54 protein-coding genes and 2 tRNA genes (2 of these 56 running past the window's edge) are annotated in these 56,101 nt (G+C 68.4%); 24 read left to right on the top strand and 32 right to left on the bottom strand.

What is annotated here, in order from left to right:
- Positions 1-196 carry the 3' portion of a TetR/AcrR family transcriptional regulator gene (locus ACGFJ2_RS20595; RefSeq protein WP_393470456.1) on the top strand. 395 nt of this gene lie to the left of the window's left edge, so the window shows 196 of its 591 coding nt (coding positions 396-591); the start codon falls outside the window, past its left edge; its stop codon occupies positions 194-196.
- 81 nt (positions 197-277) lie between these two features.
- Positions 278-742: a hypothetical protein gene (locus ACGFJ2_RS20590; protein ID WP_393470453.1), complete on the top strand. Its 465-nt coding sequence runs from the start codon at positions 278-280 to the stop codon at positions 740-742.
- 421 nt (positions 743-1,163) lie between these two features.
- Here the strand turns inward: ACGFJ2_RS20590 and ACGFJ2_RS20585 are convergent, their stop codons facing one another.
- The 11 genes from ACGFJ2_RS20585 to topA form a co-directional block, all read right to left on the bottom strand.
- Positions 1,164-1,817 carry a 4a-hydroxytetrahydrobiopterin dehydratase gene (locus ACGFJ2_RS20585; RefSeq protein ID WP_393470450.1) on the bottom strand — a complete coding sequence of 218 codons (654 nt, stop codon included), beginning with the start codon at positions 1,815-1,817 and terminating at the stop codon, positions 1,164-1,166.
- A 495-nt stretch (positions 1,818-2,312) separates the two neighbouring features.
- Positions 2,313-2,386: transfer RNA gene (locus tag ACGFJ2_RS20580), tRNA-Thr, on the bottom strand.
- A gap of 55 nt (positions 2,387-2,441) precedes the next feature.
- Positions 2,442-3,893, bottom strand: a complete 1,452-nt coding sequence (locus ACGFJ2_RS20575) for an alpha/beta hydrolase (RefSeq protein ID WP_393470447.1) — start codon at positions 3,891-3,893, stop codon at positions 2,442-2,444.
- Between the two features lie 326 nt (positions 3,894-4,219).
- Positions 4,220-5,071, bottom strand: a complete 852-nt coding sequence (locus ACGFJ2_RS20570) for a stage 0 sporulation family protein (RefSeq protein ID WP_393470444.1) — start codon at positions 5,069-5,071, stop codon at positions 4,220-4,222.
- Positions 5,072-5,170: 99 nt separating this feature from the next.
- Positions 5,171-6,226 (bottom strand): permease-like cell division protein FtsX, encoded by a 1,056-nt coding sequence (locus ACGFJ2_RS20565; protein WP_393470441.1) that lies wholly within the window; start codon positions 6,224-6,226, stop codon positions 5,171-5,173.
- Complete coding sequence (locus ACGFJ2_RS20560) at positions 6,223-6,750, bottom strand: SigE family RNA polymerase sigma factor (RefSeq protein ID WP_393470438.1); 528 nt, start codon at positions 6,748-6,750, stop codon at positions 6,223-6,225. The genes ACGFJ2_RS20565 and ACGFJ2_RS20560 overlap by 4 nt, the downstream gene beginning before the upstream one ends.
- Before the next feature lie 290 nt (positions 6,751-7,040).
- Complete coding sequence (locus tag ACGFJ2_RS20555) at positions 7,041-8,219, bottom strand: DNA polymerase III subunit delta' (RefSeq protein WP_357938683.1); 1,179 nt, start codon at positions 8,217-8,219, stop codon at positions 7,041-7,043.
- Positions 8,220-8,228: 9 nt separating this feature from the next.
- The gene (tmk, locus tag ACGFJ2_RS20550) at positions 8,229-10,271 is read right to left on the bottom strand and encodes a dTMP kinase (protein WP_357938681.1); all 2,043 of its coding nucleotides are present in this window, start codon (positions 10,269-10,271) and stop codon (positions 8,229-8,231) included.
- Between the two features lie 161 nt (positions 10,272-10,432).
- Entirely contained in the window at positions 10,433-11,026 is a 594-nt protein-coding gene (locus ACGFJ2_RS20545; protein WP_393470435.1) for a helix-turn-helix transcriptional regulator, read from the bottom strand.
- Between the two features lie 175 nt (positions 11,027-11,201).
- Positions 11,202-12,443: a metallophosphoesterase gene (locus tag ACGFJ2_RS20540; RefSeq protein WP_393470432.1), complete on the bottom strand. Its 1,242-nt coding sequence runs from the start codon at positions 12,441-12,443 to the stop codon at positions 11,202-11,204.
- Positions 12,444-12,456: 13 nt separating this feature from the next.
- On the bottom strand, positions 12,457-15,144 hold the full coding sequence (gene topA, locus ACGFJ2_RS20535; protein WP_393470429.1) for a type I DNA topoisomerase: 2,688 nt from the start codon (positions 15,142-15,144) through the stop codon (positions 12,457-12,459).
- Between the two features lie 209 nt (positions 15,145-15,353).
- Between topA and ACGFJ2_RS20530 the strand changes: the two genes are divergently transcribed.
- Positions 15,354-15,521, top strand: coding sequence for a DUF5703 family protein (locus tag ACGFJ2_RS20530; protein WP_393471410.1), 168 nt, complete (start codon positions 15,354-15,356; stop codon positions 15,519-15,521).
- Between the two features lie 98 nt (positions 15,522-15,619).
- On the opposite strand, the gene ACGFJ2_RS20525 is transcribed toward ACGFJ2_RS20530, so the two are convergent.
- The 3 genes from ACGFJ2_RS20525 to ACGFJ2_RS20515 form a co-directional block, all read right to left on the bottom strand.
- A complete protein-coding gene (locus ACGFJ2_RS20525; protein WP_393470426.1) occupies positions 15,620-17,542 on the bottom strand; it encodes a chaplin family protein in 1,923 nt (640 codons plus the stop codon).
- 248 nt (positions 17,543-17,790) lie between these two features.
- The gene (locus ACGFJ2_RS20520; protein ID WP_358176903.1) at positions 17,791-18,468 is read right to left on the bottom strand and encodes a hypothetical protein; all 678 of its coding nucleotides are present in this window, start codon (positions 18,466-18,468) and stop codon (positions 17,791-17,793) included.
- Between the two features lie 123 nt (positions 18,469-18,591).
- Positions 18,592-19,863: a M20/M25/M40 family metallo-hydrolase gene (locus ACGFJ2_RS20515; RefSeq protein ID WP_393470423.1), complete on the bottom strand. Its 1,272-nt coding sequence runs from the start codon at positions 19,861-19,863 to the stop codon at positions 18,592-18,594.
- 130 nt (positions 19,864-19,993) lie between these two features.
- Here ACGFJ2_RS20515 and ACGFJ2_RS20510 point away from each other — a divergent pair.
- The 7 genes from ACGFJ2_RS20510 (at position 19,994) to ACGFJ2_RS20480 (ending at position 27,558) form a co-directional block, all read left to right on the top strand.
- Positions 19,994-20,079, top strand: a tRNA-Leu gene (locus tag ACGFJ2_RS20510).
- 409 nt (positions 20,080-20,488) lie between these two features.
- Positions 20,489-20,935 (top strand): hypothetical protein, encoded by a 447-nt coding sequence (locus ACGFJ2_RS20505; RefSeq protein WP_393470420.1) that lies wholly within the window; start codon positions 20,489-20,491, stop codon positions 20,933-20,935.
- Between the two features lie 211 nt (positions 20,936-21,146).
- Positions 21,147-22,451 (top strand): molybdopterin-dependent oxidoreductase, encoded by a 1,305-nt coding sequence (locus ACGFJ2_RS20500; RefSeq protein ID WP_393470417.1) that lies wholly within the window; start codon positions 21,147-21,149, stop codon positions 22,449-22,451.
- Positions 22,452-22,459: 8 nt separating this feature from the next.
- Positions 22,460-23,008, top strand: coding sequence for a hypothetical protein (locus tag ACGFJ2_RS20495; protein ID WP_393470414.1), 549 nt, complete (start codon positions 22,460-22,462; stop codon positions 23,006-23,008).
- Between the two features lie 7 nt (positions 23,009-23,015).
- Complete coding sequence (locus ACGFJ2_RS20490) at positions 23,016-24,836, top strand: glycoside hydrolase family 15 protein (protein WP_358176396.1); 1,821 nt, start codon at positions 23,016-23,018, stop codon at positions 24,834-24,836.
- 242 nt (positions 24,837-25,078) lie between these two features.
- Positions 25,079-25,972 (top strand): ATP-binding cassette domain-containing protein, encoded by an 894-nt coding sequence (locus ACGFJ2_RS20485; protein WP_393470411.1) that lies wholly within the window; start codon positions 25,079-25,081, stop codon positions 25,970-25,972.
- The gene (locus ACGFJ2_RS20480) at positions 25,969-27,558 is read left to right on the top strand and encodes an ABC transporter permease (RefSeq protein ID WP_393470408.1); all 1,590 of its coding nucleotides are present in this window, start codon (positions 25,969-25,971) and stop codon (positions 27,556-27,558) included. Before ACGFJ2_RS20485 ends, ACGFJ2_RS20480 begins: the two co-directional genes overlap by 4 nt.
- Positions 27,559-27,638: 80 nt before the next feature.
- Here ACGFJ2_RS20480 and ACGFJ2_RS20475 read toward each other — a convergent pair whose 3' ends face one another.
- Positions 27,639-29,129: an aromatic amino acid ammonia-lyase gene (locus tag ACGFJ2_RS20475; protein ID WP_393470405.1), complete on the bottom strand. Its 1,491-nt coding sequence runs from the start codon at positions 29,127-29,129 to the stop codon at positions 27,639-27,641.
- Positions 29,130-29,191: 62 nt separating this feature from the next.
- On the opposite strand from ACGFJ2_RS20475, the gene ACGFJ2_RS20470 reads away from it, so the two are divergent.
- The 4 genes from ACGFJ2_RS20470 to ACGFJ2_RS20455 all read left to right on the top strand — a co-directional run bounded on the left by ACGFJ2_RS20470 (position 29,192) and on the right by ACGFJ2_RS20455 (position 34,966).
- A complete protein-coding gene (locus tag ACGFJ2_RS20470) occupies positions 29,192-30,745 on the top strand; it encodes an NAD(P)-binding domain-containing protein (RefSeq protein WP_393470402.1) in 1,554 nt (517 codons plus the stop codon).
- A complete protein-coding gene (locus tag ACGFJ2_RS20465) occupies positions 30,729-32,228 on the top strand; it encodes a class I adenylate-forming enzyme family protein (protein ID WP_393470400.1) in 1,500 nt (499 codons plus the stop codon). Before ACGFJ2_RS20470 ends, ACGFJ2_RS20465 begins: the two co-directional genes overlap by 17 nt.
- A gap of 1 nt (position 32,229) precedes the next feature.
- Complete coding sequence (locus ACGFJ2_RS20460) at positions 32,230-33,852, top strand: MFS transporter (RefSeq protein ID WP_393470397.1); 1,623 nt, start codon at positions 32,230-32,232, stop codon at positions 33,850-33,852.
- A gap of 358 nt (positions 33,853-34,210) precedes the next feature.
- On the top strand, positions 34,211-34,966 hold the full coding sequence (locus ACGFJ2_RS20455; protein ID WP_357938623.1) for a DinB family protein: 756 nt from the start codon (positions 34,211-34,213) through the stop codon (positions 34,964-34,966).
- Positions 34,967-35,174: 208 nt separating this feature from the next.
- Here ACGFJ2_RS20455 and ACGFJ2_RS20450 read toward each other — a convergent pair whose 3' ends face one another.
- Positions 35,175-35,771: a TetR/AcrR family transcriptional regulator gene (locus ACGFJ2_RS20450; protein WP_357938621.1), complete on the bottom strand. Its 597-nt coding sequence runs from the start codon at positions 35,769-35,771 to the stop codon at positions 35,175-35,177.
- 91 nt (positions 35,772-35,862) lie between these two features.
- Between ACGFJ2_RS20450 and ACGFJ2_RS20445 the strand changes: the two genes are divergently transcribed.
- Positions 35,863-36,297 carry a nuclear transport factor 2 family protein gene (locus ACGFJ2_RS20445; protein WP_357938619.1) on the top strand — a complete coding sequence of 145 codons (435 nt, stop codon included), beginning with the start codon at positions 35,863-35,865 and terminating at the stop codon, positions 36,295-36,297.
- Between the two features lie 53 nt (positions 36,298-36,350).
- Here ACGFJ2_RS20445 and ACGFJ2_RS20440 read toward each other — a convergent pair whose 3' ends face one another.
- On the bottom strand, positions 36,351-36,539 hold the full coding sequence (locus ACGFJ2_RS20440; protein ID WP_393470392.1) for a hypothetical protein: 189 nt from the start codon (positions 36,537-36,539) through the stop codon (positions 36,351-36,353).
- A gap of 180 nt (positions 36,540-36,719) precedes the next feature.
- On the bottom strand, positions 36,720-37,217 hold the full coding sequence (locus ACGFJ2_RS20435) for a ricin-type beta-trefoil lectin domain protein (protein WP_393470389.1): 498 nt from the start codon (positions 37,215-37,217) through the stop codon (positions 36,720-36,722).
- A gap of 225 nt (positions 37,218-37,442) precedes the next feature.
- Between ACGFJ2_RS20435 and ACGFJ2_RS20430 the strand changes: the two genes are divergently transcribed.
- Positions 37,443-38,633: an ankyrin repeat domain-containing protein gene (locus ACGFJ2_RS20430; RefSeq protein ID WP_393470386.1), complete on the top strand. Its 1,191-nt coding sequence runs from the start codon at positions 37,443-37,445 to the stop codon at positions 38,631-38,633.
- 343 nt (positions 38,634-38,976) lie between these two features.
- On the opposite strand, the gene ACGFJ2_RS20425 is transcribed toward ACGFJ2_RS20430, so the two are convergent.
- Entirely contained in the window at positions 38,977-39,696 is a 720-nt protein-coding gene (locus ACGFJ2_RS20425) for a DUF6461 domain-containing protein (RefSeq protein ID WP_393470383.1), read from the bottom strand.
- Between the two features lie 611 nt (positions 39,697-40,307).
- Here ACGFJ2_RS20425 and ACGFJ2_RS20420 point away from each other — a divergent pair.
- The gene (locus tag ACGFJ2_RS20420) at positions 40,308-41,057 is read left to right on the top strand and encodes an SDR family oxidoreductase (RefSeq protein WP_393471407.1); all 750 of its coding nucleotides are present in this window, start codon (positions 40,308-40,310) and stop codon (positions 41,055-41,057) included.
- A gap of 192 nt (positions 41,058-41,249) precedes the next feature.
- Positions 41,250-41,684, top strand: a complete 435-nt coding sequence (locus ACGFJ2_RS20415) for an Rrf2 family transcriptional regulator (RefSeq protein ID WP_393470381.1) — start codon at positions 41,250-41,252, stop codon at positions 41,682-41,684.
- Between the two features lie 529 nt (positions 41,685-42,213).
- On the opposite strand, the gene ACGFJ2_RS20410 is transcribed toward ACGFJ2_RS20415, so the two are convergent.
- The 7 genes from ACGFJ2_RS20410 to ACGFJ2_RS20380 form a co-directional block, all read right to left on the bottom strand.
- On the bottom strand, positions 42,214-43,182 hold the full coding sequence (locus ACGFJ2_RS20410; RefSeq protein ID WP_393470378.1) for a C-terminal binding protein: 969 nt from the start codon (positions 43,180-43,182) through the stop codon (positions 42,214-42,216).
- 45 nt (positions 43,183-43,227) lie between these two features.
- Complete coding sequence (locus ACGFJ2_RS20405; protein ID WP_357938603.1) at positions 43,228-43,887, bottom strand: hypothetical protein; 660 nt, start codon at positions 43,885-43,887, stop codon at positions 43,228-43,230.
- Positions 43,888-43,937: 50 nt separating this feature from the next.
- Positions 43,938-44,630 carry an HAD family hydrolase gene (locus ACGFJ2_RS20400; RefSeq protein WP_393470375.1) on the bottom strand — a complete coding sequence of 231 codons (693 nt, stop codon included), beginning with the start codon at positions 44,628-44,630 and terminating at the stop codon, positions 43,938-43,940.
- A gap of 79 nt (positions 44,631-44,709) precedes the next feature.
- Positions 44,710-45,513 (bottom strand): amino acid ABC transporter ATP-binding protein, encoded by an 804-nt coding sequence (locus tag ACGFJ2_RS20395; protein WP_357938599.1) that lies wholly within the window; start codon positions 45,511-45,513, stop codon positions 44,710-44,712.
- Positions 45,514-45,540: 27 nt separating this feature from the next.
- On the bottom strand, positions 45,541-46,290 hold the full coding sequence (locus tag ACGFJ2_RS20390) for an amino acid ABC transporter permease (protein WP_357938597.1): 750 nt from the start codon (positions 46,288-46,290) through the stop codon (positions 45,541-45,543).
- Positions 46,291-46,319: 29 nt separating this feature from the next.
- Entirely contained in the window at positions 46,320-47,237 is a 918-nt protein-coding gene (locus ACGFJ2_RS20385) for a transporter substrate-binding domain-containing protein (protein WP_357938595.1), read from the bottom strand.
- A 100-nt stretch (positions 47,238-47,337) separates the two neighbouring features.
- Positions 47,338-48,384, bottom strand: coding sequence for a LacI family DNA-binding transcriptional regulator (locus ACGFJ2_RS20380; protein WP_357938593.1), 1,047 nt, complete (start codon positions 48,382-48,384; stop codon positions 47,338-47,340).
- Positions 48,385-48,666: 282 nt separating this feature from the next.
- Between ACGFJ2_RS20380 and ACGFJ2_RS20375 the strand changes: the two genes are divergently transcribed.
- The 4 genes from ACGFJ2_RS20375 to ACGFJ2_RS20360 all read left to right on the top strand — a co-directional run bounded on the left by ACGFJ2_RS20375 (position 48,667) and on the right by ACGFJ2_RS20360 (position 51,594).
- Positions 48,667-49,053 carry an ArsR/SmtB family transcription factor gene (locus ACGFJ2_RS20375; protein WP_393470369.1) on the top strand — a complete coding sequence of 129 codons (387 nt, stop codon included), beginning with the start codon at positions 48,667-48,669 and terminating at the stop codon, positions 49,051-49,053.
- Positions 49,050-49,802 (top strand): cation transporter, encoded by a 753-nt coding sequence (locus ACGFJ2_RS20370; protein WP_357938589.1) that lies wholly within the window; start codon positions 49,050-49,052, stop codon positions 49,800-49,802. The genes ACGFJ2_RS20375 and ACGFJ2_RS20370 overlap by 4 nt, the downstream gene beginning before the upstream one ends.
- Positions 49,799-50,149 carry a DUF3703 domain-containing protein gene (locus tag ACGFJ2_RS20365; RefSeq protein ID WP_393470365.1) on the top strand — a complete coding sequence of 117 codons (351 nt, stop codon included), beginning with the start codon at positions 49,799-49,801 and terminating at the stop codon, positions 50,147-50,149. The genes ACGFJ2_RS20370 and ACGFJ2_RS20365 overlap by 4 nt, the downstream gene beginning before the upstream one ends.
- 416 nt (positions 50,150-50,565) lie before the next feature.
- Positions 50,566-51,594 carry a cation diffusion facilitator family transporter gene (locus tag ACGFJ2_RS20360; protein WP_357938585.1) on the top strand — a complete coding sequence of 343 codons (1,029 nt, stop codon included), beginning with the start codon at positions 50,566-50,568 and terminating at the stop codon, positions 51,592-51,594.
- Positions 51,595-51,664: 70 nt separating this feature from the next.
- Here the strand turns inward: ACGFJ2_RS20360 and ACGFJ2_RS20355 are convergent, their stop codons facing one another.
- The 6 genes from ACGFJ2_RS20355 to ACGFJ2_RS20330 all read right to left on the bottom strand — a co-directional run bounded on the left by ACGFJ2_RS20355 (position 51,665) and on the right by ACGFJ2_RS20330 (position 55,031).
- A complete protein-coding gene (locus ACGFJ2_RS20355) occupies positions 51,665-52,084 on the bottom strand; it encodes a hypothetical protein (RefSeq protein ID WP_358176453.1) in 420 nt (139 codons plus the stop codon).
- A 110-nt stretch (positions 52,085-52,194) separates the two neighbouring features.
- Positions 52,195-52,809 carry a vitamin K epoxide reductase family protein gene (locus ACGFJ2_RS20350; protein WP_357938581.1) on the bottom strand — a complete coding sequence of 205 codons (615 nt, stop codon included), beginning with the start codon at positions 52,807-52,809 and terminating at the stop codon, positions 52,195-52,197.
- Entirely contained in the window at positions 52,806-53,483 is a 678-nt protein-coding gene (locus tag ACGFJ2_RS20345; RefSeq protein WP_393470361.1) for a DsbA family protein, read from the bottom strand. The genes ACGFJ2_RS20350 and ACGFJ2_RS20345 overlap by 4 nt, the downstream gene beginning before the upstream one ends.
- Positions 53,480-53,656 (bottom strand): hypothetical protein, encoded by a 177-nt coding sequence (locus tag ACGFJ2_RS20340; RefSeq protein ID WP_358176459.1) that lies wholly within the window; start codon positions 53,654-53,656, stop codon positions 53,480-53,482. Before ACGFJ2_RS20340 ends, ACGFJ2_RS20345 begins: the two co-directional genes overlap by 4 nt.
- Positions 53,657-53,739: 83 nt before the next feature.
- A complete protein-coding gene (locus tag ACGFJ2_RS20335) occupies positions 53,740-54,672 on the bottom strand; it encodes a M56 family metallopeptidase (protein WP_393470358.1) in 933 nt (310 codons plus the stop codon).
- The gene (locus ACGFJ2_RS20330) at positions 54,669-55,031 is read right to left on the bottom strand and encodes a BlaI/MecI/CopY family transcriptional regulator (protein WP_393470355.1); all 363 of its coding nucleotides are present in this window, start codon (positions 55,029-55,031) and stop codon (positions 54,669-54,671) included. Before ACGFJ2_RS20330 ends, ACGFJ2_RS20335 begins: the two co-directional genes overlap by 4 nt.
- Before the next feature lie 162 nt (positions 55,032-55,193).
- On the opposite strand from ACGFJ2_RS20330, the gene ACGFJ2_RS20325 reads away from it, so the two are divergent.
- Positions 55,194-55,574 carry a metalloregulator ArsR/SmtB family transcription factor gene (locus ACGFJ2_RS20325; protein ID WP_357938571.1) on the top strand — a complete coding sequence of 127 codons (381 nt, stop codon included), beginning with the start codon at positions 55,194-55,196 and terminating at the stop codon, positions 55,572-55,574.
- Positions 55,574-56,101: the 5' portion of a cation diffusion facilitator family transporter gene (locus ACGFJ2_RS20320; protein WP_357938569.1), read on the top strand. The gene runs 372 nt beyond the window's last position; the window shows 528 of its 900 coding nt (coding positions 1-528); it begins with the start codon at positions 55,574-55,576; the stop codon falls past the right edge of the window. The genes ACGFJ2_RS20325 and ACGFJ2_RS20320 overlap by 1 nt, the downstream gene beginning before the upstream one ends.

Genomic DNA, 56,101 nt, shown 5'->3' with positions numbered 1-56,101 from the left:
CGAGATCGCCGTCGTCGACGCACTCTGCGCCGGCACCACCGACCCCGACCTGGAATTCCGTATCCGCAGCACGACTGCCGCATGTCTGGCGGTCATCCATGTCGCGCTTATCCGCTGGGCGGAAGGAGACGGCCGGCAAGACCTCCCCACCCTGATGCGCCAGGCCCTGACCTCGGCCTTCGACACGGCATTCTGAAGGCGCAGATCCGTCCGTCACCAGATGAATGCGAGGATTATCCTCGGGGCCTTTTGCAGGAGCCTGTAGTGAGATGTCGGGATGGACGAAGTGGATCGCGACGCGGTAGTCGCACTGCGGACCTGTTTCGAAGCTCTCGGGGCCGACAACCCTGAACGCCGGGCGGTCTCGGAGATCACCGAAAACATCCCTCAACTCGCTCGCTTCCTGGCGTTGAGAAGCGTCTGGCCAGAACTGATCGGCGTCTGGGTCGCTCCTGGTTCGTTGGAGACGATTCCGGCGGCGAACCGCCTACTCTCCAATGGCGCATACCGCGACGACCTTGCACAGCTCGTACGCAGCACGACCTATGACGCGATCTTTGGCCTGCTGTACCGCCTCACCACCCACGGCCGGGACGACGAAGCACCGGACGACTCCCCCGGCTGGCGGCTGATGGAGACCACAGCAACGGGCGAACTAACCGGCCGCGCTGTTCAATCGCTCCACGAAAGCCTGCTCAGCATGGACCCGTCGGGTCGCGATGGTCAGGACCTCTTCGATTGACGCGCTCCCCGGCCTGTGCCACCGCACCCGATGGCCCCGGCTCCTACACGAGCGCTTCGTTGAATGCCGCCTGGAGAGGACGAACGAGAGCCGGGCCGACCCTGTTCTGCTCAGGGTTCTGTGCAGGGGCGTACGAATATGGACAGTCGCCCTCCGCCGGACGCCGACTTCGACGCGGGCCCGCCCTTGCATTATTCGCAAGTAATTCAGCATTGGTGCGCCCGAAAATGATGGCGGCACGCGGTCCGGATGAGGATGAGAAATCCGCGCAAGCCGTACCTTGAGCTTCTTATGAGCGTTGCGCATCTGTTGCCGCCGGACGCGAGCGTGACGAGCCGCGACCGGCGGAGAGCTTCAGTGCGGAGCCGGATACGACCGACCACATGACGCCCTTGTTCTGCTGCGGGGCCGCAGACAGCTATCAGCCACGGGACTGCCAGGTACACAGGCACGCCCGGTTGCCTTCCGGGTCGGCGAGCACCCAGAAGCTCGGCGCCTCCGCGTCGCTGACCAGTGTGCCGCCAGCGGCGAGCGCCGCGTCTATGCGTGGCTGGACCTGCGCGGGATCCACCCATATGTCGAGATGCCAGCGCTGGCGGGGTTCCTCGCTGCCGGACGTCTGGAACCACACGGCCGGCAGAACGTCGGCCGGGTCGCGGAGTTCGTCGCCGATGTCGGGGCCGGACAGATGCTCCATCGCCAGCACCGCGGCCCAGAACGGCGGAATCGACTCTCCGGCCGGGGTGTCGAGGGCGAGTTCGAGCCGGGAGACGTTCGAGGCCTCCAGCCGCGCCCCGGCGTCGGCGGCGATGGAGGAGATGACGCGAGCCAGCCGGACATCGCGGTTGGTGACCGCGCCCTCGTCGTGGCTGGTCAATCGGACGTCTACGTGGGTGTAGCGCAGGTCGAGGTCGGGATGATGGCTCATCTGCTCGGCTGCCGCGCCGATGGCGTTGACGACTGAGAGCCCGGCCGCGAAGTTCTTGGTGAGGATGCGGGTCTGCAGGCCGCCGAGCAGGTATGCCCACCCGTCCAGCCCTTCGTCTGCGATCTGCTGTCCGGTCAGCTTGCTCATAAGACATCCTTGCATGTCAGGTTTTGACGACGAATCGGCCATTCGGCCCGTTCTTCAAGGCGTTCGCCGGCATCTTGACAACTCCATTGAGAATCGTCACAGCCTCGACCGGAGACATCGTGCCCCGCGCAAGTGCCACGTGAGCGCCTACTCGCGGACGGGAGCCGGTCACGACGCCGCACAGGTGTTGCCACGGCACTCGCTGACGGTGCTGGGCTGAGCCTGGTGAACCTGACGCTGGCGTCGTGGGAGGCGACCCCTGACCTACGCGAACTCGCCGCATCTCCTGACCTGCCGCACTCCGACGACACAGTCCGTAACCGGCGGATGGCAGCCAACACGAATGCTCTTCGCGTTTCAGGGAGGTCCACTCACGGAAGGCAGAGAGAGCAGCTCAACGACAGCCTAGATTGTCGGGCTCGATAGCTGTATTTCGCTGCCGTACGCCCATGTAAAAGGCCCCTCGCGATCACCGCGAGGGGCCCTCTAGCTGGGAGCCGCCTTCGGGATTCGAACCCGAGACCCCTTCATTACGAGTGAAGTGCTCTGGCCGACTGAGCTAAGGCGGCGTGCCGTACAGCGTGAACGATTCTACAGGAGCCCAAGGGGTTCTTGCTCCCCCGATCAGCCGATGCCCGGACAGACTGTTCCGTCCTCTGGTGGTGTGCCCGTCAGCAGGTAGTGGTCCACCGCGTCGTCCACGCATGTCGAGCCGTTGAAGTACGCCGTGTGACCGTCACCGTCATAGCCGAGGAACACTCCCGAGTTCAGTTCGCTCGCCAGGGCCTGCGCCCACGCGTACGGGGTGGCCGGGTCGCGTTCGGTGCCGATGACCAGGATCGGGGCGGCGCCTTTGGCGGTGAGCGGGCGGTTTGTGAGTGTCGGCTTGGCGGGCCAGAAGGCGCAGGGGAGCGAGCTCCACATGAGGTAGGAGCCGAACCTGGGTGCCTGGCGTTCCGCTTCCGTCGCCGCGGCCGCATAGGCGGAGACGTCCTTGGGGTAGGAGCCGTCTACGCAGTTGATGGCCATGTTGGCCTCGGTCTGGTTGGAGTAGGCGCCGTTGGCGTGTCTGTCGATCAGTTGGTCGGCGTTGCGGAGGAGCAATCTGCCGTCGCCGTTCAGGGCCTGGCGGAACGTTTCGGTTAGTTCAGGCCAGGAGCCACGGTCGTAGAGCGGCGTCAGGGCGCCGAGGGTGGCGAGTGACTCGCCGGCCTGCCGCCCGTCGGCCGGCAATGGACGGGCGTCTGTACGGTGCAGTAGCTCGGTCAACTCGGCCAGAGCGCCGTCGACGGTACGGCTGCGGAACGGACAGTCGCCCTCGGCCAAGCAGGACTCCAGGTAGGCGCGGAGGGCGCGTTCGAACCCCATGGCCTGGTCGGCGTTGAGCTTCAGCCGGGAGATGGCCGGGTCGAGAGCGCCGTCGAGCACGAGGGCTCGGACCTTGCCGGGGAACATATCCGCATAAACAGCGCCCAGGAAGGTGCCGTAGGACTTGCCGAGATAGGTCAGTTTCTGGTCGCCAAGTGCCTGGCGCAGCCCGTCCATGTCCCGCGCGGCGTCAACGGTGCCCACATGCGGTAGCAAACGGCCTGACCCGGCCTGGCAGCCCTTCGCGAACTCGCGTGAGCCCTGCTCGAGCGCGGCCCGTTCCTGCGGCGTGTCGGGGGTGGTGTCCAGGTCGATGAACGCGTCGAGCCGCGAGTCACTCAGACACTCGACGGGCGACGACTCACCCACACCGCGTGGATCGAACCCTACGATGTCGAACCGTTCGCGCACCTCCTCGCTCACGATCGATCGGGCGGCTCGCGCATACGTGACCCCGGAACTTCCTGGACCGCCTGGGTTGACCACGAGAGACCCGATTCGGTCGCCGGTGGCCGGCAGCCGGACCACACTGATCTTGATGTGCTCGCCGTTCGGCTGACCGTAGTCGAGCGGCACCGACAGCTTCGCGCAGTCGAACCCGTCACCACAATCGGACCAGCTCAGCCCATCCGCCGGTGCCTCTGTCCCGGCACAGGCGGAGGCGAACAACACAGTCGCGGCGACGACGGTCAGTGCCCGAACCCACACGCTCCGAATCTTACGCGTGCCCCGTCTCCCTCCCGCCTGCGGATGGCATCAACCCGCGCCGCATACGGGCCAGGCGCCGCACTGCATACGGGCCAGGCGCCGCACTGCATACGGGCCAGGCGCCGCACTGCATACGGGCCAGGCGCCGCACTGCATACGGGCCAGGCGTGCCTCGCCGACCCTGTGCCCGAAAACGTGCCCGCCCAAGGAGCACAGCCGAGGAGCACAAAGGCGCGGCGGGCAGGCGCGAAGTTCACGAACACCGCCCGTGAACTTCCCCGCCTCATGCCCGCTGGCTATCCGCCGCTACCTCTCGCTCCCCGCCACTATCCGCCAGGAGACGGCGTGCCGCCCTCCTCGCCGTACATCTTGTCGTGCTGCTGCCGTGGCGAGCACACCGAGGCGGAAGGGCACGCACAGCGCCGTCCACCATCGTCCAGACGCACCGTCACCGTGTCCGCCGGAACGTTATGCCCCAGGACACTCCCCTCTCCCTGCGGCGTGCTCACCCGGCTGCCCGTACGCGGCATCCGGTTGCGGGTCTCGACATAGAGCGGATGCTCGTACTTGAGACAGCACATCAGCCGCCCGCATGCCCCGGCGATGCGCAAGGGATTGACCGGGAGGTCCTGATCCTTGGCCATGCGTACGGAGACCGGCTCGAAGTCCTTGAGGAACGTGGCGCAGCACAGGTCGCGACCGCATGGGCCGATGCCGCCTTGTAACCGCGCCTCGTCACGCGGGCCGATCTGCCGCAGCTCCACCCGGGCCCGCAGGTTGCGGGCCAGGTCTCGGACCAGCGCGCGGAAGTCGACCCGATGCGGGGCGGAGAAGTAGACCGTGTAGACGTTGTCCTGGTCGAGGTAGTCGACGCCCACCACCTTCATCGGCAACTCGTGCCGTTTGATCAACCGCTTGGACACGCTGCGGGCCTCGGCCCTGCGGCGCTTGTTTGTCTCGTCGCGGGAGAGGTGTTCCTCTCCCGCTATGCCCGCGCACACCGGCATTCCGTCGATGTCTTCACTCGAATATTGCGGCGCCCACACGCACTCCGCCACCTCAGGACCCGAGTCGGTCGGGACCAGTACCTTGTCGCCCACCTTGGGAGTGTGGCCACCGGGATCGAGGTAGTAGAGCCGCCCGTAGCGGGTGAAGCTCACGGCCATGATCATTCCCATGGGCTCGTGCTCGCCTCCTGACGGCCTCGGGGGTTCTTACGGCCTTCGGTTGCCACATTACGTGTGTCGGCGCGCGCAGCGTGAGAGTCTCTACCCCGGCTAGGAGCCGCAGACCTTGCTCGCCGGCAACAAGAGGCCATAGCGCTGATAGAGGGTGAGCCGCTCAGTCACGCACTTGCTGTTGATGACCGAGGCGACGCCGGGTAGGTGTTGCAGCTGAGCGATCACCTCGCCCGAGTCGGCATCCGGGCGCAGCTGAAGGCGGAACGACTTCGGCATGTCCGATGGCTTGGTGGCCTTAAGGAGGGCCTTGTTACTCACATAGGCGCGCTTGAAATTCTCGTAGGCCTCCTGCTGGCTCTCCAAGTGTGACGACTGGACGCCGGGTGTCTTCGCGATCTCCCGGGCGAGGTCACCCTGCTGTGCAGGCGTGATGGCCTTGCCGTATTTGGTGAACTTGGGGGCATCTTTCGTCCAGCCGGGCGCGGCAACGGCTCCACACGACGCTTGGCCCGACCCCTCCGTGCAGAGAAAGACTGAGATATCTGCCTTGTTGTTCTCCCGCTCTGACGCGAGCAGGTTGTCCGTCTCCGGCTCAGAGGTGCCGGACACGCCTCCTATGGACTTCAACTTGGCCTGCAGCGCCTTCACATCGGCTCCCGGCCTCAGCTGGACGTGGAACGAGGGCGGCATGTCGGCCGCGTCGACCGCGTCGAGCAGCGTCTTGTTGCCGGCGAAGTCTCGGCGGAAGCTCTCATAGGCTCTCGCCGAATCCTCGTAGATCAGCTCCAACACCCCCGGTGCCGCTTGCAGAGCCTGCTGGATCCTCCCGGTGTGCTGCGCGGTGACGCTGCCCCCAGGGCAGTCCGGGCTTTTCACCGATTTGGAGCACAGGAAGACGAACAGCTCCGTCTCGCCTTTCTGATCGGCAGGCGGGTTGGCCACCGCCGCCCGCTGTTCGTCACCGGGAGAGACGAGCACGGCGGCGGTCACGGCCCCCGCGAGCACCACCGCCCCCACCGCCGCCAGCAACCGGAAGTCGACCCGCACCCGAGGCCGCCCCGACGGCTGCAGGGGGCTCAACGTGCTGGGGTCAACGGTCGCCCCCGCCTCGGCCAGCGCCTCGCGCAGGCGGTCTTCCATCGGACTGTTCATGAATCCTCCCCAAGTGCGCGGCCGAGGGCGGCGAGCCCACGCGCGATCGTGGACCTGGCGGTGCTCCCGCTGATCCTCATGGTCTCGGCGATCTCCTGATCGGACAGGTCGAGGTAGTAGCGCAGCGTCAGCGCCTCGCGCTGCCGGCCCGGCAGCCCTCGCAGGGCGCGCAGCACCTCGCGACGCTCCTCGCTCACCATGGCCGCGCTCTCGGCTGACCAGACAGGCGGTTCGTACGGCACGGCGCGGCGGAAGACCGTCGCCCTTCTCCGCATCACCGACCGGCAGCCGTTGAACACCGCCGATCGCACATAGGCCAGCGCCTTGTCCGGATCTCGCAACCTCCCCCGACCCGCGTGGGTCCGGGCGAACGCCTCCTGGACGACGTCTTCGGCGGTCGCCTGATCACCGACCATGACCAGCGCCAGCCGGACGAGACCCACATGATGCTCGGCGAAGACCGCCGCGACATCGACGCGTTTCTGTATCAGAGCCCCTCCAGGGGACAGCTGCTCGACTTTCACATAACAGAGACGCCCAGCAACCCCATCTGCTGCTCTGGCCACACGACGAACTTCCGCCGCTCTACAGCGCGCTTTTCCGGCCGACAGGGCCGGGCGCGATCGCCGCCGTGGGACCTCCTTCGTCGGCCCCGCCGACCCGGTGAACCCCATCCCCTACGGGACTAGCCACCGTCCAGGGACACACTCCTGCGGTTCTAGGGGGCTGAATGCCGTGACGTGCGTCTGCCTGCTTCGTCGTCCGCTTGCCCGAGCTGACCGGTCGCCATACGCCGGACCAAGCCGACAGCCCGCTACGCGGCGGACCGGAGGGAGAGCATCATCGCCTCGACCGCGATCTGCGGGTTGACGTTGGCGTCGAGGCGTTCGCGACACCGCATGATCGCATCGATCCGCCGCAACGTCTCCTCCGGAGTCGACAGCTTGGCCAGCTGGTCGAGCTCGAAGCGGATGTCGTCGTTGGCCAGCTCCACCCCGGCGGCGAACTGCATGGCCAGGACGTCCCGATAGAACGACACCAGCTCCAGCAGCGCCGCGTCGAGCGAGTCGCGTTTGATGCGCGTGGCCCGCGACTTCTGCCGGTCCTCCAGCTCCTTCAACGCTCCCGCGCCGCCCCGCACCAACCCACGATTGAGGCCCTTGCCCGTGGAGCCCTCGCCGTAGATCTTGCGCAGTTCGGTGGTCTCGGTCTCGTTGAGCGCGGCCGTCGCCGCCGCGGCCTCTTCTTCGGCCGTTTTGACCAGGCGTTCGGCGGCCGAGACGCAATCGCCGACCCCGGACAGCGAGCGAGGGATGGCCAGGACGGCCTCCCGGCGCCGACGTACGTTCTCGTCCAGGGCCAGCGCCCTGGCCCGGCTGATGTGCCCCTGAGAGGCGCGGGCGGCGAAGCGGGCGGTCTCCCAGGGCACGCTGTCGCGGGTGGCCAGCACGTGGGCGACCGCCTCCGTGGCGGGGGTGGCCAGGGTGATCACCCGGCAGCGCGATCGGATGGTGATCATCATGTCGTCGGCGGCGGGCGCGCACAGCAGCCAGACCGTACGTGGAGGCGGCTCCTCGATGGCCTTGAGCAGGGCGTTCGCAGCCGACTCCGTGGCCCGGTCGGCGTCCTCGAACAGGATGACCCGCCAGCGGCCCTGCGTGGGCGCGCCCGCCGCCCTCAGGATGAGCTCGCGCGTCTGCTTGACGCTGTAGGACAGGCCCTGGGGGCGTACCGTCTCGAGGTCGGGGTGTGAGCCGATCAGCACCTGGTGGCACTGGTCGCAGTGACCGCAGCCGCCGTCCAGGCAGAGCAGCGCCGCCGCGAACGCCCGCGCGGTCTCCTCCCGGCCCGACCCGGGCGGGCCGGTGAACAGCCAGGCATGCGTCATGCCCGCGCCGCGACCACCCCGCACGGCGTCGCCTGCCGCCACGGCCGCGCGGGACAGCACGGCCACCGCCTGGTCCTGACCGACGAGGTCATCGAAGACGCTCACCCGACAAGGCTAGTCGCGGATGGCGGGCATCGTGCCCGTGATGTCCTCGGACTCCTGGGGCACCGGATCGGGCAGGAGCTCGTGCACCCGGTCCTGGATCAGCCGGGTGATCTGCTCGGGCGGCAGCATCCCGTCGACCACCAGGTAGCGGTCGGGATCGGCGGCGGCCAGCGCCCGGAACTCCTTGCGCACCCGCTCGTGGAACTCCAGCGGCTCGGCCTCGATCCGGTCCGCCGCGCCGCCCAGTCTGGTCAGCCCCACCTGGGGCGGCGTGTCGATCAACACCGTGAGATGCGGGACCAGTCCACCCGTGGCCCAGGCGTTGACCTTGGAGACGTCCTCGGGGTCGAGCGCCCGTCCCGCTCCCTGGTAGGCCAGCGACGAGTCCACGTAGCGGTCGGAGATCACCAGCGAGCCCCGGTAGAGGGCCGGTCTGATGACCTTCTCGACGTGTTCGGCCCGGTCGGCGGCGTACAGCAGCGCCTCGGCGCGCGCCGAGAGCCCGCGTTCGGCCGCGTCGAGGAGGATCGCGCGCAGCCGCATGCCGACCTTGGTCGAGCCGGGCTCACGGGTCTGTACGACGTCGAAGCCCTGATCGCGCAGCCAGATGGCGAGCAGTCGCGACTGGGTCGTCTTACCCGACCCCTCACCACCCTCGAACGCCACGAACAGCCCCGGCACCTGCTCCGCCGTCTCCGACTTCGGCCGCTCGCCGCGCACCGCCGCGATCAGGTCCTCGGAGAGCGAGACGCCCTTCCTGTCGTCCATGTGGCGCAGCGCCAGCAGGCCGACGACCGTCGCGAGCACGCCACCGACCACCAGCACCAGATTGGTACCGTCGAACCGGTAGACCACGTCGCCCAGACTCAGCGGGTGCGCGCCGACGAGCGCGGCCAGCGGGTTGGCCACCGCCACCACGAACAGCAGCGTGACCCGCGCGGTCGACTGCAGGAACGAGAACGTCCGCCCCCGCATCGAGTCCTCGACCTCGAGGCCGATGAGCGTGTAGCCGATGATCCACGCGATGCCCGCGCACGCCCCGAGCAGCACGGTCAGCATGACCACGATCACCAGGTTGTGGATGATCGCGATCGCGACCAGCACCACGCCCGCCACGGTGATCGCCAGACCGAACAACCGGCGCCGCGACAGCTCGCGCAGCAGCCGCAGGCCGAAGAACATGCCCAGCGCCATGCCGACGAAGACCGCGGCGAACACCACGCCGTAGGCCGCGTCGCCACCGCCGAGCGCGCCCACGTAGATCTTCGCGACGCCCACGACCGCGCCGCCCGCCGCGAACGCCCCCAGCATGCCGATGATCAGACCGCGCACCAGCCGGTTGGCGCCCACGAACCGCCAGCCCTCGACGATCTGCTTGAGCACCGACGGGGTGGAGATGGCGCCGTCACGCTTGGGGATGCCGCGCAGCGTGAAGATCAGGAACGCGGACACCAGGTACGCGCAGGCGTTGACGATCAGTGCCGGCCCGGTGGGGTCCATGCCGGACAGGAACGGCACGGCGCTCTTCAGTACGTCGCCCACCAAGGACAGCGCCGTGAACAGGATCGCGGCGACCGGCGCGCTGCCGTAGGTGACCAGCAGGTTGAGCTGGTTGGCCGATTCGAGCTGCTCCTTCGGCACCAGGTTGGGGACCGTGGCGTCCTTGGCCGGAACCCAGAACAGGTTGACGCACTCGACCAGGATCGTCGCGACGATGATCCATTGATAGCTGCCGACCAGCGGAATCGACAGCACCACGGCGAACCGGGCCAGGTCGGAGGTGAACATCGTCACCCGCCGGTCGAAGCGGTCGGCGAACGCTCCCGCGAGGGGTCCGAGCAGGACGGCGGGCAGCATCTTCGCGATGAAGACACCACCGACGGCCAGCGACTGCGTGCGATAGTCGCCCTGGGTCAGATTTCCTGCCAGGGCGGTCAGTGCCAGGATGTTCAGCCAGTCGCCGAGGCTGCACACCGACATCGCCGTCCAAAGCCGGCGGAAAGATGCGTTAGCCAGCACATGTGTCGGTTGGCGTCGGCCACGGGCGGTCATAATGTCAGCGTATCCAGGTGCTCGCCGGAAATGGGAAGACAGGAGACGAGCCGGATATACCCGGCTGCTCGTCGCTGAGAGTATTACGTATACGGGCCGTCGCGCATGATACACAGCTCGAATAGGCCCCCGAAAACACCAGACAGATCCCTCTTGTCTCGCTAGTCCCTTTTGTACGGCCGGGCGAGCTCCACCAACGGCTGCCAGCCGGCCCGTACGGGCTCAGGCAGCACCAGCTCGTCCCAGAGCTCCAGCAGCAGCAGCCCGTCGAGATGCTCGAGCAGCTCCCGCTGACTCCCTTCCCGCAACAGCATGACGTAGGCGTCCCGGCGATCCCCGCGATCGGCCAGGTCATAGACCCTGTCGCCAAGGCGGACGGTAGCCAGGGCCCGCAACGCCGGCAGGCGCGGCAACCGATTGGGCACGTGGAACGGCCGGCCATCGGCCCCCTGGCAGGTGGTGAACTCGACCTTGGCCTCCAGCACCAGCCGGAACCCGGCGGCGTCGAGGATGCGCCCGGCCGTTTCGAGCGTGGGCGACTTCCGGCCGTGCTCGTAGGCCGACAGCGTCGTCCGCGACGTGCCGCTCATGCCGGCCAGCGCCTTCTGGTTCATGTTGGCCGCGTGTCTGGCCTGTTTGAGCAGCAGGCCGCCGCGCTCCGCCCAGAACGTGACGTCGGGCGTCGGCCCCTCGGGCATCGCGCCCTGCTCAGGCAGCAGGTCGCCGAACGCCCCCTCCACCGGGGAAGAGATCATCCCACCTCCAATGTATCCGCTTGGATACTATCCCCTTGGCGGCTTGAGTGACCAGCGGATCGCGGAAAGTCAGCAGCCCACTTCAAACACCGCGGAACTCGGGAGCACGGTGGAAGCAGCGCGGGTCTCGGGCGCCGCGCCCGCAAAGTCGCCCGCAAACTCGGGCCCCACAAAGTCAGGCGCGCAGCTCAAGCAGCGTGATCTCGGGCGGCGCGCCCACCCGGACCGGCGGCCCCCAGAACCCGGCGCCGCGCGTGACGTACACCTGCACCCCGTCAACCGTCGCCAGCCCCGACACGACCGGCTGCTGCAGCGGCACCACGAGGTTGAACGGCGCCAGCTGCCCGCCATGCGTGTGCCCCGACAGCTGCAGGTCCACGCCATAACGCGCGGCCTGCGAGACCTGAACCGGCTGGTGGGCCAGCAGGACCGTGGAGCGGCTCGTATCGCGACCGCCGAGCGCCTTGTCGAAGTCGGGCCCATCGTTCGCGGTGGCGCCGTTGAGGTCGTTCACCCCCGCCAGGTCGAGCACGCCGCCCTGGTGCCGGATCTCCACCCGTTCGTTCCGCAGCGAGCGAACGCCGAGCCGGTCCAGCTCCTCGATCCACTCACCAGGGCCGTTTCTGGTGTAGTACTCGTGATTACCTGTCACGAAATAGGCGCCATAGCGGGATTCGAGGCTCTGCAGCGGCCTGGCCAGCGGGCCCAGCTCGGCGACCGAGCCGTCGACCAGGTCGCCGACGATCGCCACCACGTCGGCCCGCAGACCGTTGATCATCCGCACGATGCGCTCGGTGTGCGCCTTGCCCGTGAGCGGTCCCAGGTGGATGTCGCTGACCACGGCGAACCGCAGGCCGCTCAGCCTGGAGTCGAGCCCCGCCAGCGTGACCTTGACCGGTTCGATCACCGGATCACCCAGCGCGGCGCTGATGCCGTACCCGACCGTGCCGAGCGCGCCCACACCCGCGACGGCGGCGGTGGTCCGTCCGAGGAAGAGCCGCCTGCTCATCGCGTCGCCGCCCGGCGACGACTCCACCCCCGAAACCTGCCCAAAACCCGAAATATCCGAAATGTCCGAGGCGGGCACCGTAACCGGCCGCACCACCTCAACCGGCGACACGGCCACCCGCCCCCGGACCAGCGCTAACCACGCCACCAACCGAGGAATCTCCAGCAGGACCAGAGCGATCACCAGATAGAACATGATCGCGATCCAGAGATAGCCCGGCCACGCCAGCCACTGGAACATCTCCAGCCGCATCCCCGCGAACGTCACGACGACCAGCGCAAGGAGCCCCACCAACCCCCAGGTCAGGCCGGTGCGCACCCGCCCACGCCGAGTGGTCGAGCGCACCATCCGATGCCACAGATAGAGATGCGCCACGAACACCAGGCCCACGAAGACCAAGACCACCACGCGGCAATGCTACTTACGACTTGGCCGCCGGCTTCTTCGCGGGTGCCTTCTTGGCCGGCGCCTTCCGGGTCGTCGTCTTCTTCGGCGCCGGGGCCCGCTCACGCCGCTCGGCCAGCAGCTCCGCCGCCCGCTCGATCGTGATCTCCTCGACCGTGTCGCCCTTGCGCAGCGACGCGTTCGTCTCGCCATCGGTCACGTAGGGACCGAATCGCCCCTCCTTGACCACGACGGGCTTCTTGGAGTTGGGGTCCTCACCCAGCTCCCGTAGCGGTGGCGCGGCCGCCGCCCGGCCCCTGCCCCGCGGCTTGGGCTGGGAGAACAGCTCCTTGGCCTGCTCGATCGTGACCGTGAACAGGTCTTCCTCCGCGGCCAGCGACCGCGTTTCGGTGGCCTTCTTCAGGTAGGGGCCGAACTTTCCGTTGTACGCGACGACCTCCTCGCCCTCCAGCTCGCCGACGACCCGGGGGATCGACAGCAGCTTGAGCGCGTCCTCGAGCGTCACGGTGTCGAGCGACATCGACTTGAACAGCGAGCTCGTCCGCGGCTTCGCCGCGTCGGCCTTCTTGGTGCGCCGCTTCGGGGTCTCCTCCTCCTGCGTGGGCAGGATCTCGGTGACGTACGGGCCGAATCGCCCGTCCTTGGCGACGATCATGTGCCCGGTCACCGGGTCGGTCCCCATCTCACGGTCGCCGGTGGGCCGCGAGAAGAGCTCCTCCGCCTTCTCGGCGGTCAGTTCGTCGGGCGTCATGTCCTCGGGCACGTTCACCCGAGCGCCGCCCCTGTCAAGGTATGGGCCATATCGCCCGACCCTGATGACTATGTCGGTGCCCTTGATCGGGAAGGAGCTGATCTCCTTGGCGTCGATGTCGCCGAGGTCGGTGACCATCTCCTTCAGGCCCTCGTCGCCGTCCTCGCCGTAGTAGAAGCGCTGCAGCTCCGGCACCCGCTCCGCCCGGTCGTTGGCGATGTCGTCGAGCACCTTCTCCATCTCGGCGGTGAAGTCGTAGTCGACCAGGTTGCCGAAATGCTGCTCCAGCAGGTTGACCACGGCGAACGCCAGGAAGGACGGCACCAGCGCGGTGCCCTTCTTGAACACGTAGCCACGGTCGAGGATCGTGCCGATGATCGAGGCGTAGGTCGAAGGACGCCCGATCTCCCGATCCTCCATCTCCTTGACCAGCGAAGCCTCGGTGTAGCGGGCGGGCGGCTTGGTCGAGTGACCGGCCACGTCGAGCCGCGAGACGCTCAGCGCGTCGCCCTCGGTCAGGTTCGGCAGCCGCTTCTCGGAGTCGTCGCGGTCGGTCGTGGGATCGTCGGCACCCTCGACGTACGCCTTGAGGAAGCCGTAGAACGTGATCGTCCGGCCCGAGGCGCTGAACTCGACGTCCTCGCCGGTGGCCGACGCGCCGCGCACCTTGACCGTGACGGACTCGCCGACCGCGTCCTTCATCTGGGACGAGACGGTCCGCTGCCAGATCAGCTCGTACAGGCGGAACTGGTCACCGTTCAGCCCGGTCTCACCGGGAGTGCGGAACTCCTCCCCGGAAGGCCGGATCGCCTCGTGCGCCTCCTGCGCGCTCTTGACCTTGCTGGTGTAAACACGCGGCTTGTCGGGAACGTACGCAGAGCCGTACAGCTTGATCGCCTGGGAGCGCGCGGCCGCCACCGCCGTCTCCGACAGCGTGATGCTGTCGGTACGCATGTAGGTGATGAAGCCGTTTTCGTAGAGCCGCTGCGCCACCTGCATCGTGTACTTGGCGGAGAAGCCCAGTTTGCGGCTCGCCTCCTGCTGCAAAGTGGTCGTCCGGAAGGGAGCGTACGGCTTACGGGTGTACGGCTTGCGCTCGACGGACTTGACCGCGAACGACGAACCCTGGAGCCGGCCGGCCAGCTCACCGGCGGCGGCCTCCGACAGGTGGAGCACGTCGTTCGTCTTCAGCAGGCCGGTGGGGGCGAAGTCGCGCCCCTGGGCGACCCGCTTGCCGTCGACCGAGGTCAGCGTCGCGGTGAAGTCACGCGGACGCTCCTCGGCCTTGCCCGTGTCGAACAGCGCCTGCAGGTCCCAGTAATGGGCGGACGTGAACGCCATGCGCTCCCGCTCGCGCTCCACCACCAGCCTGGTCGCCACCGACTGCACCCGGCCCGCCGACAGCCGCGGCTTGACCTTCTTCCACAGGACCGGGCTGACCTCGTAGCCATAGAGCCGGTCGAGGATGCGCCTGGTCTCCTGGGCGTCGACGAGGCGCAGGTTCAGGTCGCGCGGATTGGCCACCGCGTCCCGGATGGCCTGTGGGGTGATCTCGTGGAAGACCATGCGGTGCACCGGCACCTTGGGCTTGAGCACCTCGCGCAGGTGCCATGCGATGGCCTCGCCCTCGCGGTCCTCGTCAGTGGCCAGGTAGAGTTCGTCGGCATCCTTCAGCAGCTGCTTCAGCTTGCTGACCTGCGACCTCTTGTCGGGGTTGACGACGTACAGCGGCTCGAACTCATGCTCGACATTGACCCCGAGGCGCGCCCATGGCTCCCCCTTGTACTTCTCGGGGATGTCATCGGCTCGCTCCGGCAGATCGCGGATGTGGCCAATGCTGGACTCGACCATGTAGCCGGCACCGAGGTAGTCCCTGATCGTCTTCGCCTTGGCGGGCGACTCGACGATCACCAGACGGCGGGTTCCACCGGTGCTGCCGTTGTTGGCTGGCACGCTGCTTCCTACCTCACTGTTCGCTTGCAATTCCCCCTGCCGGGAGCCGGCACTGATCTGAAAGGTAACCCGACTCGCGGAATTTTCCTTCCCCCGGGACTACCCACTAGCTTCCGGACGCACCCACAAGCACGCAGAATAAGCCCCATCGAGCGGCATCGCGCCCTGACTCACCCTGGAGACTAATCGTTGTGCTCGACTACTCCTACATGGATATCTTCATTCCGCGCGATCTGTCCCGCGAAGCAGCACGTCAGCTGCTCACCGAACACGCGGAGTACGGTAAGTGGGAGCTCTCGCGCGTGCGCCTGCATCCTGACGGAAGCCGTCATGTACGGTTGCGCCGCAAGGTCATGCGCGTCCGTAGCACCCTGTGATCAGACATGGCTTTGCCCGCCCCGGGCCGCGCCCCCGGAACGGGCAAAGCGTCTTTCGCTACGCGCTCACCGGCTGTGAGCGGTAGACGTTCTTGTCCTTACTTCCGGCCGAGCCGGAAGCGGCGGGTGGCCGCGAACAGCGTGGCCGAGGCGGCGAACATCGCGCCCAGGACCAGCGCGAACAGCGAGCCGGTGGTCATCCCGGTGACGCCTGCGGGCTGAGCCGCGCTCATCAGCCCCAGGTCGCCGGTGGGCAGGCTGCTGGTCGCGAGCTTCACCGCACCACCGACAGGGGTGCCGGCGATCAGCGCGGTGGCCGGGGCCAGCGGCGACTGCGTGTCCTCGGCGCGGGCGGCGTGGGTGACCGGAGCCTTGCCGTTCTTGATGTGCTTGGCCGGGGTGACGTGCCTGACGGAGGTGGCGGGCCGGCCGGGCAGACCGGGCAGCTCGGGCAGGCCGAACAGCTCGTGCAGGTCACCGACCAGGGGCATGTCGCCGACGACCGGCAGCTCGGGCGAGCCGCCGCCACGCATCGGAGTGATGTTCCCCACGCCCCGCAGGCTGCCCAGGACCGGGACCGGGGGAAGCGCGGGAAGCACGCCAGCGGGCTTGGAGTCGGCGGCCTGGTGGGAGCTGTAGTGTCCGTAGGGGTGGTAGCCCTCGTGTCCCGGCTTGCCGACACTCGAGCCACCGAGGCACCCGGCCGCGGCGTCGCCGAGCACCGCCACGGCGTTGCCGCAGACGTTGACCGGCGCGGTGATCGGCGCGATCACCTGGTTGCCGCCGAGCACGGAGCCCTTGCCGGACGTGGTGTTGCCACCCGCGCCCGAACCACCGTTCTTGACCACCGATGCGCCGCCCTTGCAGCGGGCCCCGGACAGCCCGAGCACGGCCACGGCGTTGCCGCAGACGTTGACCGGCGCGGTGATCGGCGCGACCACCTGGTTGCCGCCGAGCACAGAGCCCTTACCCGAGGTGTGGTTGCCCCCGGCGCCGCCCCTGCCACCGTTCTTGACCGAGGCGCCGCCCTTGCAGCCGGCGAACGCCTTGCCGATCACGGCCACCGCGTTGCCGCAGATGTTGACCGGCGCGGTGATCGGCGCGATCACCTGGTTGCCGCCGAGCACGGAGCCCTTGCCGGACGTGGTGTTGCCGCCGGGGCCGCCCTTGCCGGTGTTCTTGACCGAGGCGCCGCCCTTGCAGCCGGCGTGCGCGTTGCCGACGGCGTTGCCGCAGGCCACGATGGGCAGGTTGATCGGTGCGATGACCTGGTTGCCGCTGCCGACCCCGAAGCGCCCGTCGGTGTCGTTGCCCGTCGAGCCGTGACCGCCCCGGTAGTGGGTGTGCCCGCCGTTCTTGACCGTGGCGCCGCCCTTGCAGCCCGCGAACGCCTTGCCGATCACGGCCACAGCGTTGCCGCAGATGTTGATCGGGGCGCTGACCGGCGCGATGATCTGGTTGCCGCCGAGCACGGAGCCCTGGCCAGAGGTGTGGTTGCCCCCGGCCCCGCCCTTGCCGGCGTTCTTGACCGAGGCGCCGCCCTTGCAGCCCGCCTCAGACTTGCCGATCAGGGACAGGGCGTTGCCGCAGGCGTTGATCGGCGCGTTGATCGGCGCGTTGACCTGGTTGCCGCCGAGGATGCTTCCCTTGCCGGAGGTCTTGTTGGAGCTGCCGGCCTTGCCGGTGTTCTTGACCGAGGCGCCGCCCTTGCAGCCCGCCTCAGACTTGCCGAGCACGGCCAGGGCGTTGCCACAGGCGTTGATCGGCGCGTTGATCGGCGCGTTGACCTGGTTGCCGCCGAGGACGCTCCCGTCGCCGGAGGTCCTGTCGGAGGTGCCGCCCTTGCCGGTGTTGACGACGGTGGCGCCGCCCTGGGAACTCGCCTCGGACTTGCCCAGCACGGCGGCGGAGTTACCGCTGATGTCGATCGGCAGCGAGACAGGCAGGTTGACCTGGTTGCCACCGCCGACGGAAGAGTCGCCGGAGGTGTCGGCCAGCGCGGTGCCGCTGCCGAAGGACATGACGGCTACAGCTAGAAGAGCCGCGGGGGCCGAAGCCTTCGCCCACGTACGCATGATGAATGCTCCTACTTGGTTCATAGGGGGATACCTGACGGTTCGCGGGCAGCCGAGGGCATGCGAGGTCGCAGTGCGCCGCGCACAGCGGAGACCTCGGGGAATCGCGAACCAAGATGACTGACATGTCACCCGCTGGCGGAGGGGATCTAGCCGCGCTCCGCCGCCGTACTCATCGGAACCTGTGGCGGGGGTCAGTCAGGTGAGAAAGAAGGGTCATCCGCCGCTGTGCGGACGACCGGAGGAAGCACGGACGCCAAGGGGGCGCGCCGAGCCTCGATACGCGGGTCGAAGAAGGACCGCGCGATATCTCCCATGCTTGGCCCGAACGGGCCGCTGCCACCGCCGTTGGGCACCAGACCATTGGTGTCCAGGATGTCGGTCGCAGGAGAAGCAGGCGGCAGACCGGGATCGGACTGGCTGTTGAGCCCGTCGACCGTCCGCCCCGCCATCGCCTCGGCATTGTCCGACGCCGAGACCTTTCCAATCGCCTCGGCGTTGTCCCACGCCGAGACCTTTCCGATCATCTCGACGTTGTCCGACGCCGAGACCCTTCCGTCAGCCGTGGGGAAACCGTCCGTGATGGACCCGGCGACGGTGTGAGAGGTGCCAGCTGCTGTGGCCGTCCCTGTCGCCGCGGTGGAATCCGCGGCCGCCGGAGCGGCGAAGAGCAGTCCGAAGAGAACGGCGAGCAGCCATCCCGCGGCCAGCAGAACGCCGGCCGCGACTACTCGTGCGATGACCTGGCGGGCGCCGGCCGCGAACCGCGCCATCCGGGCGGCCCGATCGGCGATCGCATCCTCCGCGAAGATGATCACGGGCACGCGCCGGGAAGCGAGGGCGGGCATTGCCCGCCACCACCGCACCGGCATGCGTGCCACGTGAACCCTCCTTCAGAAGCACCAGGACCGACCTCACAATGTGAGGCCAGTCCGTGGACTCACCCCTCAACGATCCGTAACCGTAGCATCACTCAAGGTTGCCGCAAGGGTTTTTCAGCAGTGATCCAGGAAGCGGTCAAGCACCCGCACCCCAAACCTGAGCGAATCCACCGGCACCCGCTCGTCGACCCCATGGAACATCCCAGAGAAGTCCAGGTCCGCAGGCAATTTGAGCGGCGCGAACCCGTAGCCCCGGATTCCGAGCCTGCTGAACGACTTGAGGTCCGTCCCTCCGGACATCGTGTACGGCACGGCGCGCCCGGCCGGGTCCTCGGCCAGCAGCGCCTCCACCATGGCCGTCACCAGCGGCCCCTCGAAGCCGAACTCCAGCGCCACCTGGTGCTGCACGAACTCCCTCGTGACGTTGGGCCCGAGCAACTCGTCGACCGTGGCGAAGAACTCCTCCTCGAACCCCGGCAGGAACCGCCCGTCGATGGTCGCCGAGGCCGTCTGCGGCACCACGTTCGCCTTGTAACCGGCCTCCAGCATGGTCGGATTGACCGTGTTACGCAGCCCCGCGCCCAGCATCCTGGCCACCGGCCCCAGCTTGGCGATCGCGGCCTCGGCGTCGCCGCCGCCTATTTCCTCCAGGAACCTGGTCATGGTCGGCGTCAGCCGTACCGGCCACTCATACCGCCCCACGCGCGCCACGGCGTCGGCGAGCTCGGTCACGGCATTGTCCAGGTTGAGCATCGACCCGTGCCCGGCCCGGCCGTTCGCGGTCAGCCGCATCCACGCCATGCCCTTCTCCGCGGCCTCGATCAGGTAGAGCCGGTGATCCGCCCCGATCGACACGCTGAAGCCGCCGACCTCCCCGATCGCCTCCGTGACCCCCTCGAACACCTCCGGGTGCTCCTCGACCAGGAACTTCGCCCCGTACTCCCCACCCGCCTCCTCATCGGCGGTGAACATGAGCACCACGTCACGCTCGGGCCGGCGCCCCTCCCTGAGCCGCTGCCGCACGACCGCCAGGATCATCGCGTCCATGTCCTTCATGTCCACGGCCCCGCGCCCCCAGACGCACCCGTCGGCCACTTCCGCCGAGAGCGGATGATGCCGCCAGTCGCCCGCGTCGAACGGCACGACATCGAGATGCCCGTGCAACAGCAGCGCGTCACGGCCCGGATCGGTGCCCTCGATACGCGCGACGACGTTCGCCCGCCGATCGTCGCTCTCCAGGATCGTCACCTCGAGCCCTACCTCGGCGAGCTTCTCCGCGACGTACTCGGCCGCCGCCCTCTCCCCGGGCCCCGCGTTGTCGCCGGCGTTGGTCGAATCGATACGGATCAGATCACGGCACAGCTCGACGACCTCGTCCTCGGCCATGAAGGCTCCTTACGATCGGGTACGTATTGCCGTCTCATCCTCCCTCCGGAATCCTGGTATGACGCACCCCTCAGAGTTTGCTAACCTTACGGAGCCGACGCGGGATGACGGTCCCACGTGCAGGCACCAAGTCCGGGTGGCGGAATAGGCAGACGCGCTAGCTTGAGGTGCTAGTGCCCTTTGCGGGGCATGGGGGTTCAAGTCCCCCCTCGGACACGTAAGTTCTACATAGCTGGGTATTTCCGGGCATGACGGTACGTCACCCTGGCCCAGCCTTCGGCTGAAGCCCGGGTCAGGGCTTGCCGACCTTCCTCCTTCCAGCAGGCCGGAGACACCGGAGCACCGTGTCTTGTCCGCTACAAGTCAGCGGGCGGAATCCAGGATGACCTTCACCTCCCTTCGCACACCTCCCCTCGCACACCTCCCCTCGCACACCTCCCCTCGCACACCTCCCCTCGCGTGTCCGCCCACAGGGCGCGAGTCTCGGGAACGTAGACCAAGGCGATGCGGTCGGCGCGCAGACGGCCGATGATGTCCGCGACACCGAGCGGCAGAGCGCTGGTCGGCGAGATCAGGTCCGGCCAGCAGCACGTACAAGGCCGGCCTCGTGCACGCGGGCGGTGCGGTGAACAACATGCTTCCGGCCTATGTGGCGGTGGCGTTGCTCGCCGGTATCGGGATGGGCGGTTCGCGCGGGGCGGTGGCCGGTCTGCTGGTCCTGGCGCAGATCGCCGTCCTGGCCGTGAGTACCTTCGATGCCGACCGGATGGTCCCGGGCCCCGCTGACCGGCGCGTGGGTGAGCGGCTCCGCGCGTGGCTGGGTGAGTTCGACGGGCCGGTGGCGGTTTTCTCCGATCCGAGACCGAACGTGGTGGCCGGGATCCCGCCCTTGGCCCACCGAGCCGCCGGCGCCGACGTCCTGCGGGCACCGACCGCGCCGCCTGGGCGGAGCTCGAACGTAGCATCGCCCGCGCGGTGGCCGAACGGCGGTTCGCCGCGATCGTGGTCGGACGGCCGGCCGATCTCCGGGGATTTCCCCCGACCTGACGCGGTACTACCGCCGCTGCCCTGAGAGGCTCCTGGCGGACGTCCAGAAAGGGGTGTTCCGGCCGATCGGCGGGGCCCTCCGCCGCCTTCGACCTTGTGGCTCCCCCTGGGGCGAGGGTTCCTGCGCGGAGATCGCGCGACGGCTCGGGGGACCGCGGCGGCCGACGTCAGTCGGCCTAGTTATGCGATCCCGAATAGGGGTATTTCCGGCATAACACTTGTTTCGGGGTGATTCGGTGTCAGATCGGAAAAGCGTCACCGCTTGGCTGCGAGAACATCCCCCACCGGGCCCCTTCCGGCCGGAGTTCTGGCGCAGCCCGCTGCGCGGCCCGTGGCTGACCTCGGTTTTCGGCTTCGTCCTGCTGTTCGGGATCCCGATCATCGCGATCACCGGACTGGTGTCCTACGCCGCCTACGATCCGCAGCTGCCCATCAACGACACGACCCCCGAAAAGGAATGGCTGGGCTTCTACCTGTTCGACTGGCCAACACACCCGGCCTGGCTGTACCGGGTCACGCAGGGAGTGCACGTCGTCCTCGGGCTGACCTTGACCTCGGTGCTGCTGGCCAAGCTGTGGTCGGTGATACCGAAGCTGTTCACCTGGCCACCGGCCCGCTCCCCCGCCGAAGCCGTGGAGCGTGCCAGCCTGCTGCTCCTGGTCGGCGGCGCGGTGTTCGAGTTCGTCACCGGCATCCTGAACATCCAGCTCTTCTACGTCTTCCCATTCTCCTTCTACCCGGCCCATCTGTACGGGGCGTGGATCTTCCTCGCGGCCTTCGTCGTCCACGTCGCCTTCAAGCTGCCGAAGATGATCCGATCGCTGCGCTCGCGGAGCCTGCTCCATGAGCTGCGGACCGGACTGGAAGAGACCCGGCCGGAGCCACCCGATCCCGATGGCCTGGTTCCCCCGTCTCCGGCGGAGCCCACCATGTCCCGGCGAGGCGTGCTCGCCTTCGTCGGCGGCGCCTCGCTGCTCACCCTCGGCCTGTCCGTCGGCCAGACAATAGACGGACCGCTGCGCCGCACCGCGCTACTGGCCCCGCACGGACGGGTCTACGGCCCCGGCGCCAACGACTTTCAGGTGAACAAGTCCGCCACCGCCATGGGTGTCCATCTGGCGGACACCGGCCCGGCATGGAGGCTGGAGCTGGCCGGACCGCATCCGGCGCGCCTGAGCCGCGCCGAACTGCTGGCGATGCCGCTGCACACCTACGCGCTGCCGATCGCGTGCGTGGAGGGATGGTCCACCGAAGAGTCGTGGACGGGCGTACGGCTGGCCGATCTGGCCCGGCTGGCAGGGGTGGTGCCCGGCACGGCGGAGGTGCTCGTCGAATCCCTGCAACGCGGCGGCTCCTTCAGCCGGGCGTCGCTGAGCGCGGGTCAGGTGGCCGACCCCCGCTCCCTGCTCGCCTTGCGGGTCAACGGCGCCGATCTGTCCCTCGACCACGGCTATCCCGCCAGGATCATCGTCCCGAACGCCCCAGGCGTCCACAACACGAAATGGGTCCGCGAACTCAGCTTCCATCCGACGGCGAAATGAGTGACGACATGCCTTCCCGGATCCGCAGGAGGATGGCCAGCCGCTATGGGGCCGACCCGTTGCACCTGCTGGCGCTGCTCGCCTGCTTCGCCCTGGCCGGATACGCCGCGAGTCGCGTCGTCGCCGCGGGCATCTGGATCGGCTTCCTGGTGTGGTTCGTCGGCGCCGCGATCATCCACGACCTCCTGCTGTACCCGCTGTACGCCCTCGCCGACGTCGCCGCGCAACGGCGGCCGTGGCGTCGCCGCCGGCGACCGTCCGGCACCCCCACCTGGCCGCCACCGATCAATTACCTGCGCATACCGGGCGCGCTGTCCGGTCTGCTGTTCCTCATCTGGTTCCCCCTCATCCTCCGACTGGCCGAGGGCAACTACCAGCGGTCAACGGCGCTGGACACGAGCCCGTACCTCGGCCGCTGGCTGCTGGTCACCGGCGTGCTCTTCGCCGGATCCGCACTCGCCTACGCCATCCGGCTGCGCCGACACAAGGCCGCGGCTGAGCCGCGACGGCCCCGCCTTCGCGCACCGCAAGCCCCGCGATCCTCGCCGAGTGGATGAGGCGCCCTTGAGCACCAGGCCGATCAGCGACCACGCCCTGCTGGGGGACTGCCGATCCGCGGCCCTGGTCACCTCCGACGGCTCGGTGGACTGGCTCTGCATGCCGCGTTTCGACAGCCCATCGATCTTCGCCCGGCTGCTCGACGAGAACGCCGGGCACTGGTCCATCCGGCCCACCCGGCCCACGGAGATCACCCGCAGGTATCTTGACGACACCCTGGTGCTGGAGACCACCTTCCGTGGCCCCGACGGAACCGTGGTACTCGTGGACGCCCTCGCACTGGGCCACGGAGAACGCGGCCACTCGATGGGCGCGTCCTCACCCGGTGTTCTCCTGCGCCAGGTGACCTGCGTCGAGGGACGCGTGCCGGTAGAGGTGGTGTACGCGCCGAGGCCCGAGTTCGGGCTGGTCAAGCCACTGATAGAGCCGATCCGCGGCGGCCTGATCGCGCACGGCGGCGCCCACGTCCTCACCCTTTCGACACCCATCGACCTGCGGGTGAGCGGTGCGGTCGCCGACACCACCCACACCCTGCGAGCGGGAGAACGCCTGGGGCTGGCCCTGCGGGCCGGCTGGGCGTGGGGTCCAGAACAACCGCCGCTGAATCCCCGGTACATCCGCCGCCGCCTCAGGGACACCGTCACCGGCTGGCGCTCCTGGTCCCGGTTGCACGCGCGCTACCAAGGCCCCTGGCAAGACCAGGTCGGCCAGAGCGGCCGGGTGCTGCGAGCGCTGACGTTCGCCCCCACCGGGGCCATCGTCGCCGCGGCCACGACCTCCCTGCCCGAGAGCGTCGGCGGAGAGCGGAACTGGGACTACCGCTACACCTGGATCCGCGACACCAGCTTCACCCTGCAGGCACTGGCCACGGCGGCGTGCGAGATGGAGGAGACCGCATTCTTCGCCTTCCTCGCCCGCGCCTCGGCCAGCCAACTCGACCACGACGTCGACCTGCAGATCATGTACGGCGTCGGCGGCGAGCGGGACCTGAGCGAGCGACCCCTGACCCACCTGAGCGGCTGGCGGGGCAGCGCCCCGGTACGCGTCGGCAACGACGCCTGGCAGCAGCGCCAGATCGACATCTACGGGGAACTGCTCGACGCGGCCCACCAGATCTACCAGGACGCGGGCCCGATCGACACACTCACCCGCTCCTTCCTGACCGGCGTGGCCGACGCGGCCGCCCACCACTGGCGCGAGCCGGACCAGGGCATCTGGGAGATACGAGGCCCCAGCCGGCACTTCCTGCACTCAAAGCTCATGTGCTGGGTGGGCCTGGACCGGGCGATCGCCCTGGCACCTTTGCTGGACGCCACCAGCCGCGTCCCCGGCTGGACCCGCGACCGCGAGCAGATCCGCGCCGCGATCCTGACCCACGGATGGAACCAGCAGGTGGGCGCCTTCACCCAGACGTTCGCCGCAGCCGATCTGGACGCGTCCGTGCTGATGATGCCCATGGTCGGATTCCTGCCCGGCGACGACCCGCGCGTCCGAGCCACCATAGATGCCGTGGCCGCGCGCCTGACCGATGCCCGCGGCCTGGTGCACCGATACCACGCCGCCGACGGACTCCCGGGAGAGGAGGGCACGTTTCTGCTGTGCACCTTCTGGCTCGCCCACGCTCTGGCACTCGCAGGCGAGAGCGCCCCGGCCAAGCAGGCGTTCCAGACCGCGGCCTCATACGCCAACGACGTCGGCCTGCTGGCCGAGGAGGTCGACTCCGCCACAGGCGAACCCATCGGGAACTTCCCGCAAGCCTTCAGCCATATCGGCCTGGTCAACGCCGCCCGTGCCATCCGCGACACGACACAGCCGCCGGCTGGGTGACCACCCTCCATAACAAGGACCCGGTGAGCTCGTCCAGTGCCACCCTGGCTTCCTGCGGCTATCCAGTGGCCCTGCGCCGAGCTGATCGTTCAGCCGCGGGATCCGGGTCGAGGCCCCCGATGGCGCAATGGATTCGTTGAGGTATGTCTGGTGTGGAGGGGTCGGTGCTGTTAACGTCGATCCTGGAGCGCCGGGAAGTCTGGTCGGCAACGTCATATCGGACCGGCTTCAGGGAGGCGCCCATGCCGGGCAATCCTGCCATTCTCATCAGTGGGCTGACCAAGTCCTTCGGGCGCGTGCGCGCCCTGGACGGGCTCGATCTCACCGTGGAAACCGGCGAGGTCCACGGCTTCCTCGGCCCGAACGGCGCGGGCAAGACCACCACCTTGCGTATCCTGCTCGGCCTGCTGCGGGCCGGCTCCGGCCACGCCGAACTCCTCGGTGGCCACCCGTGGCGCGACGCGGTCGAGCTGCACCGGCGCCTGGCCTACGTACCCGGCGACGTCGTGCTCTGGCCGACGCTGTCCGGCGGCGAGGCCATCGACCTGCTCGGGCGCCTACGCGGCGGGCTCGACCAGCGGCGCAAGAAGGCGCTGCTGGAGCTCTTCGACCTCGACCCGACCAAGAAGGGCCGCGCCTACTCCAAAGGCAACCGGCAGAAGGTGGCCCTCGTCGCGGCCCTGGCCTCCGATGTGGAACTGCTGCTGCTGGACGAGCCGACCGCCGGGCTCGACCCGCTGATGGAGGCCGCCTTCCGCGAGTGCGTCACCGAGGAACGCGGCAACGGCCGTACGGTGCTGCTGTCCAGCCACATCCTGTCCGAGGTGGAGGCCCTGTGCGACCGGGTCACCATCGTCCGCGACGGCCGAGCCGTCGAGAGCGGCACCCTGGCGCAGTTACGCCACCTGACCCGCAGCTCCGTCACCGCCGAGCTGGACCGGATCCCCGACGGCCTGGCCGAGCTGGCGGGCGTGCACGAGCTGGCCGTCAGCGGCGCGCGCGTGCGCTTCGAGGTCGAGGCCGACCGGCTCGGCGGCGCGCTGCGACTGCTGACCGACGCGGGCGTACGTAGCCTGACCTGCCAGTCGCCTACGCTGGAAGAGTTGTTCCTGCGGCACTATCAGAGCGCGTCATGACAGGCACGTTCAAGCTGGTACGACTGGCGTTGCGCCGTGACCGCCTCCTGCTGCCGGTCTGGATCGTGATGATCACGGGTGTCGTCGCGGCCACCGCCGCGGCGATCGGCGAGCTCTACCCCGGCATGGCACAACGCCTCGCCCTGGGCGTCACCATCGGCTCGACCCCCGCGCTGCAGGCGCTCACCGGCCCGGTCTTCGACCCGACATCGGTGGGCGGACTGACCGCCTGGCGAGCGACCACCCTGGCCACCGGCCTGGCCGGCTTGATGAGCATCATGGTGGTGACCAGGCACACCCGCGCGGAGGAGGAAACCGGCCGCGCCGAGCTGATCGGGGCCTGCGCGGTCGGCCGCCACGCGATCCCGGCGGCCGCGGTGATCGTGGCAGGTGGCGCCAACCTCCTCATCGCGCTCCTGCTCACTGTGGCTCTGACCGGCCAAGGACTTCCCGGCTCCGGCGCGCTCGGGTTCGGGCTCGCGGTGGGCGGCACCGGGTGGGTGTTCACCGGCATCGCGGTGGTGGCCGCGCAGGTGACCGAGCATGCCCGCACCGCCAACGGGCTGGCCGTCTCGGTACTCGGCCTGGCCTATCTGCTGCGGGCTTCGGGTGACGCCGCCGGTGTCGAGGCGCTGGCGTGGCTGTCGCCGTTGGGCTGGGCTCAGCGGGTACGTGCCTTCGCCGGCGAACGCTGGTGGGTGGTCGGTCTGCTGGCGCTGGCCGGACTCGTCCTGGTCGGGCTGGCCGCGCTGCTGTCCAGGCGGCGAGATGTGGGCGCCGGACTGCTGCCGCCCCGGCTGGGCCCATCGGACGCGGCGCCGAGCCTGGCCGGTGCGCTCGCGCTGGCGTGGCGGTTGCAGCGGGGCGGGCTGCTGGGCTGGGTGATCGGCTTCGCGATCGGCGGGGCCATGTTCGGCTCGCTGGCCCAGAGCGTGGGCGACATCGTCAACGACAACCCTCAGCTCGCCGCGATCCTGGAGCGGATAGGCGGCGCGGGGGCGCTGGCGGACACCTTCCTGGCCGCCGTGATGAGGCTGCTCGGCCTGGCCGTGGGCGGTTTCGCCGTACAGGCCACGCTGCGGTTGCAGGGTGAAGAGGCCGGCGCCCGCGCCGAGCCCGTGCTGGCGGCGGCCGTACCCCGCCGGCGGTGGACGCTCAGCCACCTGGTCATCGCACTGGGCGGCACCCCGATCATCATCACGGCCGGCGGCCTGGCGGCCGGGCTGGCTCACGGCGTGCGAACGGGCGAGGTCGGCGAGCAGGTCCCCCGGCTACTCGGGGCGGCCTGGGTACAGGTGCCCGCAGCATGGGTACTGGCCGGGATCGCGATGCTGCTGTTCGGCCTGCTGCCCCGGCTGACCGCCCTGGCCTGGGCGGCTCTGGTGGCCTTCGCCCTGCTCGGCCAGCTCGGCGAGCTGCTCCAGCTCGATGACTGGATCAGGAACCTGTCGCCCTTCGCCCACCTCCCCCAGGTGCCCGGGGGCGAGGTGAGCGCCGCGCCGCTGCTCTGGTTGACCGCCGTCGCGTTGGCGCTCGTTCTGGCCGGTGTCACCGCCTTCCAGCGGCGCGACCTGGCCGGCAACTGACTCGTGGGAGATGTCCGGCAAATGCGAGACGAGGCGCCGTCCGCCATCCCCGGGGCTCTGCCGCACAGGATGGCGGGACTTCAGGGGAGTATCGCGGTGAGCAACCCACCGGCCTTGCGGACATCGGCGTCCAGCGGGCGGTCGGGATCGACGGGAGGGATCGCCTCGACCAGGGCGTCGAGGAGTGCCGCGCAGCCTGGGGCCGTGGGGCGGCGGGCGCCGACGTACGCTGCCTGCCGCAGTCCCACCGCCAGCGAGCCGCAGAGCAGGTGCAACAGGGCGGCCATGTCATAGGCGCGAAGGGCGGCCTGGGTACCGAACGGCACGACATCCTGGTTGTGCAGGTTGGTCGGCAGGCTCTGCATGCCGGCCGGAACGGCAGCGCGGCGGATCTCGGCGACGAACGCGGTCGTGGCGAGCTGTACGCCTTGCATCCCGTGTTGGCGGCCGGGCCCGGCGGCGAGCATCGGGGGGAGCCCGCCATTGCGGGCCGGGTCGACGAGGAGGTCGAGCTGCCGCTCGGCGAGGTTGCCGAGCTGAGCGGTGACCATCGCCAGGACATCGGCGGCGAACGCGGCCGGCTGCCCGAAGAAGTTACCGCCGTGCACCACCAGGTCGTCGTCGGGGAAGAACAGCGGGTTGTCGCTGACGCTGGACAGGTCGGCCTCGACGACACCGTCGACGTACCGCAGGGCGTCCTCGGCGGCGCCCAGCAGTTGCGGGGAGCAGCGAATGCTGTACGGCTCCTGCAGCGCACGTGTGCGGGACGGGCTGATCCCGGAAAGGGTCTTGCGCATGCCGTCGGCGACGTCGATCGCGCCGGGATGGCCATAGGCGTCGAGCAGACGCGGGTTGAGGAAGCCCGGGTCGCAGCCGAGCAGATCGACCAGCAGACAGGTGAGCGCCTGTATCGCGCGGTGGGAGGACCGGATGCTGTCCAGGGCCAGGGCGGTCGCGGCGGTGGTGAGGGAGGTGCCGTTGACGAGCGCGAGGGCATCCCGGCCGTCGAGCGTCAACGGGGTCAGCCCAGCATGGCGCAGCGCCTCGGCGGCGGGCATCCGCCGGCCGTCGACACACGCCTGTCCCCGGCCACGCAATGCCTGGGCGGCATAGGCGAGCGGGATCAGGTCTCCGCTCGCGCCGACCGAACCGTAGCGTGGGATCACCGGAACGAACGTCGTGGCGAACATCGCGGCCAGCCCGTCGACCACGTGAGCCGACACCCCGGACAGTCCCTGGGCGAGAGACCACACGCGCACGAGAATCGCGGCGCGGCTCACGTCATGGGCCAGATCCGGCCCCTGCCCGGCACCGAGGTGGGCCAGGGTGTTGTCACACTGGTCCGCCTCCTCGTCCCGGCCGGCGAACCCGACCAGGGCGCCGAAGCCGGTGGTCGCGCCGTAGACCGGGCGTTCCTCCTCCTTCAGCACGCCGCGCAGGTGGTCACGGCCGCGCTCGACGCGGCCGCGGACGGCCTCGTCGACCACGACGGACACCGGTGTCGCGGCGCGGTGCAGGTCGGCGGAGCGCAGCGGGGCGCTGAGGTTGATGGAGCCTTCGACGGCGGGCATGCCTGGACCATAGGCGGTGAATTCTCAGAATCCTCTGAGAATCCGTCCGTAGCTTCCGGATCATGGCTCATGACTATTTGATCATCGGGGCCGGACCGGCCGGGCTGCAGCTCGCCGCGCTGCTGGAACTGGGCGGTCACGACTATGTCGTCCTGGAACGCGGAGCCGGGCCGGGTACCTTCTTCACCCGGTTCCCACGGCACCGCCAGCTGATCTCCATCAACAAGGTGCACACCGGGTACGAGGACCCGGAGTTGCGGCTGCGGATGGACTGGAACTCGTTGCTCAGCGACGATCCGGAGCTGCTGTTCACCCGGTACAGCGAGCTGTACTTCCCGCAGGCCGACGATCTCGTGCGCTACCTGTCCGACTTCGCGTCGGCGACCGGCGTCCGGGTGCACTACGACACCCACGTCTCCCGGATCAGCCGGGACGACGATGGGTTCACCGCCGTCGACCTCGGTGGACGTTCATGGCGGGGCCGGCGGCTGGTCGTGGCCACCGGCGTCTCCCAGCCGTACATCCCGCCGATCCCCGGCATCGAGGCCACAGAACGCTACGACACGTTCGAGACCGACCCGGCGTCCTTCGTCGACCAGCGGGTCCTGGTGATCGGCAAGGGCAACTCGGGGTTCGAGACCGCCGAGGCACTCATGGCCAAGGCCGCGGTCATCCACGTCGCCGGGCCGCACTCCATCAAGATGGCCTGGCAGTCGCACTTCGTCGGGCACCTACGCGCGGTCAACAACAACTTCCTCGACAGTTACCAATTGAAGTCCCAGAACACGGTCCTCGACGGCACGGTGGAAAGCATCGAACGCCGTGATGACGGTCGCTACCGGGTGATGTTCCGCTACGCCCGTACCGTGGAAGCGCTGCGCGAGCTTTTCTACGACCGGGTGATCGTGTGCACCGGTTTCCGGTTCGACGCCTCGGCGTTCGACGACAGTTGCCGGCCGGCGCTGGTCATCAACGACCGTTTCCCCGAGCAGACGTCAGCGTATGAGTCGACCACCGTGCCCGGTCTGTACTTCGCCGGCACGCTCACCCAGCAGCGCGATTTCAAGAAGTCCACGAGCGGGTTCATCCACGGCTTCCGCTATGGGGTGCGTGCGCTCCACCGGATCCTGGCCACCCGCTACCACGGTGGGACCTGGCCTGCCAGGAAGGTCGAGCCGACCCCGGAGGCGATCAGCGACGCGATCATCGCCCGGGTCAACCGCTCTTCCGCGCTGTGGCAGCAGTTCGGCGTGCTCGGAGACGTGGTCACCGTTGAGGGCGACACCGCGCTGTACCAGGAGGAGGTCCCGGTGGCGTACGCCGCCGACGGCGGCCTCGGCCGTGCCCGGCACAGGTTCGTCGTCACCCTGGAGTACGGAAAGGATCACGACGCCGTCGACCCGTTCGACATCTCGATCCGGAGGGTCGTCGAGAACGACGTCGCCAACGCTCACGACGCGAACTACCTGCACCCGGTGGTGCGGCACTACCGAGAGGGGACGCCGACCGGCGTCCACCACCTCGCGGAGAACCTGGAGAACCAGTGGAACCTGCCGGAGGTGCACCAGCAGCCCCTGGCCGTCTTCGTCAAGGAGTGCCTTGCCGACGCCGGCTGAACCCTACCCGCGTTCCATTCTGGACCTCCTTGGCGCGGCTGGAGACCGATCCGTCTTCGAGCATGGTGCCCGTACCGTCACCGGCGCGCAGATGCTCGACCTCGTCCGGCGGATGGCCACCGGACTGCGCGCGGCGGCCATCGGGCCAGGGGACGGCCTCGCCATGCTGCTGGGCGTCACTGCCGAAGCGTTCGCCGCGATGATCGCCGGCTACGTCGTGGGGGCTCGGGTCGTCGGTGTGCGGCCCGGGCTGTCCGACGGCCAACTGCGCCACGTGCTCCACCAGGACGTCGCCGCGGTCGTGACCGACGCGGCCACCGGGCCGGAGCACGCTCCGCGCACCCTGACCGTCTCCGAGCTGCTGGCCGCACCCGACGAGGACGGTCCGCTGCACCTGTCCGGCCACCCGCACGACGTCGCCCGGCTCGTCTACACCAGCGGCAGCACCGGCACACCAAAGGCATGCGCACAGACTTACGCCGCGCTGAACGCGGCGTGGACGGCCCGCCCGGCGGCGTGGCCGCCGGCGATCCGAGAACTGGCGTCCCGCCTGCGGCGCTACCTCGTGTTCGGGTCGCTGAGCAGCCAAGTGATGATGGAGTACGGTGTCCTCACCCTTGCCGCGGGCGGGACCATGGTCGTCGCCGACCCGCCCGTGTTTCCCGACGCGATCACCAGACATCGGGCGTCCGCCAGCGTCATCACCGTGCCCCGCCTGTACAAACTCGTCGCCGCGCAGCGTAGCGCCCCGGCCGACCTGAGCAGCCTGCGGGCGCTCATGGTGTCCGGGTCGCCGCTGGAGGCGTCCCGGCTCCGCGAAGCACTCGATGTGCTCGGCCCGATCGTGTTCCAGGGCTACGGGCAGAGCGAGACCGGCACGATCTCCATGGCCAGGCCGTCAGATGTCGCCCCTTCGGTCGGGTTCCCGCCCGACGTCATCGACGTCGTGATCCGGGACGCGGACGGCAGGCCCGTCCCGCCCGGTGTCGACGGCGAGCTGTACGTCCGCACGCCCTCCCAGGCCACCGGGTACTGGGCCGAACCGACGCAGACCGCGGAGGTGTTCATCGACGGGTGGGTGCGCACCCGGGACCTGGGCCACTTCGACCAGGACGGGCGACTGTACCTGGTCGGGCGGACGCGGGACGTCATCATCGTCAACGCGAACCTCTACTACGCCGGTCCGATCGAGCGGGTACTGGCCGCTTCCCCTGACATCGCGGAGGCGTACGTGATCGGCGCCCCGGACGAGGACACCGGCGAGGCGGTGCACGCATTCGTGGTACCAGTGGCGAGCCGGGCCCTCGACCTCGCCTCGCTGCGGACACTGGTCAGCGAGCGACTCGGTGACGCATGCGTACCGGCGACCATCACCGTCATCGACGAGGCGCCGACGGCGCCGAACGGCAAACCGGACAAGCGCCTCCTGATGACCGCGATCCCCCGGACCGAGACCTGCCGGAAACCGCCAGAAGGGTACTGACGTGAGATCTACCTCGTACGAACATCCTCTGGCGTTCTGGTCCGGCGTAACGATCACCACGGTCGGCGTGCTGTTACAGCTGCCGAGCTACTTCATGGCCCATGACATGCACTATCACCTTGCCGGCATGCCCGTGACGACCGAGATGGCCGTCGGCATGGTCCTGCTGTTCATCGGCGTCGGCATCACCACCTACAGCCTGTTCCCGAAGTCCCGAGACAGCCGGCCCGAGCTGAGCAAGGTGAGCATCACCCCTCTCGACGACGCGCCGATCAGGCCCGCCCACATCGGGCTGCTCCTGGTCATGGCGGCCGCCATCACGATCGACGTGATGAAACCGACCGCCTTCGCGTTCCTCGCGCCCGGCGCCGCGGCGGAGTACGGGCTGCGCGGACCGCTGAACCCGACGGCGGACGCGCTGCCGATCGGCCTCTACCCGCTGGCCGGCATCTCCGGAACCATGATCGGCTCGTTCATCTGGGGATGGCTGGGCGATCGCATCGGCCGACGGGCGTCCATCCTGCTGGCGGCGATCATCTTCATCGCGACGTCGACGTGCGGCACCATGCCCGAGTTCTGGATGAACCTGATCACATGCTTCGTCATGGGTCTCGGCGTCGGCGGCATGCTGCCCCTCACCTTCGTGCTGCTCTCGGAGACGGTACCGAGGAGACATCGCGGCTGGATGATCGTGCTCATCGGCAGCGACATCGCCGGCGCCTACATCATCGTGAGCTGGCTGGCCTCCACCTGGGCCGCGCCGGACCAGCTCGGCTGGCGCCTGCTGTGGCTGATCGGCCTTCCCACCGGTCTCATCCTGCTGCTGCTGAACCGCTGGATCCCGGAGTCGCCGCGCTTCCTGATCAAGCAGGGCCGCGATGAGGAGGCCCAGTCCGTCATGCGCAAATACGGCGCCACCATCGTCGAGACGCCGTCCGAGCTCGCCGTCGAGCAGAACCTGGGACGCGGCTCCCGGCTGGCGTTCAGCAAGCCGTTCCTCGGCCTGACCGTCGTCGTCGTCCTGCTGGCCCTGAGCATCGGCACCACCCAGTACGGCTTCCAGCAGTGGATGCCGTCCAACCTCCAGCGGCTCGGCTTCTCCGAGGTGAACGCCAGCGAGATCCTCCGTAACGCCGCGATCATCGGGTTCCCGTTCAGCCTGCCGATCGCGCTGCTGTACGGATTCTGGAGCAGCAAGAAGACCATCATCCTCGTGACCGCGGTGATGGGCGGCTCCCTCGCCACCTTCGCGTTGCTGGGCGATCAGGTGGCCGCCAACCGCACTCTGCTGTACGTCCTGCTCGTCGTGCCGGTATGGGGAATCAGCATCCTGAACGCCGTGCTCGCCGCCTACACCGCGGAGATCTATCCGACCGTGATCCGCGCCCGCACCAGCGGTCTGTCCGCTGGCGCGACCAAGGCCGGTGGCGTGCTGATCCTGGCCCTGGTGGTCACCGCCGTCGCGATCCCTTCCGTACGAGTGACCGCCGCTGTCGGCGTCATCCCGATGGCCCTGGCCATGATCGCCCTCATCGCCTTCGGCCCGGAGACTCGGCACAAGCAACTCGAACGCATCACGGCCGAGGAGCTCATGCCGTCCTCCCGACGATCCGGCGAATTGTAGGCAGCTCCAGGCTGGGCGATCTTGTTCGCCGGGCACGAAGCGTCATCCCCCGCACCGCAGCCCCAGACCGAACGGTAACCTCTGTGATCTACAAATGAAGGGACCGATCTACGGCTCTACGGCCGCGTTCTTGATCCAGCGTCCCCAACGAGGACTGCGCGAGCGATGACCTTCCGGGACGGGAGAGCCCCATCTGGACGTCGGTTCTCTTGCGCCCAGCCCAGGCAGCCGCACCCGGCGCACGCCAGCCACCCGCGCTCGTCCTCTCACAGCCCGGCGCCGTACCCCGACGAACGACAGAACCCTCACGCTGTGCTGCGCACTGGCGCAGGCGGGACGGATGCGGGAAACTGCCTCGATGCCTGCTGACTACGCCCAGAGTGACCAGTTCCGTGGTGCCCGCATCCACCTATGCGATCTTGCCGGCCTTGAGATTCGCGATTGCGAGGTCAGCGGCCTGAAGATCGTGGACTGCTATGGGGGCGACGTCTACCTCGGTGGCGACTTCGAGCGTCTTGTTGTTAACGACGTCGACGTGACCGCCTATGTCGAGGCCGAGCTCGACCGGCAGCATCCCACGCGGGTGCTGGCGCGTGACGCCGCGTCCTGCGTCGACTACCGGGCTGCTTGGGATGCCATCGAGACGCAATGGGAGGCGACGCTCGACCGCGCCAGGCTTCTGCCCGAGGCCAAGCTGCACGAGCAGGTCAACGGCGAGTGGTCGTTCGTCCAGACCCAACGGCACCTGCTGATGGCCGGCGATGCCTGGCTTGGTAATGCCGTGCTCGAGGAGGATGCGCCGTACCACCCGTTGGGCCTTCCTCATGGCGGGATGCCGCCCGACGCAGCGGCGAAGCTCGGGCTCACCCTCGAAGCCACCCCGACGCTCGACGAGATACTCGTGCCGCGGCTCGCCCGCATGGCCACGATGCGGCGTGTCGTCGACGGGCTCACCGAGGCCGAGCTCGATCGGGTGTGTGGTCGCAAGCCGGCGGACCCATATCCCGACCAGGAGTACGTCGTGCGCCGCTGCCTCAAGGTGGTGCTCAAGGAAGAGGCCGAGCATCACCGTTATGCGGTACGCGACCTCGCCGTACTCGAGGCCGGTGCCTGAACCGGAGCAAGGTCGCGGGTCCCGCGGGCTGCCTCCGCCGACCGATTGCGTCGCACGGCTCACGACCGCGTCAAGGACGCTTCGCGCCGGGGCGGTACCGGAGTCGCCGAGGAGTTGGACGGCGCCGTGGGTGATGCGGGTGCCGGGGCCGATCAGTATGACGGCGGGGATTTGTACGGTGTCGCGTTGTTTGCTTTCGCTTCGAGGCTCACCCAGAGTTCCGGCCACAGCCAGGCCGCATTTCTCCGGAGCGGAGTGCCAGTAGCCGGTCGACCAGCACAGCCGGGGTGCTCGGTTCGGCGCCGAACAGCAGGGCGGTGTAGAGCGGGGCGATGACGATCTCCATGATCTCGTGCAGGGTCGGCGGGTCCTCTCCACGCGCCTTCGCCTGGTCCAGCATCTCCTGCACCTCCTCGTAGCGGCGGGACAGGGCGGGCGGCAGTTCCATACCGGGCTGGCCCAGCCGGGCCGCGACGAGGGTGCGCAGCAGCAGCTTTCCGTCGGGCCCACCGATGTCCTCGGCCGCGCGCCGGACGTAGTCCTCCAAGTCCGTGCGCAGGTCGCCGGTGTCGCGCACGCGTGAACGCGTGGTCAGCCTCTCGGTGACCGCGTCCAGCAGGAGTCCGTCGAGTGAACCCCAGCGCCGGTAGAGCGAACCCAGGGCCACGCCGGAGCGCTCGGCGATCTGGGCGAGGGTGAGCTGGGCCAGCGGTTGCTCCAGTGCCAGCTCGTCAATGGCACGCAGGACGTCGGCACGTACGCGGGCGGTGCGTCCACCGGGGCGCGCGGAGCTCTGATTCGGCATGTCGCCATCTTAACGAGAAGAAGTTGACGTTTAGGCGATCCCTGACCTATCTTAAAAGAGAAGTTCTTCTCTTTAGTAGCTGGAGTGCACCATGACCGTTCGCGACGCCGCTCAGCAAGCCTTCAAGAACCACCTCGAGTACCTGTCCTCCGGCCGGATCCCAGACTGGGTGGAGCTCTTCACCGACGACGGGGTCCTGGAGTTCCCCTACGGCCCCGCCGACTTCCCCAAGGAGGTACGCGGCAAGGCCGCGCTCTTCGACTACATGAAGAACTTCCCGGAGCACTTCAAGGTGGACTTCGTTGACCTGCGTTTCCACGAGACCGTTGACCCGTCGCTGGTCATCGCCGAGTTCAAGAGCGTGGGCACTGCCATCAGCACCGGTAAGCCGTACCACCAGACCTACATCTCGGTCGTCGAAACGATCGACGGCAAGATCAGCCGCTACGTCGACTTCTGGAACCCGCTGGTCGCCGCCGAATCCCTGAACGCGACCGACGGCCTCTACGCGGCCTTCGACAAGTAGGCCCGGTGGTAAGCATCGCGTCACACGGCCCAAACGAGCGGCTTCGCCGCAGGTCACGGTGCGCAACTCCGTCTACCCGCTGAGAGGTCCAGGCCGCCGCCCGCGACCGCCAGGACTTCGCCGACGTCGACCACGCCGGCGAAGACGTCCCGCAGGACGTCCGGGACGTCCTGCGGGACGTCCCCGGGCCCGCGGGGCGGAACTGGGACGAGCGCGAAGTAGCGCTGAGTAGCCGCGATCACGCGGCGGGCCGCCCGCTCCCGGCTCGGAGCGGGCGACGGTGCGGCTAGGCGCTGTTGAAGCCGACGACCTCGCTCGGGGTCCTGCTGGCGTAGCCGGCGCCCTTGTTGGGGCCGGCCAAAGGCGAGCCCAAAGTCATGCAGCGGTCGTACTGACTACCTAGGCGACGGAGAGCCGAGAGGTCATCCGCAGGGGGCGGTGGTGACGCCGGAGGTGTTCGGGTCCGCGGTCAGGCACCGACTGTGCCCATTGCTCCGGGTCCAGATCTTTCCCTGCGGCACGCCGTCGAACTCCATGAACCACTGCTGCCCCGGGGTGCTGTTGCCGCACGGGGCGGTGGTGACGCCGGAGGTGTTCGGGTCCGCGGTCAGACACTGACTGTGCCCACTGCTCCGGGTCCAGATCTTTCCCTGCGGCACGCCGTCGAACTCCATGAACCAGTATTGCCCCGGGGTGCTGTTGACGCACGGGGCGGTGGCGATGGCGGAGGTGTTCGCGGTCAGGCACTCGCTGTGCCCACTGCTCCGGGTCCAGATCTTTCCATGCGGCACGCCGTCCAACTCCATGAACCACTGCTGCTCCGGCGTTTGGGCCGCGGCAAGCGATGGGTTGACGAGAGCCAACCCGACCGTCGCCACGGTGACGGCCAGGGTCAGACCGGCCAGCGAAAGTTTGATCACGAGGATTCCCCTTTTCGGGTCTCGGAAGTGTCGACTTCTCAGATCTATCACTCTCTGTAGTTAATCAGCGACATATAGTTAGATTGGGTTGCCGAGCCTCGCTGGTGGACCGCTTCCAGCGGCTTAAAGCCTGTACGGAGTTGAGATCACAGGGATGGTCACAGTGCTGAGCCGAGATCGAGGATCAAGCTGAACAGTGGGGCATACGGGCTCTAGCATCCGATCATGGATGATCCGGCCGCTGCTGTGCTCGACGCCGTAGCCAGAGGCGACTCAGCCGCTCTCATCAGACTGTTCGCGCAGAACGTCGATCCCGCCGTAAGCGGCGAATTCCACCTGGTGGCGTATGACGCGGCGGACACCGGCCAGATCGATCTGGTGCGGCCATTCCTGGATGCGGGCCTGCCCGTGGACGCCGAGGTCAGTTCATCGGGGTGGACACCGCTCATGTGCGCGGTCGGTGCCCGCAGCCTTCCGCTGGTGGAATTCCTGATCAGCGCGGGTGCGGACGTCAACAGGGCCGGGCGCGGGGCAGAGGCGGCCACGGTCCTGACCCTGGCCCTGGAACTTGCGGAGTCGCAGGCGATCGTATCGGCGCTGCTGCGCGCGGGCGCCGACCCGAACCTGTCCCGGCCGGACGGCTGGACGCCACTGATGCTGGCCGCCTTGGAGGGGGATGTCGAGGTCATCCAAGCCCTGGTGGCGGCCGGCGCGGACGTGCTCGCGTCCAAGGACGATGGGAAGGTCACGGCGGCCGGTGTCGCCGACAGGGAAGGACACAGCGATGCCGTACGCGTGCTGCGCGAGCTGGGCGCGGCCGACCCGGTCGACCTGTGCGCCGCACGGCTGACCCGCTTGGTATCGGAGATATCCGCCTGGCTCGCCGAGCACGCGCGTCCCGACCACGCATCACTGGTCAAGGCCCGAGGCGCCGCGGACCCAGCGGCGGTGGCCGAACTCCAGGCGGCGATCGGAGAGCCGCTGCCCGCCGACTTCCTGGCGTACCTGCGGCTGTTCGGCGGCCACGGTGGACTGCCCTACTACGAGTACGAGGGGATGTCGGTCGAGCAGATGCTGAGCCGGTGGCGGAGCCTCAAAGAGCTGCACGATCAAGGGATTTTTGACGACCTGGAACCCCGCGAACTCGACCCGGTCGAGGGCTATGTGCGGTACGTGTGGTGGCACCCGGGCTGGATACCGTTCGCCGAGGACAGCGGTGGCAACTTGTTCTGCATCGATCTCGCGCCCGATGACATCGGACGCCGTGGCCAGGTGATCCAGTGGGAAATCCACGGCGGCCCGTTCGGCCCGCAGGCCCAGTCATTCGAGGACCACCTGCGCGGACACCATGACGTGCTGGTCAGCCGGCGGCACACCCATGATGAGGAGGGACGGCTGGAACGGCCCTGGCCCTAAGGTCAGCATTCATGCAGACGTCGTCTCCCCAGGGCTAGGGCCCTGTTGGCCCCGCACTCCGGGGTCAGCTTGCATCGATCATCCCCGGTCCAGGTCTCGGCGAGATCCTTACCTGGACGAAGGGTCGTACCGCTGATCGATCCGGGTCAGGGTAGAGCTGTCTCGATAGTGGCGGCTGTAGTCGGCGTGGCGTTGGTGGCGGGAGTTGTCTAGGTGCTGAGCCCGGGGGCGCACTGGGTGCTGGAGCACGTCGATGGGGTGGCGGTCGGTGGATCGGCGGGGTTGACCGGCAAGGACCTGGCGGCCGCCCTGGACGCGGTCCGCGGCCGGGTGCTGGCCCTGGCTACCGGTCTGGCCGCGCTGGTCCGCGATCTACTACACCGCGCGCAACGCCAACACCGCCCGGTGCACCTTCCAGCTCGGCGAGCGCGGCCATGTGACCGACCGCTACGGCAAGGCCATCGAGCAGCTCGGCAGCACCCAGGCCCCGGTCCGCCTCGGTGGTCTGTACGCCCTGGAGCAGCTCGGCCAGCCACTCCGCCTCCAGACGCCCGCCGGCGAGCATCTCGCCCAAGGTCAGGGCCGCGCTGCGGAGATCGTCCTGTTCCGCCAGCTCGGGCCAGGCCGACAGCACGTCGGGCAGGTCTTCGAGGTCTTCCAGCTCTTCGGGGTCGAACAGATCCGCCGTGACGAGGACGCGACCGTGCTCGGCATAGGCGAGTTGCCCGTCCCCGTTGGCGTTCCAGAACACGCTGAGCGCCCGCCCTTGCCGCGCCAACCGAGCCAGAACCTCTGGACGCGTCCCTTGAAAGCCATTGGGCTCGACCAGGACGGTCCAGGATCCCAGGCTTCCGGCCATCGCCGCGCCGGCCCGAGCGGGAAGCGCGTCGTAGGCCGCCTGTACGGTCTGCGCGAAAGTGCGCCTGCCCGAGCCGTCCTCCTGCCCTCCCGCCGCGACGAGCGCCTCATTGGCCGGCATGCACTCGATCCACGTGACGCACAACGGCACGTCCAGGTTCTCCTCCAGCAGCTTGCGATAGTGCGTCAGCGCATCGGAGTCCAATGTCGTCTCCCGGCAAAGAGAAAGGGCCCGGCCCACCGGAAAAGCCGGAAGCCGGGCCACACCTTATGCGACACGGTTACGCTCGAACCACCAGCCCATCCAGGATCCCGCGGTGGAGTTGTCGGTCGCCAGAATCGCGCGAGCCGAATAGTTGGTGCCCGCCAGTGACGCTCCTTGGTGAGTGGCGGAAAAGGGGAACTCATCGCACGATCGGGTGATCGTGTTTCCCTGGGGGTCCTTGAGGTTCCGGGTGTGAGCGACTGCAAGCGGACGGGTTTGTGATGGAGTCCAACCCGCTGCGTGGCATCACCTCGACGCCACCTACGTCGCCAGCGTGATCCGTGGACGTGACCTCGCCGAGAAGTGACAGCGGCCGACGGGGTGCGGATCCCTGGTTCCTCCGGCGGCTGTGGTGCTCGCCGGGTTCGGCGATGCGCGGGCGGACGTCGAGCAGGCTCATGTTCTGGGAGCCGCGCCCTGCCTCTGACCAGGGAGGACTAAGTTGACACCCTTGTTGAAACAATTATTGCTACAACTGCCGTCACCGTGTCGCGGTGCTGGCCAAGCCGCAAAAAACCAGTTACTTCCACATCGACAACAGGAGTGCAGTCATGGGTCAACTTGAGGGCAAGACAGCTGTCATCACCGGCGCCACCACCGGTATCGGCCTGGCCGCCGCCCGGCGCTTCGCCGTGGAGGGAGCCCACGTATTCATCACCGGTCGCCGCCAGGACGTCCTGGACTCCGCGGTCGCCGAGCTCGGCTCCAACGTCACTGGTGTGCGTGCCGACGTGTCAGATCTGGCCGACCTCGACCGGCTGTTCGCAGCGGTCGCCGAGCGCGGCCGCCCGGTGGACGTGCTGTTCGCCAATGCCGGTGGCGGTGAGTTCGCTCGCCTGGAGCAGATCACCGAGCAGCATTTCGACACCACCTTTGGCAGCAACGTGCGCGGCATGCTGTTCACCGTGCAAAAGGCCCTGCCGCTGCTGGCCGACGGAGCCTCGGTGATCCTGACCGGCTCCACCGCAGCCACCAAGGGCGAAGAGGCGTTCGGCGTCTACGCGGCATCGAAGGCCGCCGTCCGCTCCTTCGCGCGCACCTGGGCGAACGAGCTCAGGGACCGCGGCATCAGGGTCAACACCCTAGTGCCCGGCCCGATCGAGACTCCCGGCATCACCGGCCTGGCCGCCAACGAGGAGAAGGCGCAGCAGCTCAAGGCCCACCTCGCCAGCACCGTGCCGCTGGGCCGGATGGGCCGCCCCGAGGAGTCCGCCGCGGCCGCACTGTTCCTGGCCTCCGACCAGAGCACCTTCACCACCGGCAGCGAACTGTACGTCGACGGCGGCCTCAACCAGACCTGACATCGATGGGCGGCAGGAGGTGGCGGCCGGGCTGAATGCGGTGATCTACCAGACACTGCTGGGGCCGCTGACCTCACCGGCCTGCGCATCGGCGAAGCGATCGCGCTGGACGAGGCCGCCGAAGGAACAGGGATGGAGGCTTGACGCCGATAGTAGCAACAATTAATGTTACGACGCCGAGGAGGTGGCGGAGTGGGCGCCAACAGCAGACTCACCATCGCGGTCCATGCGCTGACCTGGATGGAGGTCCACCGACGCCAGGGGAACGAGATCTCCACGTCGGAGCAGATCGCGGGAAGCGTCAACACCAATCCCGTGGTCATTCGCCGACTCCTGGGAGAGCTGCAGAAGGCGGGACTCGTGGAATCTCGCCGTGGCGCGGGAGCCGGTTGGACGTTGAGCCGCGAACTGGAGTCGATCACACTGCTCGACGTCTATCGGGCGGTGGAGCCTGGCGTTCTGTTCGCGATGCACCGGTCGACGCCGAATCTGGAGTGTCCGGTGGGCGTGGGCATCCAACCGGCCATGCAGGAGATCTACGACCACATTGAGGAGACCCTGCGAGCCGAACTCGCCCGCACCACCCTCGTCGAGGTAATGCGGGAAGTACTGTCCGGTGCCGGCTGAGGCCGATCCACTCATAGGCGGGCAGGCGCCGAAGACCTTTTTTTACGACTTGATGTAACAAACTTAGTTACTACGGAGGAAACGACGCTGAAGCCCACCAACGAGGCCGGCACGCGAGAGCAATGGCCGCCAGTTCCGCATGCCCGTCGCCTTCCACTTCACCGTGACGGACGGCCTGATCACACGCCTGCACTTGTACGAGGACACCTTCCTCGTCGTGAAGTCACTAGGCATTCTCGACTCACAGTGACGGCTTCGGGGTACACCGCCCGCTTCTCGCGTTCGGCCAGGGCCCGGTAGATGCTGCGCCCACCAAGGCGGTCCACAGCACCCGGTCGGTACGGATGCCGGCCGCCTTGGCCGCGTCCACGTTGCCGCCGATGGCGTACAGGGCACGGCCGTTTGGGTTATGAGGGACTCATTGAGCACTTCCAGGGGCGGCCGATCGCACCCTGGAAGGTCACGAAAGCGCCCGCGAGAACGACACGACCATCGGCGGCGCCACCGTCACCCGCCAGGTCTCCATGAGTCAGTCGGTGTCGAGCGGCTGGTTCACCGCGTTGCGCGGGCGTAGCCCGCTCAGTGCGGCACGGACCTCGGTGAACACCCCATGGGTGAGGTCCGCCAGCGACTCCTCGGAGTAGAAGCCCGCGTGCGGGGTCACGATCACGTTCGGCAGACCAAGAAGCTCCTCGTGGACCTGCGGAGGTTCGGCCGCCAGGACGTCGAGGGCCGCGCCCGCGATCCGGCCGGCCCGCAGTGCCGCCACCAGTGCCTCCTGGTCGACGAGGCCGCCCCGTGCGGTGTTGACCAGGTAAGCAGTGGGTTTCATCGCCGCCAGCCGCGCGGCGGAGATGACGTGCGTGGTGGCGGGCGTCAGTGGGGCGTGCAGGCTGAGCACGTCGGCTTCGGCCACCAGCCGCTCGAGCGGCACCAACTCGGCGGCCCCCGCGCGAGGATCTCCAGGGTCGATCACCGGATCGGTCGCCAGGACGCGGAACCCGAGCGCGGCGGCTCGGACAGCGACCGCATGGCCGGCATGGCCCATACCGAGCAGGCCGAGGACCTGCCCCCGGGTACGCCGGAGCGTACCGGCCTGGCGGTAGTCCCATCCGCCACCCCGTACATGATCGTGATATCTGACGATGCCCCGGGTCGAAGCCAGGATCAGCGCCACGGCGTGGTCGGCCAACTCCTCCACACAGTAGGACGGCACCCGCGACACATAGATTCCGGCCGCCGTCGCGGCGGGCACGTCGATGTTGTCGACGCCCACGCCGTACTCGCAGATCAGCCGGCACCGCTCCAGCCCCGCCACCAGCGCGGCGGGCACCGGAACGGTGTCGGTGACGATCACGTCAGCCGAGCGGCACAGCTCGAAGGCGTCGTGACGCCCGGAGGCGTCGATCAGCTCGGCCTCCGGGCCCACCAGGGCGGGATCCAGCCCCTGCGGCTCCGGGTGGTCGAGCACCACCACCCTTTTCAGCGTTGCCATCATTGTCCTTTCCTAAAAGTCCTTTCCTAACAGTCCCTTCCGGAAAACTCAGAGGATCTCGTGCTTGCGGAAGGCGTCGACGATTCCCATACCGGTCCGCAAGTCGTGACGCATGGCGTCTTCGCGTGCCAGCTTGTCCCGGACCGCCGAGACGATCGGCTCGATCGCCTCGGCGGGCACCACCACGATCCCGTCGGCGTCGGCGACCACCAGGTCGCCCTGACGCACGGTGACCCCGCCGCACTCGACATCCGTGCCCAGGCTGTCGACGTCGAGCCGTCCCAGGCTGTCGAGCGGGTTGAAACCGGCTACGAAGGACGGGAAGTTCATCTCGGTCAGGGCGTGCGAATCGCGTGCGTAGCAGTCGCCGACCAGTCCCACCGCGCCCTTCCTGGCAGCGGCCGTGGCCAGCAGTTCACCCCAGAACCCGGCCTTTCGAGCGTGCGACACGACCAGCAGGTCACCTGGGCGCAGCCCGTCCACCGCGGCCAGCTCGTTCGTGTAGTAGTTCGCGGTGTCGGCGGGCTTGGCTTCGACCTCCACCACGTGCATGGTGGCGGCGAAGCCGGCCACCCGGAAGTCCGGGGACACGGGCCGGATGTGCGGCGCCATCACCGCACAGGGGAGCCCCGCCTGGTCGAGGCAGTCCGCGACGGGGGCGGAGCGCAGTTCGGCCAGCGCCGCCAGGAACGCGCTATCTCTGGTCATGGGCAGTTCTTCTCCTTGCGTCGGGGGGTGGAGGCGTCGGGATCCGGGTCTCATCGCAGCGGGTCGATGCCGGGCGCCGCTCCCATGTCCAGGGCGCGCCCTACGACGTCCGCCAGATCCTTGGCATCCGGAACGGCGATCGTGGCGAGCGAGGGGTCATGGCCACTGCGGTCCCGGTCGATCCACACGCGCGGCAGTCCGAGCCGGGCGGCGGACACGATGTCGGCCATCCAGCTGTTGCCGACGTGCACCCAGTTCGACGGCCCCGCGCCGGTACGGGCGGCGAACTCGCGGAAGTGGTTCAGCACCGGCTTGTAGGAACGGACCTGCTCCGCGGTGACCACCTCGTCCAGCGGTTGACCGAGCGTACGGACCGAGTGGGCGAACAGGTCGTCGTCGCAGTTGGTCAGTACGGCCGGCCGCCATCCGGCCGAGCGCAGCCCGGCCAGGGCATCGGAGGCGTCCGGGAAGGCCGGCAACCGATCCCAACCGTCCGCGAGCAGGTCGTGCTGCTCGGCCGTCAAGGGGATCAGCTCCCGGGCGGCAGCCTGTTGCAGCGTTTGTGAGAGCACCTGCCGGTAGGACAGATGCGGCTGCCGGGCGGCGATCGGCGGTTCCAGGTAGGCGAGCGCGTCGACGAGCGCGTCGGTGCGCTCGCCGGCGAGCGGCTGGACGATCTCGGCCAGACCTGCCTTCCAGTTCATCAGCGTGCCGTAGCAGTCGAAAGTAACCCAGCGATCCATCTCATCTCCTTTTTGGTTCCCGCTCGGGACGTGCTCGGCCGCGCGGCTGTCAGGCGGGTGTCGTCGCGGCCACGAAGGGTCAGTGAACGGTGTGCGGCTCGGTTTCCATGCCCGTGATGAAGGCGCGTGTACGCGGGTGCTGCGGGTTGCCGATCACCTCCTGGGCGTCCCCCTCCTCGACGATGACGCCGTCGTCGAAGAACGCCACGCGGTCGGCGACGTCCCTGGCGAAGCCCAGTTCGTGGGTGACCACCACCATGGTCATGCCTTCCGCCGCCAGCTCCTTGATGACGCCCAGAACCTCGCGGGTGGATTCGGGATCGAGCGCGGAGGTGGGTTCGTCGAAGAGCAGCGCGACGGGGTTCAGCGCGAGGGCCCTGGCTATGGCCACGCGCTGCTGCTCCCCGCCCGACATGGTGTCCGGGGTCCGCAGCGCCTTGTCCGCGAGGCCGACCCTGTGCAGCATCCGCAGCGCCTGGTCGACCGCTTCGGGCTCGGGCACCTCGGCGCCGTGCACCAGCGGCAACACCACGTTCTCGGCGGCCGTCAGGTGGGGGAAGACCTGGAAGTTCTGGAAGACCATGCCGACCCGGCGGCGCAACCGTACGAGATTCTGGCCCCGAACGGCCGCACCATCGGCGAAAATCGTCTCGCCCTCGATCTCGATCGTGCCGCTCGTCGGGCGTTCCAGAAGATTGACGCAGCGAAGTACGGTGCTCTTGCCTCCCCCGCTGCGGCCCAGGACGCTCATGACCTCGCCGTGGCGGATGTCCAGGGCAACGCCCTTGAGCACTTCGTGGCCGCCGAAGCTCTTGCGCAGACCGCGCAGCCGGATCGCCGGCGATTCGCTCTCCACCACCGGTCGGGAAGGGGACGTGCTCATCACAGCTTCTTTCGTGTGGATTCGGTGTCAGGACCGGCTGGACGCGTACAGGGCCGTGCCGTCCTGTTGCGCCTGCCGGATCAGGCCACACACCCGGCGGCGGCTGGGCGACAGCGCGTCACCGGCGTGCATCCGGCGCTCAAGCCGCAGCATGAGGCGTGACAGCGGAGCGCACAGGGCGAGGTAGATCAGACCGATCACGATGTAGACCTGCAGGGCGCGGAAGGTGTCCGACGCGATGAGCGTGCCCTGTGTCATCAGCTCGCCACCACCGATCGCGACCATGAGCGAGGTGCCCTTGAGCAGGTCGACCATCATCGTGCTGGTGCCGGGGACCGCGATCCGCGCGGCCTGGGGCAGTATCACGTGCCGCAACGTCCGGCCGGATGACAACCCCAGCGCGTAGGCGGCCTCACGCTGGGCCTTGGGTACGCCACGCAGGCCGGCTCGGAAGATCTCGGAGAGGTAGGCGCCGTAGAACAGGGCCAGCCCCAGGCTCCCCGCCTGGAAGGCGCTGAGGTTGACGCCGACCGAGGCCAGGCCGAAGTACAGGATGTAGAGTTCGGTGATCAGCGGGAGGTTTTTGAACGTCTCGGTGTAGATCTGCGCTGCCGCGCTGACCGGTCTGAACTTCGCCAGCCGGGCCAGCGCCGTCACCAGGCCGATGACGGCCGCCGCCACGAAGCTGACCACGGTGTAGCTGAGAGTGCTGAGAAACGCGGCCCACAGATCCGGCACGTAGTCGGCCCACGGCACGCCCTGGAACAGGTCGTTCATGCGTCATCCTCCTTACGAGCGCCCTCTGATCAGGGAATGCTCGGAGCTTTCCAATCCGCGGGCCGATCCGTCGCGCGCCGCTGGGCGCTGAACTCCCGGTAGGGCTTGAGCATCGTCTCCGGATCGCCGCCGTACTTACGGACGATCTGGCCGGCCTCTCCCGACGCGTAGAACTCGCGGATGATCTTGCTGAGCTTGCCCTCCAACGCGCTCTCGGCCTTGTTGAGGTACCACCCCGTCATGAGCGGGAGGAATGCCGAGTACTGGGGCTGGGCGGCGAGTTGTGCCGCGTCCGGTGGGGTGAGCGGCACGACATCGTAAGTGGACTTCGGGTCCCGCTGCCGGGAGTAGGAGACAGTGAGCGGGTCGAGGAAGGCTACGTCGATGCGGCCGGCGTTCAAATCTTGCAGCGTGTCCTGATAAGTCGGGTATGTGTGGACTTTCGCGCCCGGCACCTTCTGCAGGGCCGGAACGTAGACGAAGCCTTGACCGGTGCCCAACTGCTTGCCCTTCAGCCCGTCGACGGTCGTGACCTTCAGGCCTTGCCGCTCAGCGAGCACGACCGGCGAGTAGAAGGGCGGGTCGGTGAAGATCCCTTCCTGCGCCCGCTCGGCTTTCCAGAAGATGTCGCCGATCCCGATGTCATAGCGGTGGGCCTGGACGCCGGCCATCAGGCCGGTGAAGTTGACGGTGTACGGCTTCACTTCCAGGCCGAGCTTGTCCGCTGCCTTGTTGAACAGCTCACCGTCGAGGCCGATGAGCTTGCCGTTCTGTACGCCGATGTAGGGCATCGTGGGGACGATCGCCACCTTGACCACGCGGGCGCCGGAACCTTCTTCGGCGGCGGAGCCGGTGGTCCCGCAGGCGACGAGCAGAGTCGCGAGCGAGACGCCCGACATGATGGCAAGGCTCCGTCGCATCTGGCCGATCGTGGTCCGGGCGCGCATGTCGTCTCCTTCTAGCAGCGAGGCTTCTAGAACGTTAAAGCTTCGATGTCCAGGATGCTAACTGTTGCTACTAGAACGTTCAAGGGGGTGCGGGCGATTATCAGGCAGATGCGCGGAGAACCAGCTGATTGCTCAGGACCACGTGGGGCTCGCTGATGGGCCGCCCGGCCAGGCGGTCGAGCAGCAAACCAGCGGCCTTCCGGCCCATCTCGTACGCGGGAACACGGACCGTGGTCAGTGGTGGATCGACGAAGCGGGAGAACTCGAAGTCGTCGAACCCGCAGATGGCGACGTCATCCGGAACCCGGCGCCCGAGTTCCCTGGCCGTGTGAATGGCTCCGATGGCCAGCACATCGCTGGCGCACATGATGGCCGAGGGCGGATCGGCCAGCTCCAGCAGCCGGCGGGCCATCCGCTCGCCGCCATCCGCCTGCCAGGTCGCCTCGAAGAGCTCCAGGTGCGGCGACACGCCACGCCCGGCGGCGGCCAAGGCGTCCCGGTAACCGAGGTGACGCTGCTCCACCACCGCCCACGGCAGCTTCGCCGCGATGAACGCGATCCGCTGGTGCCCCGCGGCCAGCAGATGCTCGGTAAGCCTGCGCGCGCATTGACGCTCGTCGGTCCGTACCGAGAGCAGCGCCGTATCGTGGACGACCTCATCGAACAAGACGAACGGCACGCCCGTCCCGGCCAGCTGCCCGATGTAGTCCTGCCGCAGCCCTGGTTCGCCGGACATCAGCACGACCGCGCCGTCCACCCGGCCCGCGTGCAGCGGACGCACCAGCGAACGTTCGGCCGCAAGGGGGCGCTCGGCGCGCAGCAGCAGCTCATAGCCCTCGTCGCGGGCGATGTCCCCCACCCCCGCGACGAGCAGACTGGTCAGCGGGTCGGCCATGAAGCTCGGAGCCTCATCGAGAAGCAGAAAGCCGAACGTCCGCGTGCTCGACGAGCGCAGCCCACGAGCCGCGGCGTTGGGGTGGTAGGCCAAGTCCTTCATCGCCTGCTCCACCCGCGCCCGCGTCTCGGGGGTCATCTGGCTGGACCTGTTGTGCAGCACATTGGAGACGGTCTGCATGGAGACGTTGGCCAGCTTGGCCACGTCGCGCACCGTCGGCCGACGGTTGCCCGGATTAGATGACTGAGCCATGGTTACTTGAACGTTACAGATTCCGTAGCACGCGGACAAATCGCTGAGCCTGGATGAGCGCTTCGGGGCGGCGGCAGGAAGCCCAGACGGGGGATGAGCGCTTGAGCGCATGCCTGCCTCCACACGCCAAGACCTGGCCGACCGCCTGCAAGAATTCACCCTCGCCGCGACACACCACTGGCCCTCCACCGGTCCGTTATTGGTACATCGCCCTGCCAGGCGATCTTGACGCGCAGACCAGCCCCTTGCGCTGACATGCCCGCATCGGGCTATCATCGCCATATGGCGATTGCTTCTGAAGGTGGCCGGTGCGTCAGCGCTGACATCGCCGCCGGCATCTCTCCGGCGGCGGCGCTGTTCCACTCTCTGGCCGATGAGACCCGGCTGCGCATCGTGCAGCGGCTCGCGCGCGGCGAGGCCCGCGTCGTGGATCTGACCAGCCAGCTCGGGCTGGCCCAGTCCACGGTGTCCAAGCACCTGGCCTGCCTGCGCGACTGCGGCCTGGTCGACTACCGGGCCGAAGGACGGCAGTCGTTCTACAGCTTGACCCGGCCCGAGCTGATGGACCTGCTGGCCTCGGCCGAGCACCTGCTGGGCGCCACCGGCCACGCTGTGGCGCTGTGCCCGGTCTATGGTGTCGAGAGCGGCGACGGGGTAGCGATGTCATGAGCGCCGTGAACCTGCCCGGCATCGGCATGCCCCCGGCTCCCGACCCAGCCCGGCGCGCCATGCTGCGGCGCCGAATCCGGCTGCTGGTGGCAGCGACCATCACCTACAACGTGATCGAAGCCATCGTGGCGATCACCGCGGGCACCATCGCCTCCTCCGCCGCGCTCATCGGGTTCGGCCTGGACTCGATCGTGGAGGTCGCCTCGGCTGCCGCGGTGGCCTGGCAGTTCTCCGTCGCCGACCACGAGCGGCGGGAGAAGGTGGCTCTGCGCGTCATCGCGATCTCGTTCTTCGCGCTGGCCGCGTACGTGAGCTTCGACGCCGTACGGGCGCTGCTCGGCGTCGGCGAGGCCGAGCACTCCACGCCCGGCCTCATCTTGGCCGCGCTCTCTCTGGCGGTCATGCCGTTCCTGTCGTACGCCCAGCGCCGCGCCGGCCGCGAGCTCGGCTCGGCCTCGGCCGTTGCCGACTCCAAGCAGACCCTGCTGTGCACCTACCTGTCCGCGGTGTTGCTCGTGGGGCTGGCGCTCAACAGTCTGTTCGGCTGGTCCTGGGCCGATCCGATCGCCGCCCTGGTCATCGCCGCGGTCGCGGTCAAAGAGGGCCGCGAGGCCTGGCGCGGCGACGCCTGCTGCGCCATCCCCGCCGCCACGGCACTCACCCCGGCCGCCGGCGCCGCCGAGCCCGCCGCCGGACCCGACGGCTGCGCCAGTGGCTGCTGCTCGTCCGCACAGGAGGAATCCCGATGATCGGCCGTCCGATGCCCAGCCGCGTGCGGGCCGCCTACCGCGCCGAGATGCGCGCCGCCCGCACCACCACCGGCCCCGAGGCCAGGTGGCGGCACCTGGAACGGGCGCACATCATCTCCCAGCCCTGGCCCTGGCCGCACACGGCCAACCACATCGCCATGTTCGCCCTGGCCGTCCGCCTGCGCGACCGGCGCGAAGCCCTCGGGCAGGTCGTGCGCATCATCGTGGCCGCGCCAGGCTCGGCGCTGGGCCGCTACCCCGAGGGCAACAGCGGGCGCGCCATGGTGGGACTGACCCAGCCCATGCCGATGCCCGCCGACCTGGCCGAGCTCCTCCAGACCGCCTGAACCGGCCGGAGAGGCCGATCACGGACACGACGCGGGCACTTCGCCTCCACTGTGGCGGCCGCCCGCCGGACCGACCCGGCTTCTCCCTCGGCTCCCGTATGTCACGACGCGCCGTGCGGGAGTCATCGGCTCGTAGCAGCACGCCGGTGACCATACCGAGCAGGATCGGCACGCTCCGGTGACGGGGTCGTCGTACGCGGGCAACGGTCAGCCGCGGCCAGGATCCGACCGGCTTCCACCGAGAGCAGTCGACACACCACGAAGCGTTTGAACATCTGATGTGATGTTCATATGTAGAAGCGAGAGAGTTTGGCGCCCTGACGTATTGACGGGGGATCCCTGGCATCGCAATCATGTGCATATATGAACACTTGGGCAGATGTCGATGTGACGACGTTCTTCAAGGAGCTCAGCGCATGTCTGATCAACACACGCACGACCGAACCCACGGCCATGGGCATGGGCATGGGGTCAGCGCGCAAGCGGACCGGCGCTATCTGAGCGGTGCGCTCGCCCTGATCGTCGGTTTCATGGCCGTCGAGGTGGTGATCGGCCTGATCGCCGGCTCCCTGGCGCTGATCTCCGATGCCGGTCACATGCTCACCGACGCGATGGCGCTCATGTTCGCGCTGATCGCGATGCGGATCGCGGCCCGCCCACCCCGTGGCGGCTTCACCTACGGCCTCAAGCGTGCCGAGATCGTCTCCGCCCAGGTCAACGGCATCACCCTGCTGCTGCTCGCGGCCTACTTCACCTTCGAGGGCATCCGCCGCCTGATCGAGCCGGGCCAGGTCGAGGGCCTGTTCGTGGTGGTCACCGGGCTGGCCGGCATCGCCGTCAACGTGGCAGCCACCTGGCTGCTGTCCAAGGCCAATCGCTCCAGCCTCAATGTCGAGGGCGCCTTCCAGCACATCCTCAACGACCTGTACGCCTTCATCGCCACCACCCTCGCCGGGCTCGTCGTCTGGCTGACCGGCTGGACCCGCGCCGACGCCATCGCCGCCCTGGTGGTCGCCGCCCTGATGCTCAAGGCCGGCTGGGGGCTGGTCCGCGACTCAGGACGGGTGTTCATGGAGGCCGCACCGCCCGAACTCGACCCGGCCGAGGTCGGCCGCCAGATCGTCGCCCTGGACGCCGTGGTCGAGGTGCACGATCTGCACATCTGGGAGGTCACCTCCGGATACCTCTCCCTGTCGGCCCACGTGCTGGTGACCCCGGGAGCCGACTGTCACGCCGCCCGCATGGCCGTCGAGGGCTACCTCAATGACGAGCACGGCATCGAGCACACGACCCTGCAGATCGACCACGCCACCTCCGACACCCACGCCTTCGACGACGGAGCCCTGCGCCGCCTCGTCCAGCACTGCGCCGACCCGCACGGCCCCACCCACCACAGGCTGAGGCCCGGACCGGTGGCGAACGCGGACGGCCACGCCGGCCACTGAAGTACCGGACACGGCCGGGCGGCGACGCGATCCCGGCCGTGCCCGACAGCCGCCTGGCCGGAAAGGGAGATCACGTGCCGGAAGCGCGGCTGGAGCCGCTGCCGTCACTGCTCTGGAGCTCGCCGCCCAGTTTCTTGCGCAAGGTCTCCAGGACGGGAGGCGGGGCTGTGACGACCCACTGGCGTCCGACGAGATGGGTGCCTTTGTACATCAACGCATAATCCAGCCAGTCTTTCCGCCCCTTTTCCGTCGTGAAGCTGGTGACCGCGTAGTTTCCGTCGGCCGTCTTGCAGATCCCCTGGCGAAGCTCGGCGGCCTTGGTCCGCATCTCGGGCTTGCAGCCGAGCTTCGCGGCGAGGTCCTCGGCGCTCAGCACCGCATTCTGGTAGAGAGGGTTCGCCGCAACCTTGGGCTGGTCGTTAGAACCGCACCCGGCGACGAGAACGAGCGCGGCCAGAGTGGTGATAGCGCATTTCAACGGAGCAGACATGGCGTAGCCTCCCAAACTGCGATCGATGGGAGATACGTCAAGGGACGGGCGCCAGTTCGGCGCCTGAGCAACTTTTTCTACAAGCTATAGAAGTTCAGGCGTGCGCCCTGTCAAAGGCTGCCTGCCCACTGTGTCCAGTACGTCCAGAACCGCTGGAGAATGAGCCCAGCGATGACGAGCCCCCAAGCCATCACCACGACCGTGTGATAGCGCGCGGCCACCGCCGCGAGGTTGCGTACGGCGGAGGGGAGCCGGATCCGGCCCGCCTCGACGTTGGCCAGGCTCACGTACCAGAAGACGACGACTGTGGCCACCCAGACGAGCATGCAGTACGGACACAGCGCGCCGATCCGGTACAGCGATTGGAAGATCAGCCAGTGCACGAAGACGACGCCCGCCCCGGAGCCGAGGTGCAGGCCGTGCCAGAACCACGCGCGAAAGCGGGCACCGGCCAGGAGAGCCATGCCGACGGCGAGCACCAAGGGGAAGGCGGCGATGCCGATCAACGGGTTGGGGAAGCCGAAGACCGAGGCCTGCTCGGTTCTCATCACCGAGCCGCAGCTGATGATCGGATTGATGCTGCAGGCAGGGACATGGTCGGCGTTCGCCGCCAGTTTGAGCCGCTCGACGATGAGCAGGAACGCCGCGCCGAATCCCAGTACCCCGCCCAGGACGAGAACGTACGGCAGCGAGCGCGTGACGATCGAGCCGGGGACCGCCGTCATGACGTCAGAGCCGCGTCGATCTTGGCCTTGAGGTTGTCGTAGCTGGGCTCGACATCCAGCGGCGCGCCGTTGAAGAAGATCGTCGGCGTGCCCTGCACGCCGAGCACGAGTCCGTCACCCTGGTCCTTCTTCACCCGTTCTGCGGTCTTCGCGGCATCGAGGTCGCGCTTGAAGACAGTCATGTCGAGGCCGGCCTGTTTCGCCAGATCGAGGAAGAAGGCCTCCTTCGATGCGCTTGCCTCACCCCACTGCGCCTGGGTTTGGAACAGCTTGGCGTACATCACCTCGAGCTTGCCCTGCTGGGCCGCGGCCTCGGCGACGCGTGCCGCCAGTTCGCCATTGCGGTGGCCGGGCATCGGGAAGTAGCGGACGACCAGGTTGATCCGCCCGGCGTACTCGGCACGGATGCGTTCCATGTGCGGAAAGACCGCGCCGCAGGCCTCGCACTCGAAGTCGAGGAACTCGACCAGCGTGACCTTGCCGTCGGGGGCCGTTGCGAGCCGGTGGCTGTCTTCTCGTACCAGGAACCGCTCCGGGACGGTATCCGTACCGGATGCGGACGCCGGCGCGTTGGCGGGCTCGGGGCCGAACATCGCGACCGCTCCCACGATCAGCGCCACGATCAAAGCCGTGACCGCGCCCATGCCGAGGGTTACCTTCAGGTTCGTCGTCATCTTCCGCTCTTCGGGACGGTGGGGGTTTCCGCGGCGCCGCGGGCCGCGAGCATGCCCGCTCCGGTCAGCGAGAGGCCGATCATGATGGCCCGGCGCCGCAGCTCCTCTCTCCGTTGGCGGGCCCGCAACACGGAGAGCCGCTCCTTGATCGAGCCCTGCGGCTTCTCGCCCATCCGACCTCCTCCGACCGCTAGCTTCTACGCCTTGTAGAACTTCTACCGTACGTCGAATACAGAGGTCATAAGGCGAGACGCGGTCAGAGCGTGATGCACACCAGCGGCGCGACCAGCACGGCCACCGGGCCACTGAGCAGGAGGCCGGCGGTCGAGTACGCCGCTGCGGGCACCCAGCGAGGCTGCGCGCGTTCGCCGAGCAGTCGGTTCAGGCGCTCGACGACTCCCGCGTCGGCCAGGGAGAGCGCGGCGAGACCCGGGCCGGATTCGGCGGTCGCCATGCGGACAAGAGCGCGCGCCAGAGGCAGCGCGCCGTGCGCCCGGCACGCGTGATCGTCGGCGATCATCTCCACCAGCACCGCGACCGCGTGCCGCGCCGTCCGGGCGGAGGCCAGCCATGGGAACGCGTGCACCAGTGCGACGAAAGGCAGCAGCGCCAGGTCGTGGTGGCCCCGGGCGTGGGCCCGCTCATGCCCGAGAACGGCCTGCAACTCCTTCGGAGTCAGCAGCTCCAGAGTGCCCCGGCTCAGCACGATCCGCCGGTCTCTGCCCGGTACGCAGTAGGCGACATGTTCGGAGACAGGCAGCACATAGACGTCATGCGCCGGTGAATGATCGGCGACCACGTCGACCAGCAGGCGCTGCCGGCGTCGCTCCCGGATCGTCTTGGTGGCGACGCGCACCGTGTGGATGACGAGCCAGCCCATCAGGCCCGCCGACCAGGCCAGGGCCAGCAGATGCACCGGCCCGAGCCCGTCAAGGCCATGCCCGCTGACGATCTGGCTCACCAGGGTGTGCGCTCCGTGCGGGAACACCGCGGCCAGCGGCGCGACGGCGCCCACCAATCCGAGACCGACCGCGCTCAGACCGGCGGCCAGCCCGATCGCCTGCCACAGCACCAGCGCCGCGCGGGGGCAGCGGTGCGTCCACGCCGCCCCGGCCAGCCTGCGCGCGGCCCGGTCTCCGAGCGCCACCGGTAGCAGCGCGATCCCGGCCACGACCAGCCAGGCGATCATCGCGCCGATCCGCCCCGCTCGCCCAGGGCCGCGCGCAAGGCGGCGGCCACCTCCGGCGTCACCGTTCCGACGAAGCGTTGCACGGCTGCCGCGACGTCGCCGGCCTCGTTCAGGGCGGCGCGCATGGCCTCGGCGACGAAGGCGTCCTTGTCCGCGGTGGACCTGTACAGGTGTGCTCGTCCGATGCGCTCGCGGGAGACCATGCCCTTGTTCGAGAGCCGCATCAAGACGGTCAACACCGTCGTGGTGGCGGGCCGGGACGGCAGCTCCGCGGCGAGGACGTGGGCGAACATGCCCTCGGGATGCTCCCACAGGGCTTCCATGACCGATCGCTCCAGGTTGCCGAGCTGCACCGTCACCCCTCCTGCCCGCGTTCTACTCAAAGTAGAAGACTACCGGCACTGCCCTTAACGGCCGCGCTGTGCGACATATGCCGGCAAAGACCGCGCGCTTGACATGCCGTCCAGGCGACGCTCTATCTTGCTCATATGAATGCTTCTTCAGATGAGGGTGTGTTGGCGATGGACGGTTGTGCCGCCAAAGTGGTCGACGCCGATCGCGTAGCCGCGGTCTGCGAGCGGATGCCGGCCGCCGAGGATCTCACCGACACCGCCGACATCTTCGGGCTGCTGTCGGACCCGAACCGGCTGCGGCTCCTGGTCGCCCTGCTGGACGGCGAACTGTGCGTGTGCGACCTGGCCGCCGTGACCGGCCAGAGCGAGTCCGCCGTCTCCCACGCCCTGCGACTGCTGCGCGCCCACCGCATCGTCGCCGCGCGCCGCTCCGGCCGGATGGCCTACTACCGTCTGGAAGACCCGCACGTACGCATGCTGCTCGACCTGGCGCTCGCCCACACCGAGCACACCGACGCCATCCATCCCGAACGTGGCGGGAACACTTGATGGGCGTGGGACACGGGCACGGGCACGCGGGCGGCCGCCACCGCTGGCGGCTGGCGGTCTCCTTCGCGCTGATCGGCGCGTACTTCGTGGTCGAGCTCGCCTTCGGGCTGATCTCGGGCTCGCTGGCGCTGATGTCGGACGCCGGGCACATGGCGGCCGACGTCGTCACCCTCGGCGCGGCCCTGGTCGCCACCAGGATCGCCACCCGCCCCGACACCACCGGCCGCCGCAGCTATGGCTCCTACCGGGCCGAGGTGTTCGCCTCCCTGCTGGCTGTGATCATGATGCTGGGCGTCGCCCTGTACGTGGTCGCCGAAGCCATCGGCCGCATCGGCGGACCCGCCGAAGTCTCCACCGGTCCGATGCTCGTCGTGGGCGCGATCGGACTTGCGGTGAACCTGATCGCACTGCTCCTGTTGCGCTCCGGGGCAAGTGAGAGTCTCAACGTCAAGGGCGCCTACCTGGAGGTCGTCGCCGACACCGCCGGCTCGGTCGGCGTCATCATCGCGGGCTGGCTCGTCGCGACG

It is taken from the genome of Nonomuraea sp. NPDC049028, assembly GCF_043197735.1.
In the GTDB taxonomy this organism is placed as follows: Bacteria; Actinomycetota; Actinomycetes; order Streptosporangiales; family Streptosporangiaceae; genus Nonomuraea.
The sequence above is the reverse complement of the archived record's forward strand: the minus strand, read 5'-3'. Positions and strand labels throughout refer to the sequence as shown.

Excerpts from the sequence above, each read along its gene's own strand:
- ACGFJ2_RS20590 (WP_393470453.1), top strand. The coding sequence starts at position 278 with ATGGACGAAGTGGATCGCGACGCGGTAGTCGCACTGCGGACCTGTTTC.
- ACGFJ2_RS20585 (WP_393470450.1), bottom strand. The coding sequence starts at position 1,817 with ATGAGCAAGCTGACCGGACAGCAGATCGCAGACGAAGGGCTGGACGGG.
- ACGFJ2_RS20570 (WP_393470444.1), bottom strand. The coding sequence starts at position 5,071 with ATGGGAATGATCATGGCCGTGAGCTTCACCCGCTACGGGCGGCTCTAC.
- ACGFJ2_RS20565 (WP_393470441.1), bottom strand. The coding sequence starts at position 6,226 with ATGAACAGTCCGATGGAAGACCGCCTGCGCGAGGCGCTGGCCGAGGCG.
- tmk (WP_357938681.1), bottom strand. The coding sequence starts at position 10,271 with ATGACCGCCCGTGGCCGACGCCAACCGACACATGTGCTGGCTAACGCA.
- ACGFJ2_RS20545 (WP_393470435.1), bottom strand. The coding sequence starts at position 11,026 with ATGATCTCTTCCCCGGTGGAGGGGGCGTTCGGCGACCTGCTGCCTGAG.
- ACGFJ2_RS20530 (WP_393471410.1), top strand. The coding sequence starts at position 15,354 with ATGGATATCTTCATTCCGCGCGATCTGTCCCGCGAAGCAGCACGTCAG.
- ACGFJ2_RS20525 (WP_393470426.1), bottom strand. The coding sequence starts at position 17,542 with ATGTCCTTCGGCAGCGGCACCGCGCTGGCCGACACCTCCGGCGACTCT.
- ACGFJ2_RS20520 (WP_358176903.1), bottom strand. The coding sequence starts at position 18,468 with ATGCCGGTGCGGTGGTGGCGGGCAATGCCCGCCCTCGCTTCCCGGCGC.
- ACGFJ2_RS20515 (WP_393470423.1), bottom strand. The coding sequence starts at position 19,863 with ATGGCCGAGGACGAGGTCGTCGAGCTGTGCCGTGATCTGATCCGTATC.
- ACGFJ2_RS20495 (WP_393470414.1), top strand. The coding sequence starts at position 22,460 with ATGCCTTCCCGGATCCGCAGGAGGATGGCCAGCCGCTATGGGGCCGAC.
- ACGFJ2_RS20485 (WP_393470411.1), top strand. The coding sequence starts at position 25,079 with ATGCCGGGCAATCCTGCCATTCTCATCAGTGGGCTGACCAAGTCCTTC.
- ACGFJ2_RS20480 (WP_393470408.1), top strand. The coding sequence starts at position 25,969 with ATGACAGGCACGTTCAAGCTGGTACGACTGGCGTTGCGCCGTGACCGC.
- ACGFJ2_RS20475 (WP_393470405.1), bottom strand. The coding sequence starts at position 29,129 with ATGCCCGCCGTCGAAGGCTCCATCAACCTCAGCGCCCCGCTGCGCTCC.
- ACGFJ2_RS20470 (WP_393470402.1), top strand. The coding sequence starts at position 29,192 with ATGGCTCATGACTATTTGATCATCGGGGCCGGACCGGCCGGGCTGCAG.
- ACGFJ2_RS20455 (WP_357938623.1), top strand. The coding sequence starts at position 34,211 with ATGCCTGCTGACTACGCCCAGAGTGACCAGTTCCGTGGTGCCCGCATC.
- ACGFJ2_RS20450 (WP_357938621.1), bottom strand. The coding sequence starts at position 35,771 with ATGCCGAATCAGAGCTCCGCGCGCCCCGGTGGACGCACCGCCCGCGTA.
- ACGFJ2_RS20445 (WP_357938619.1), top strand. The coding sequence starts at position 35,863 with ATGACCGTTCGCGACGCCGCTCAGCAAGCCTTCAAGAACCACCTCGAG.
- ACGFJ2_RS20430 (WP_393470386.1), top strand. The coding sequence starts at position 37,443 with ATGGATGATCCGGCCGCTGCTGTGCTCGACGCCGTAGCCAGAGGCGAC.
- ACGFJ2_RS20420 (WP_393471407.1), top strand. The coding sequence starts at position 40,308 with ATGGGTCAACTTGAGGGCAAGACAGCTGTCATCACCGGCGCCACCACC.
- ACGFJ2_RS20410 (WP_393470378.1), bottom strand. The coding sequence starts at position 43,182 with ATGATGGCAACGCTGAAAAGGGTGGTGGTGCTCGACCACCCGGAGCCG.
- ACGFJ2_RS20405 (WP_357938603.1), bottom strand. The coding sequence starts at position 43,887 with ATGACCAGAGATAGCGCGTTCCTGGCGGCGCTGGCCGAACTGCGCTCC.
- ACGFJ2_RS20400 (WP_393470375.1), bottom strand. The coding sequence starts at position 44,630 with ATGGATCGCTGGGTTACTTTCGACTGCTACGGCACGCTGATGAACTGG.
- ACGFJ2_RS20395 (WP_357938599.1), bottom strand. The coding sequence starts at position 45,513 with ATGAGCACGTCCCCTTCCCGACCGGTGGTGGAGAGCGAATCGCCGGCG.
- ACGFJ2_RS20390 (WP_357938597.1), bottom strand. The coding sequence starts at position 46,290 with ATGAACGACCTGTTCCAGGGCGTGCCGTGGGCCGACTACGTGCCGGAT.
- ACGFJ2_RS20385 (WP_357938595.1), bottom strand. The coding sequence starts at position 47,237 with ATGCGCGCCCGGACCACGATCGGCCAGATGCGACGGAGCCTTGCCATC.
- ACGFJ2_RS20380 (WP_357938593.1), bottom strand. The coding sequence starts at position 48,384 with ATGGCTCAGTCATCTAATCCGGGCAACCGTCGGCCGACGGTGCGCGAC.
- ACGFJ2_RS20375 (WP_393470369.1), top strand. The coding sequence starts at position 48,667 with ATGGCGATTGCTTCTGAAGGTGGCCGGTGCGTCAGCGCTGACATCGCC.
- ACGFJ2_RS20370 (WP_357938589.1), top strand. The coding sequence starts at position 49,050 with ATGAGCGCCGTGAACCTGCCCGGCATCGGCATGCCCCCGGCTCCCGAC.
- ACGFJ2_RS20365 (WP_393470365.1), top strand. The coding sequence starts at position 49,799 with ATGATCGGCCGTCCGATGCCCAGCCGCGTGCGGGCCGCCTACCGCGCC.
- ACGFJ2_RS20360 (WP_357938585.1), top strand. The coding sequence starts at position 50,566 with ATGTCTGATCAACACACGCACGACCGAACCCACGGCCATGGGCATGGG.
- ACGFJ2_RS20355 (WP_358176453.1), bottom strand. The coding sequence starts at position 52,084 with ATGTCTGCTCCGTTGAAATGCGCTATCACCACTCTGGCCGCGCTCGTT.
- ACGFJ2_RS20350 (WP_357938581.1), bottom strand. The coding sequence starts at position 52,809 with ATGACGGCGGTCCCCGGCTCGATCGTCACGCGCTCGCTGCCGTACGTT.
- ACGFJ2_RS20345 (WP_393470361.1), bottom strand. The coding sequence starts at position 53,483 with ATGACGACGAACCTGAAGGTAACCCTCGGCATGGGCGCGGTCACGGCT.
- ACGFJ2_RS20340 (WP_358176459.1), bottom strand. The coding sequence starts at position 53,656 with ATGGGCGAGAAGCCGCAGGGCTCGATCAAGGAGCGGCTCTCCGTGTTG.
- ACGFJ2_RS20335 (WP_393470358.1), bottom strand. The coding sequence starts at position 54,672 with ATGATCGCCTGGCTGGTCGTGGCCGGGATCGCGCTGCTACCGGTGGCG.
- ACGFJ2_RS20325 (WP_357938571.1), top strand. The coding sequence starts at position 55,194 with ATGGACGGTTGTGCCGCCAAAGTGGTCGACGCCGATCGCGTAGCCGCG.